Source organism: Streptomyces sp. NPDC003691, assembly GCF_053981115.1.
On sequence record NZ_JBSFNQ010000039.1, the window covers coordinates 1 to 57,671 of the forward strand.

44 protein-coding genes (1 of these 44 running past the window's edge) are annotated in these 57,671 nt (G+C 71.3%); 14 read left to right on the forward strand and 30 right to left on the reverse strand.

Going from position 1 to position 57,671, the window contains the following annotated elements:
* The first annotated feature begins 342 nt into the window (after positions 1 to 342).
* The 3 genes from ACWDR0_RS19365 to ACWDR0_RS19375 all read left to right on the forward strand — a co-directional run bounded on the left by ACWDR0_RS19365 (position 343) and on the right by ACWDR0_RS19375 (position 4,127).
* Complete coding sequence (locus ACWDR0_RS19365) at positions 343 to 1,560, forward strand: thiolase family protein (RefSeq protein WP_456352920.1); 1,218 nt, start codon at positions 343 to 345, stop codon at positions 1,558 to 1,560.
* Positions 1,557 to 3,683, forward strand: a complete 2,127-nt coding sequence (locus ACWDR0_RS19370) for a 3-hydroxyacyl-CoA dehydrogenase NAD-binding domain-containing protein (protein WP_456352921.1) — start codon at positions 1,557 to 1,559, stop codon at positions 3,681 to 3,683. Before ACWDR0_RS19365 ends, ACWDR0_RS19370 begins: the two co-directional genes overlap by 4 nt.
* A gap of 69 nt (positions 3,684 to 3,752) precedes the next feature.
* The gene (locus ACWDR0_RS19375; RefSeq protein WP_456352922.1) at positions 3,753 to 4,127 is read left to right on the forward strand and encodes an NTP pyrophosphohydrolase; all 375 of its coding nucleotides are present in this window, start codon (positions 3,753 to 3,755) and stop codon (positions 4,125 to 4,127) included.
* 40 nt (positions 4,128 to 4,167) lie between these two features.
* On the opposite strand, the gene ACWDR0_RS19380 is transcribed toward ACWDR0_RS19375, so the two are convergent.
* The 12 genes from ACWDR0_RS19380 to ACWDR0_RS19435 form a co-directional block, all read right to left on the reverse strand.
* Positions 4,168 to 5,688, reverse strand: coding sequence for an amino acid permease (locus ACWDR0_RS19380; protein WP_456352923.1), 1,521 nt, complete (start codon positions 5,686 to 5,688; stop codon positions 4,168 to 4,170).
* 134 nt (positions 5,689 to 5,822) lie between these two features.
* The gene (dxs, locus tag ACWDR0_RS19385; RefSeq protein WP_456352924.1) at positions 5,823 to 7,748 is read right to left on the reverse strand and encodes a 1-deoxy-D-xylulose-5-phosphate synthase; all 1,926 of its coding nucleotides are present in this window, start codon (positions 7,746 to 7,748) and stop codon (positions 5,823 to 5,825) included.
* Positions 7,749 to 8,053: 305 nt separating this feature from the next.
* Positions 8,054 to 9,436, reverse strand: coding sequence for a sugar ABC transporter permease (locus ACWDR0_RS19390; protein WP_456352925.1), 1,383 nt, complete (start codon positions 9,434 to 9,436; stop codon positions 8,054 to 8,056).
* Positions 9,433 to 10,230, reverse strand: a complete 798-nt coding sequence (locus ACWDR0_RS19395; RefSeq protein WP_456352926.1) for an ATP-binding cassette domain-containing protein — start codon at positions 10,228 to 10,230, stop codon at positions 9,433 to 9,435. The genes ACWDR0_RS19390 and ACWDR0_RS19395 overlap by 4 nt, the downstream gene beginning before the upstream one ends.
* A 126-nt stretch (positions 10,231 to 10,356) precedes the next feature.
* Positions 10,357 to 11,472, reverse strand: coding sequence for a substrate-binding domain-containing protein (locus tag ACWDR0_RS19400; RefSeq protein ID WP_456352927.1), 1,116 nt, complete (start codon positions 11,470 to 11,472; stop codon positions 10,357 to 10,359).
* Positions 11,473 to 11,624: 152 nt separating this feature from the next.
* Positions 11,625 to 12,809 (reverse strand): ROK family transcriptional regulator, encoded by a 1,185-nt coding sequence (locus ACWDR0_RS19405; protein WP_456352928.1) that lies wholly within the window; start codon positions 12,807 to 12,809, stop codon positions 11,625 to 11,627.
* 186 nt (positions 12,810 to 12,995) lie between these two features.
* Positions 12,996 to 13,931, reverse strand: a complete 936-nt coding sequence (locus ACWDR0_RS19410; protein WP_456352929.1) for a carbohydrate ABC transporter permease — start codon at positions 13,929 to 13,931, stop codon at positions 12,996 to 12,998.
* A gap of 1 nt (position 13,932) precedes the next feature.
* Positions 13,933 to 14,862: a carbohydrate ABC transporter permease gene (locus ACWDR0_RS19415; RefSeq protein WP_456352930.1), complete on the reverse strand. Its 930-nt coding sequence runs from the start codon at positions 14,860 to 14,862 to the stop codon at positions 13,933 to 13,935.
* Positions 14,863 to 14,960: 98 nt separating this feature from the next.
* On the reverse strand, positions 14,961 to 16,406 hold the full coding sequence (gene ngcE, locus ACWDR0_RS19420; protein WP_456352931.1) for an N-acetylglucosamine/diacetylchitobiose ABC transporter substrate-binding protein: 1,446 nt from the start codon (positions 16,404 to 16,406) through the stop codon (positions 14,961 to 14,963).
* A 1,510-nt stretch (positions 16,407 to 17,916) separates the two neighbouring features.
* Positions 17,917 to 20,631: an aconitate hydratase AcnA gene (gene acnA / locus ACWDR0_RS19425; RefSeq protein WP_456352974.1), complete on the reverse strand. Its 2,715-nt coding sequence runs from the start codon at positions 20,629 to 20,631 to the stop codon at positions 17,917 to 17,919.
* A gap of 329 nt (positions 20,632 to 20,960) precedes the next feature.
* A complete protein-coding gene (locus ACWDR0_RS19430; RefSeq protein ID WP_456352932.1) occupies positions 20,961 to 22,250 on the reverse strand; it encodes a hypothetical protein in 1,290 nt (429 codons plus the stop codon).
* Between the two features lie 308 nt (positions 22,251 to 22,558).
* Positions 22,559 to 23,680: an alkene reductase gene (locus ACWDR0_RS19435; RefSeq protein ID WP_456352933.1), complete on the reverse strand. Its 1,122-nt coding sequence runs from the start codon at positions 23,678 to 23,680 to the stop codon at positions 22,559 to 22,561.
* A 93-nt stretch (positions 23,681 to 23,773) separates the two neighbouring features.
* Between ACWDR0_RS19435 and ACWDR0_RS19440 the strand changes: the two genes are divergently transcribed.
* The 3 genes from ACWDR0_RS19440 (at position 23,774) to ACWDR0_RS19450 (ending at position 28,633) form a co-directional block, all read left to right on the forward strand.
* Complete coding sequence (locus ACWDR0_RS19440; protein ID WP_456352934.1) at positions 23,774 to 24,148, forward strand: MerR family transcriptional regulator; 375 nt, start codon at positions 23,774 to 23,776, stop codon at positions 24,146 to 24,148.
* Positions 24,149 to 24,957: 809 nt separating this feature from the next.
* Positions 24,958 to 26,487, forward strand: coding sequence for a helix-turn-helix domain-containing protein (locus ACWDR0_RS19445; RefSeq protein WP_456352935.1), 1,530 nt, complete (start codon positions 24,958 to 24,960; stop codon positions 26,485 to 26,487).
* A 241-nt stretch (positions 26,488 to 26,728) separates the two neighbouring features.
* Positions 26,729 to 28,633 carry a TerD family protein gene (locus tag ACWDR0_RS19450; protein WP_456352936.1) on the forward strand — a complete coding sequence of 635 codons (1,905 nt, stop codon included), beginning with the start codon at positions 26,729 to 26,731 and terminating at the stop codon, positions 28,631 to 28,633.
* 141 nt (positions 28,634 to 28,774) lie between these two features.
* Here the strand turns inward: ACWDR0_RS19450 and ACWDR0_RS19455 are convergent, their stop codons facing one another.
* From ACWDR0_RS19455 to ACWDR0_RS19465, 3 genes are all read right to left on the reverse strand, one after another.
* A complete protein-coding gene (locus tag ACWDR0_RS19455; protein ID WP_456352937.1) occupies positions 28,775 to 29,044 on the reverse strand; it encodes a hypothetical protein in 270 nt (89 codons plus the stop codon).
* A gap of 132 nt (positions 29,045 to 29,176) precedes the next feature.
* Positions 29,177 to 32,521, reverse strand: coding sequence for a S8 family peptidase (locus ACWDR0_RS19460; protein WP_456352938.1), 3,345 nt, complete (start codon positions 32,519 to 32,521; stop codon positions 29,177 to 29,179).
* Between the two features lie 583 nt (positions 32,522 to 33,104).
* Positions 33,105 to 34,091 carry a LacI family DNA-binding transcriptional regulator gene (locus ACWDR0_RS19465; RefSeq protein WP_456352939.1) on the reverse strand — a complete coding sequence of 329 codons (987 nt, stop codon included), beginning with the start codon at positions 34,089 to 34,091 and terminating at the stop codon, positions 33,105 to 33,107.
* 129 nt (positions 34,092 to 34,220) lie between these two features.
* Between ACWDR0_RS19465 and ACWDR0_RS19470 the strand changes: the two genes are divergently transcribed.
* From ACWDR0_RS19470 to ACWDR0_RS19490, 5 genes are all read left to right on the forward strand, one after another.
* Complete coding sequence (locus tag ACWDR0_RS19470; RefSeq protein ID WP_456352940.1) at positions 34,221 to 35,141, forward strand: ribokinase; 921 nt, start codon at positions 34,221 to 34,223, stop codon at positions 35,139 to 35,141.
* A 37-nt stretch (positions 35,142 to 35,178) separates the two neighbouring features.
* Positions 35,179 to 36,525 carry an NtaA/DmoA family FMN-dependent monooxygenase gene (locus ACWDR0_RS19475; protein ID WP_456352941.1) on the forward strand — a complete coding sequence of 449 codons (1,347 nt, stop codon included), beginning with the start codon at positions 35,179 to 35,181 and terminating at the stop codon, positions 36,523 to 36,525.
* 127 nt (positions 36,526 to 36,652) lie between these two features.
* Positions 36,653 to 37,177: a flavin reductase family protein gene (locus tag ACWDR0_RS19480; protein WP_456352942.1), complete on the forward strand. Its 525-nt coding sequence runs from the start codon at positions 36,653 to 36,655 to the stop codon at positions 37,175 to 37,177.
* Positions 37,170 to 37,628, forward strand: a complete 459-nt coding sequence (locus tag ACWDR0_RS19485) for a riboflavin kinase (protein ID WP_456352943.1) — start codon at positions 37,170 to 37,172, stop codon at positions 37,626 to 37,628. The genes ACWDR0_RS19480 and ACWDR0_RS19485 overlap by 8 nt, the downstream gene beginning before the upstream one ends.
* A 119-nt stretch (positions 37,629 to 37,747) precedes the next feature.
* Positions 37,748 to 38,530 carry a nicotinamide mononucleotide transporter family protein gene (locus tag ACWDR0_RS19490; protein WP_456352944.1) on the forward strand — a complete coding sequence of 261 codons (783 nt, stop codon included), beginning with the start codon at positions 37,748 to 37,750 and terminating at the stop codon, positions 38,528 to 38,530.
* Between the two features lie 52 nt (positions 38,531 to 38,582).
* On the opposite strand, the gene ACWDR0_RS19495 is transcribed toward ACWDR0_RS19490, so the two are convergent.
* The 3 genes from ACWDR0_RS19495 to ACWDR0_RS19505 all read right to left on the reverse strand — a co-directional run bounded on the left by ACWDR0_RS19495 (position 38,583) and on the right by ACWDR0_RS19505 (position 41,040).
* The gene (locus ACWDR0_RS19495; protein ID WP_456352945.1) at positions 38,583 to 39,206 is read right to left on the reverse strand and encodes a hypothetical protein; all 624 of its coding nucleotides are present in this window, start codon (positions 39,204 to 39,206) and stop codon (positions 38,583 to 38,585) included.
* 98 nt (positions 39,207 to 39,304) lie between these two features.
* Entirely contained in the window at positions 39,305 to 40,108 is an 804-nt protein-coding gene (locus ACWDR0_RS19500; protein WP_456352946.1) for an ABC transporter permease, read from the reverse strand.
* Positions 40,105 to 41,040 carry an ATP-binding cassette domain-containing protein gene (locus ACWDR0_RS19505; protein ID WP_456352947.1) on the reverse strand — a complete coding sequence of 312 codons (936 nt, stop codon included), beginning with the start codon at positions 41,038 to 41,040 and terminating at the stop codon, positions 40,105 to 40,107. Before ACWDR0_RS19505 ends, ACWDR0_RS19500 begins: the two co-directional genes overlap by 4 nt.
* A 110-nt stretch (positions 41,041 to 41,150) precedes the next feature.
* Here ACWDR0_RS19505 and ACWDR0_RS19510 point away from each other — a divergent pair, with 110 nt between their 5' ends.
* A complete protein-coding gene (locus ACWDR0_RS19510) occupies positions 41,151 to 41,969 on the forward strand; it encodes a TetR/AcrR family transcriptional regulator (RefSeq protein WP_456352948.1) in 819 nt (272 codons plus the stop codon).
* Between the two features lie 202 nt (positions 41,970 to 42,171).
* Here the strand turns inward: ACWDR0_RS19510 and ACWDR0_RS19515 are convergent, their stop codons facing one another.
* From ACWDR0_RS19515 to ACWDR0_RS19550, 8 genes are all read right to left on the reverse strand, one after another.
* Entirely contained in the window at positions 42,172 to 42,624 is a 453-nt protein-coding gene (locus tag ACWDR0_RS19515; RefSeq protein WP_456352949.1) for a phospholipase, read from the reverse strand.
* Between the two features lie 523 nt (positions 42,625 to 43,147).
* Complete coding sequence (locus ACWDR0_RS19520) at positions 43,148 to 44,752, reverse strand: polyamine aminopropyltransferase (protein WP_456352950.1); 1,605 nt, start codon at positions 44,750 to 44,752, stop codon at positions 43,148 to 43,150.
* Positions 44,753 to 44,771: 19 nt separating this feature from the next.
* Positions 44,772 to 45,209, reverse strand: coding sequence for a DUF350 domain-containing protein (locus ACWDR0_RS19525; RefSeq protein ID WP_456352951.1), 438 nt, complete (start codon positions 45,207 to 45,209; stop codon positions 44,772 to 44,774).
* Between the two features lie 118 nt (positions 45,210 to 45,327).
* Complete coding sequence (locus tag ACWDR0_RS19530) at positions 45,328 to 45,741, reverse strand: DUF4247 domain-containing protein (protein ID WP_456352952.1); 414 nt, start codon at positions 45,739 to 45,741, stop codon at positions 45,328 to 45,330.
* Positions 45,738 to 46,259 (reverse strand): DUF2617 family protein, encoded by a 522-nt coding sequence (locus ACWDR0_RS19535; RefSeq protein ID WP_456352953.1) that lies wholly within the window; start codon positions 46,257 to 46,259, stop codon positions 45,738 to 45,740. The genes ACWDR0_RS19530 and ACWDR0_RS19535 overlap by 4 nt, the downstream gene beginning before the upstream one ends.
* A gap of 234 nt (positions 46,260 to 46,493) precedes the next feature.
* A complete protein-coding gene (locus ACWDR0_RS19540; protein ID WP_456352954.1) occupies positions 46,494 to 48,155 on the reverse strand; it encodes an MFS transporter in 1,662 nt (553 codons plus the stop codon).
* A gap of 295 nt (positions 48,156 to 48,450) precedes the next feature.
* Positions 48,451 to 48,849 carry a RidA family protein gene (locus ACWDR0_RS19545; RefSeq protein WP_456352955.1) on the reverse strand — a complete coding sequence of 133 codons (399 nt, stop codon included), beginning with the start codon at positions 48,847 to 48,849 and terminating at the stop codon, positions 48,451 to 48,453.
* A complete protein-coding gene (locus ACWDR0_RS19550; protein ID WP_456352956.1) occupies positions 48,846 to 50,291 on the reverse strand; it encodes an acyl-CoA dehydrogenase family protein in 1,446 nt (481 codons plus the stop codon). The genes ACWDR0_RS19545 and ACWDR0_RS19550 overlap by 4 nt, the downstream gene beginning before the upstream one ends.
* Before the next feature lie 96 nt (positions 50,292 to 50,387).
* On the opposite strand from ACWDR0_RS19550, the gene ACWDR0_RS19555 reads away from it, so the two are divergent.
* Both ACWDR0_RS19555 and ACWDR0_RS19560 read left to right on the forward strand, forming a co-directional pair.
* Positions 50,388 to 52,016 carry an AMP-binding protein gene (locus ACWDR0_RS19555; RefSeq protein ID WP_456352957.1) on the forward strand — a complete coding sequence of 543 codons (1,629 nt, stop codon included), beginning with the start codon at positions 50,388 to 50,390 and terminating at the stop codon, positions 52,014 to 52,016.
* 15 nt (positions 52,017 to 52,031) lie between these two features.
* Positions 52,032 to 52,841 (forward strand): PaaX family transcriptional regulator, encoded by an 810-nt coding sequence (locus tag ACWDR0_RS19560; RefSeq protein ID WP_456352958.1) that lies wholly within the window; start codon positions 52,032 to 52,034, stop codon positions 52,839 to 52,841.
* 152 nt (positions 52,842 to 52,993) lie between these two features.
* On the opposite strand, the gene ACWDR0_RS19565 is transcribed toward ACWDR0_RS19560, so the two are convergent.
* The 4 genes from ACWDR0_RS19565 to ACWDR0_RS19580 form a co-directional block, all read right to left on the reverse strand.
* Positions 52,994 to 55,291: a bifunctional salicylyl-CoA 5-hydroxylase/oxidoreductase gene (locus ACWDR0_RS19565; RefSeq protein ID WP_456352959.1), complete on the reverse strand. Its 2,298-nt coding sequence runs from the start codon at positions 55,289 to 55,291 to the stop codon at positions 52,994 to 52,996.
* 13 nt (positions 55,292 to 55,304) lie between these two features.
* Positions 55,305 to 56,132, reverse strand: a complete 828-nt coding sequence (locus ACWDR0_RS19570; RefSeq protein WP_456352960.1) for an enoyl-CoA hydratase family protein — start codon at positions 56,130 to 56,132, stop codon at positions 55,305 to 55,307.
* 280 nt (positions 56,133 to 56,412) lie between these two features.
* On the reverse strand, positions 56,413 to 57,426 hold the full coding sequence (gene argF, locus ACWDR0_RS19575; protein WP_456352961.1) for an ornithine carbamoyltransferase: 1,014 nt from the start codon (positions 57,424 to 57,426) through the stop codon (positions 56,413 to 56,415).
* Positions 57,427 to 57,551: 125 nt separating this feature from the next.
* Positions 57,552 to 57,671: the 3' end of an arginine deiminase gene (locus tag ACWDR0_RS19580; protein ID WP_456352962.1), read on the reverse strand. 1,113 nt of this gene lie beyond the right edge of the window; only the last 120 of its 1,233 coding nucleotides appear in the window; its start codon lies beyond the right edge, outside the window — the gene reads right to left on this strand; the stop codon is at positions 57,552 to 57,554.

The following is a 57,671-nucleotide window of genomic DNA, read 5'->3' on the forward strand; positions in this document are numbered from 1 at the left end:
GTGCATCGCCGTCGGCGAGGAGGTGAGCCCGGAGGCCCACGACCCACCCGAACCCAGACAAGGCGGGTCACGACCCCACGTAGCAACGGTCACAAAGCTTTTCAGCCCCGCCGGCGTCTGAGGCGCAGAAGCAACCCGCACCCCGCGGGCAAGGCACACCCCCGGGCCCCGGGGGCAAGCAACCTCAGCGGGAGGCGCCCCGGCCCCGGGAAACCCGGATATGTGACGCCGCTCGCAGAGCAAGGGGTGGGCACCGGGGTTACTCGTTAGTAGGGTGGCAGAAGCGCGCGCTTAGAGCGCACCGCAGCAGTGCCATCACGCACACCCTGGAGGAGAGCCATCGTGCCTCGCACCCTCAGGGACGTCGTCTTCGTCGACGGCGTCCGCACCCCGTTCGGCAAGGCGGGCCCCAAGGGCATCTATCACGAGACCCGCGCCGACGATCTCGTCGTGAAGGCGATCCGGGAGCTGCTGCGCCGCAACCCGGCTCTCGACCCGGCGAAGATCGACGAGGTCGCCGTCGCGGCGACCACGCAGATCGGCGACCAGGGGCTGACCATCGGCCGGACCGCCGGGATCCTCGCCGGGCTGCCGGAGTCCGTGCCGGGCTACTCGGTGGACCGGATGTGCGCGGGCGCGCTGACCTCCGTGACGACGACCGCCGGGTCGATCGCCTTCGGCGCCTACGACGCCGTGATCGCGGCCGGTGTGGAGCACATGGGCCGCCACCCGATGGGCGAGGGCGTGGACCCGAACCCCCGGTTCGTCTCGGAGAAGCTGGTCGACGAGTCCGCCCTCTTCATGGGCATGACCGCGGAGAACCTGCACGACCGCTACCCCTCGATCACCAAGCAGCGCGCCGACGAGTACGCCGTACGCTCCCAGGAGAAGGCGGCCAAGGCGTATGCGAACGGGAAGATCCAGCAGGATCTGGTGCCGATCGCGATCCGCCGGACCACGCCCGAGGGCGGCGAGACCGGCTGGGGCCTGGCCACCCAGGACGAGCCGATGCGCCCGGGCACCACGCTGGAGAACCTGGCCGGGCTGAAGACCCCGTTCCGTACGCACGGCCGGGTGACGGCCGGTAACGCCGCCGGGCTCAACGACGGCGCCACCGCCGCGGTGATCGCCTCGGAGGAGTTCGCGCGTGCGAACGGCCTGCCGGTGAAGATGCGGCTGGTGTCGTACTCCTTCGCCGGGGTGGAGCCCGAGGTGATGGGGTACGGACCGATCCCGGCCACCGAGAAGGCGCTGGCCCAGGCGGGCCTGGAGATCGGCGACATCGGCCTGTTCGAGATCAACGAGGCGTTCGCCGTCCAAGTGCTGGCCTTCCTGGAGCACTACGGCATCGCCGACGACGACCCGCGGGTCAACCAGTACGGCGGCGCGATCGCCTTCGGCCACCCGCTGGCCTCCTCCGGTATCCGGCTGATGACCCAGCTGGCCCGGCAGTTCGAGGAGCAGCCCGAGGTCCGCTACGGCCTCACCACCATGTGCGTCGGCTTCGGCATGGGCGCGACCGTCGTCTGGGAGAACCCGCACTTCGAGGGGGACAAGTGAGCACCACTGCCGAACTGCTGAAGGGTGCGGCCGAGCTGTTTCCGGACGAGGTCGTCACCAGCGCGCACGTACGCCATCTGGAGCTGCCCGGTGCCGGGCGGTTCGCGCTGATCACGCTGGACAACGGCCTGGACCACACCAAGCCGACCACCTTCGGCCCCCAGTCGCTGGCGAATCTGGACGCCGCGATCGACCAGGTCGAGCGGGAGGCCGCGGACGGTGAGATCGTCGGCGCCGGCCTCACCGGCAAGCCGTTCATCTTCGCGGTGGGCGCCGACCTCAAGGGTGTCGAGCTGCTGGGCCGTCACGAGGACGCGCTGGCCATCGGCAAGGGCGGCCACGACGTCTTCAAGCGGCTGGCCGGGCTCGCGGTGCCGACCTTCGCGTACTACAACGGCGCGGCGATGGGCGGCGGCGTCGAGGTCGGGCTGCACTGCACGTACCGCACGGTCTCCCGGGCGATCCCGGCGTTCTCGCTGCCCGAGGTCTTCCTCGGCCTGGTGCCCGGCTGGGGCGGCTGCACGCTGCTGCCGAACCTGATCGGCGCCGACCGCGCGGTCACCGTGATCATCGAGAACTCCCTCAACCAGAACCGCCAGCTCAAGGGCGGCCAGGTGTTCGAGCTGGGGATCGCGGACGCGATCTTCGACGGCGCGGACTTCCTGGAGCAGTCGCTGCTCTGGACCGCCCGGGTCCTCAGCGGCGAGACCGTGGTGGAGCGCGCCGAGGTGGAACGCGGCGAAGCCTGGGACGCGGCAGTGGGCCGGGGCCGGGCGATCGCCGACGCCAAGGTGCACGGCGCGGCCCCGGCCGCCTACCGCGCCCTGGACATCCTCGCGGCCGCGAAGGACGGCGACCGCCAGGCCGGTTTCGACGCCGAGGACCGGGCGCTGGCCGATCTGATCATGGGCGGTGAGCTGCGCAGCGGCATCTACGCCTTCAACCTGGTGCAGAAGCGTGCCAAGCGTCCCGTGGGCGCCCCGGACCGCGGTCTGGCCCGTCCGGTCACCAAGGTCGGTGTGGTCGGTGCCGGTCTGATGGCCTCCCAGCTCGCGCTGCTCTTCCTGCGCCGCCTCGAAGTGCCGGTCGTGCTGACCGATATCGACCAGGAGCGGATCGACAAGGGCGTGGGCTATGTCCGGGCCGAGATCGACAAGCTGCTCGGCAAGGGCCGGATCAACCAGGACAAGGCGAACCGGCTCAAGGCCCTGGTGACGGGTGTCCTGGACAAGGCGGAGGGCTTCGCCGACGCCGACTTCGTGATCGAGGCCGTCTTCGAGGAGATGGGCGTCAAGCAGCAGGTGTTCGCGGAGGTCGAGGCCGTCGCCCCGGCGCACGCGATCCTGGCGACCAACACCTCCTCCCTCTCGGTCTCCGAGATGGCGTCGCAGCTCAAGCACCCGGAGCGGGTGGTGGGCTTCCACTTCTTCAACCCGGTGGCGATCCTGCCGCTGCTGGAGATCGTCCGCGGGGAGCGGACGGACGATGCCTCGCTGGCCACCGCGTTCGCCGTGGCGAAGCAGCTGAAGAAGACGGCCGTGCTGGTCAAGGACGCCCCGGCGTTCGTCGTGAACCGGATCCTGACCCGCTTCATGGGCGAGATCCAGAATGTGATCGACGAGGGCACCCCGGTGGCGACGGCGGAGAAGGCGGTGGAGCCGCTGGGCCTGCCGATGTCGCCGCTGGTGCTGCTGGAGCTGGTGGGCCCGGCGATCGGCCTCCATGTCTCCGAGACCCTCAACCGTGCCTTCCCGGACCGTTTCACGGTCTCCCCCAATCTGGCCGCGGTGGTCGCGGCGGGCAAGCGGGGCTTCTACGTCTACGACTCCGGGAAGCCGGAGCTGGACCCGGAGGTCGCGGCGCTGCTGGAGCAGGGCGATACGGTCCTCACCGAGGAGCAGGTCCGGGCCCGGGTGCTGGAGGCGGTGGCGCAGGAGATCGGGCTGATGCTCGACGAGGGCGTCGTGGCCGAGGCGCAGGACATCGACCTCTGTCTGATCACCGGTGCGGGCTGGCCGTTCCATCTGGGCGGCATCACCCCGTATCTGGACCGTGAGGGCGTCTCGGAGCGGGTCAACGGAAAGCCGTTCCTGGCGCCGGGCACGGCGAGCGTCCCCGCGTAGCGTGGTGTACGAAGGGGGCCGTACGGATCCGTTCCGTACGGCCCCTTTCCGCTGCCCGACGGGACTGTGATGGTGACTCTGCTGATCGTCGACGGCGCCAATGTCGTCGGCTCGGTGCCCGACGGCTGGTGGCGCGACCGCCGGGCCGCGGCCGGACGGCTGCGGGACCGGCTGACGGCGTACGCGGACGCCGGGGTAGCGGGGGTGCCGGGGCCGCTGGAGATCGTGCTGGTGGTGGAGGGGGCGGCCCGGGGCACGGAGCCGGTTCCGGGTGTCCGGGTGGACGAGGCGCCCGGCAGCGGTGACGACCGGATCGCCGAGCTGGTCACCGGAGCGGCCGGGGTGCGGCCGTGTGTGGTGGTCACGGCCGACCGGGGTCTGCGGGAGCGGGTGGCTGCGGCGGGCGGCCGGACCATCGGCCCCCGGGCGGTCTACGGCCCGTAGGGCAGCCCGTTGCCGTTCGGGCCGGCTCGCCCGGCGGGGGCTACGCCTTCGGGCGTTCGCCCGCCGCCGCCTTGCCGAGACGGCTGTGCTTGCGCCCGTAGGCGTAGTAGACGACCACGCCGAGCACCATCCAGAGCCCGAACCGCAGCCAGGTCTCGGCGGGCAGGTTGAGCATCAGCCAGACGGACGCGGCGACCGAGGCGATCGGCAGCCAGGGCACCAGCGGGGTACGGAAGGCACGCGGCAGTTCGGGGTGGGTCCGGCGGAGGATGAGGACGCCGAGGGCGACCACGACGAACGCGAACAGGGTGCCGATGTTCACCAGCACGGCCAGTTCCTCGATATTGGTGAAACCGGCCACGACGGCGATGACGACCCCGAGCAGGATCGTGGCGCGGTACGGGGTGCGGAAGGTGGGGTGGGTGACGGAGAAGAACCGCGGCAGCAGTCCGTCCCGGCTCATGGCGAAGAACACCCGGGTCTGGCCGAGCAGCAGGATCAGACAGACCGACATCAGTCCGATGACGGCGCCGAAGCTGATGACGCCCGCGTACCAGGGGTGGCCGGTGGATTTGAAGGCGTCGGCGAGCGGGGCGTCGACGGAGAGTTCGGTGTAGTGCTGCATACCGGTGACGACGATGGAGACGGCGACGTAGAGCACGGTGCAGATGAACAGGGAGCCGATGATGCCCCGGGGCATGTCGCGCTGCGGCAGCCGGGTCTCCTCGGCGGCGGTGGCGACCACGTCGAAGCCGATGAAGGCGAAGAAGACGACGGAGGCGGCGGTGAAGATGCCGAGGACGCCGAAGTTGGTGGGGGCGTAGCCGAAGAGCAGCTGCACCAGGGGTTCCTGGAGCCCGGAGGCGCCGGTCTGCGGTTCGGCCGGCGGAATGAAGGGGTCCCAGTTGGCGACCTCGATGAAGAACGAACCGGCGATGATCACGATCAGTACGACGGCGACTTTGATCGCCACGATCAGGCTGGTGACCCGGGCGGAGAGCTTCATACCGACGACGAGTACCGCGGTCAGCGCCAGGACCAGCAGAAAGGCCAGCAGGTCGAAGCCGAAGCCGGTGATGTGATTGGTGCCCGCCAGGGCGTCGGGGAGGTGCCAGCCGACGTTCTCCATCAGGGAGCGCAGATATCCGGACCAGCCGACCGCGACCACCGCCGTACCGAGGGCGAATTCGAGGACGAGGTCCCAGCCGATGATCCAGGCGGGCAGCTCGCCGAGGGAGGCGTAGGCGAAGGTGTAGGCGGAACCGGCCACGGGCACGGTGGAGGCGAACTCGGCGTAGCAGAGGGCGGCGAGCGCGCAGACGACCCCGGCGACGACGAAGGCGAGTGAGGTGGCGGGGCCCGCGTTCTCCTTGGCGACGGCCCCGGTCAGTACGAAGATGCCGGTGCCGATGATGACCCCGACGCCGAAGACCGTGAGGTCGAGCGCGGAGAGGGACTTCTTGAGCGCGTGCTCGGGCTCCTCGGTGTCCCGGATGGACTGCTCGACGGACTTCGTACGGAACGCGCCCGCCCTGGGCGCGGGACCGGTCTCTGTGCTCACCGCGGACCTCCACAAGTGTCGTCCCGACATGATCGGGACGAGTGGTGGTCCTCAAGGGTCCGTACGGGTGGGTTTCACGCGAATGGGCCCGGCAGGACCACCCGTCAGGGGTGGTCCTGCCGGTGCCGCGGGCGTCAGTCGCGGACGGGCTCCGCGGTTTCGGCCGTCTCGCTGTCGTCGAACCGGCCGTCGAGCCGGGAGACCAGCCCGGTGACCTGGCGCGCGATATCGGGCGCGGTCAGTCCGATCTCGGTGAGCAGTTCGGCGCGGGACGCGTGGTCCAGGAAGCGCGGCGGGATACCGAAGTCGCGCAGCGGTACGTCGACGTTGGCGTCGCGCAGCGCCTGGGCGACGGCGGCACCGACGCCTCCGGTGCGGATGCCGTCCTCGACGGTGACGACGACCCGGTGGCGGTCGGCGAGCGGGACGAGGGCCTCGTCGACCGGCTTGACCCAGCGCGGGTCGACGACGGTGGTGGAGATGCCCTGCTGGTCGAGGAGGCCGGCGATCTCCAGGCACATCGGGGCGAGGGCGCCGACGGAGACCAGGAGGACGTCCGGGGTGTCGGTACCGGGCTCGCGCAGCACGTCCATGCCGCCGATCCGGCCGACGGCCTTGACCGCCGGGCCGACCGCGCCCTTGGAGAAGCGGACGACGGTGGGCGCGTCGTCGACGCTGACGGCCTCCCGCAGCTGGGCGCGGACCTGGTCGGCGTCGCGGGGCGCGGCGATCCGCAGCCCGGGGACGACCTGGAGGATGGACATGTCCCACATGCCGTTGTGGGAGGCGCCGTCGGTGCCGGTGATACCCGCGCGGTCCAGGACGAAGGTGACGCCGCAGCGGTGCAGGGCGACGTCCATCAGGACCTGGTCGAAGGCGCGGTTGAGGAAGGTGGCATAGACCGCGAAGACGGGGTGGACCCCGCCGGTGGCCAGACCGGCGGCGGAGGCCGCGCCGTGCTGTTCGGCGATGCCGACGTCGTACACCCGGTCGGGGAACGCCTTGGCGAACTTGTCCAGGCCGACCGGCTGGAGCATGGCGGCGGTGATGGCGACCACATCGGGCCGCTCCTCGCCGAGCTTGACCATCTCCTCGCCGAAGACGGACGTCCAGTCCAGGCCGGAGGAGGCGATCGGGAGCCCGGTGTCGGGGTGGATCTTGCCGACGGCGTGGAAGCGGTCCGCCTCGTCCTGGAGGGCGGGCTGGTAGCCGCGGCCCTTCTCGGTGAGGCAGTGGATGATCACCGGGCCGTTGAAGCGCTTGGCGCGGGCCAGCGCGGACTCCAGGGCCTCCAGGTCGTGGCCGTCGATGGGGCCGACGTACTTCAGGCCGAGGTCCTCGAACATGCCCTGGGGGGCGATGAAGTCCTTGAGGCCCTTCTTGGCGCCGTGCAGCGTCTCGTAGAGCGGCTTGCCGACGACCGGGGTACGGCCGAGGAGGTCCTTGCCGCGGGCGAGGAAGCGCTCGTAGCCGTCGGTGGTGCGGAGGGTCGCCAGATGGTTGGCGAGGCCGCCGATGGTGGGCGCGTAGGAGCGCTCGTTGTCGTTGACCACGATCACCAAGGGGCGGTCCTTGGCGGCGGCGATGTTGTTCAGCGCCTCCCAGGCCATTCCGCCGGTGAGGGCGCCGTCGCCGATGACGGCGACCACATGGTCGTCCTTGCCGAGCACCTCGTTGGCCTTGGCGATGCCGTCGGCCCAGCCGAGGACGGTGGAGGCGTGCGAGTTCTCGATGACGTCGTGGTCGGACTCGGCCTGCGAGGGGTAGCCGGAGAGGCCGCCCTTCATCTTCAGCCGGGAGAAGTCCTGGCGGCCGGTGAGCAGCTTGTGCACATAGCTCTGGTGTCCGGTGTCCCACAGGATCCGGTCGTTCGGGGAGTCGAAGACCCGGTGCAGGGCGATGGTCAGCTCGACCACACCCAGATTGGGTCCCAGATGGCCGCCGGTCTTGGAGACCGCGTCCACGAGGAAGGTCCGGATCTCCGCGGCCAGCTTGACGAGCTGCTCCGGGCTGAGCGTGTCCAGATCGCGCGGTCCCCTGATACGGGTAAGCAGCGTCACCCGTGCCTCCTTGCGTGTTGAGCTGGGCGTTTAGCTGGTCGAGTCGTCGCCGTCGTACGTGGTGATCTGACCGAGTCTAGTGTTTGGACTCCGCGGCGCGACCGAAGGGGCGGGCTGTCACCTCGCGAACAACTGAACGCCCCCACGAGTGAACGGGTACCACCCGGCCGTTCACTCTATGATGTGACTCACGTCTCACGGTAACGGGCGGTGGAACCGGGTCGGCCGGAAGGCCCTCCGAGGGCCGCCGGGTGTGCCGGGGCGCGTACCGGGTACGGCCCCGTACGGCGGCGCACCCGGCGGTGTCAGGCCCGGCCGGCGGCCTTCTGCGTACGGCGCGAGACCGAGTCGATCACCACGGCGGCCAGCAGCACCCCGCCGGTGATCATGTACTTCACCGGCTCGGCGATGCTCTCCAGCTGGAGCCCCTTCTGGATGGAGACGATCACCAGCACGCCCAGCAGGGCCGACCAGGTCCGCCCGCGCCCGCCGAACAGGCTGGTACCGCCGATCACCGCGGCCGCGATGGAGCTCATCAGCAGATCACCGGAGCCGGCGCCCTGGTTGGCCGCGTTGATCTTCGAGGCGAGCATCAGTCCGCCCATGGCGGCCAGGGTCCCGGCGATGGCGAAGACCGCCGTCCGGACGGCCGCCACATCGATCCCGGCCCGCCGGGATGCCTCGATGCTGCCGCCGAGGGCGAAGACCCGGCGGCCGAAGGCGGTCCGCCGCAGGAGCAGGTCGGTACCGGCCACCACCGCCAGGAAGATCACCAGGGCGAGCGGCAGCCCCTTGTACTGGTTGAGCAGATACGCCACCGGGAAGCAGAGGGCCGCGAGCAGCGCCGTACGGAGGAGCAGCTCGCCGAGCGGGCGGGACGGCACCCCGGCGGCCGCCCGGCGGCGGGCCCCGAGGAACGCGGTGAGGAAGTATCCGGCGACGGCCGCGGCCGCCAGTCCGTAGGCGGCGGCGACATCCGTGAAGTAGTGGGTGGTGAGCTTGGCCACCAGGCCCGAGTCGTCGAGGTTGATGGTGCCGTTGGCGCCGAGGATCTGGAGCATCAGACCGTTCCACGCCAGCAGTCCGGCCATCGTCACCACGAACGCGGGGACCCCGATCCTGGCGAAGAAGAAGCCGTGGACCAGTCCGGCCGCGGTGCCCGTCAGGACGGCGAGGAGCAGCGCGAGCCATTCGGGGACGCCGTGGGTGACGCCGAGGACGCCGAAGACGGCGCCCGCCAGGCCGCTGACCGAGCCGACGGAGAGGTCGATCTCGCCCAGCAGCAGGACGAAGACCACACCGACGGCGATCAGGCCGGTGCCGGCGATGTCGACGGAGATGTTGGAGATGTTCTGCGCCGACAGGAACGCCGGATTCAGTGACTGGAAGGTGGTCCAGATGATGATCAGCCCGGCGACGACCGGTACGGAGCCGAGTTCGCCGGAGCGCATCCGGCGGACCAGCTCGGCGGCGTATCCGGCGAACCCCTGCTCGCGGACGAGCAGCCGGGGGTCGACGGCGGGTACGGCGCCGGGCGCCGGAGCCGGGGCGCCGGCCGTGGCCCGGTCCGCCGGGGAGGGGCCCGGCACGTCCTTTGCCAGGGAGGTCTTCGGGCGCGCGTCCTCGGGGGTGTTCCCTGGGCTGTTCCGGGGGGTTTCCGCCGCCGGCGTCGTCTGCTCGGCACTCATCGGACGGGCTCCTCACCGCGCGCCGCCCGCCGGGTGACCGCGTTGTCCGTCGCGCCGGTGATCGCCGCGACGATGTCCTCCTGGGAGACGCTCCCGACCTCGAACACCCCGTTGTTGCGGCCCAGCCGCAGTACCGCGACCCGGTCCGCGACGGCCCTCACATCGGCCATGTTGTGGCTGACGAGGATGATCGCGAGACCGCGTTCGCGCAGCTTCTCCACCAGGTCCAGCACCTGGGCCGTCTGTTCCACGCCCAGCGCCGCGGTCGGCTCGTCGAGGATCACCAGCCGGGGCTCGCCCAGCAGGGAGCGGGCGATCGCCACGGTCTGGCGCTGGCCCCCGGAGAGGGAGGCGACCGGGATCCGGACGCTGGGGATACGGATGGCGAGATCGGTGAGCAGTCCCTGGGAACGCCGCTCCATCTCGATCTCGTCGAGAACGCCTCCCCGGCGCAGCTCGCGGCCGAGGAACAGGTTGGCGACGACGTCGAGATTGTCGCAGAGCGCCAGGTCCTGGTAGACGGTGGCGATGCCCAGCTTCCGGGCGTCGTGCGGTCCGGTGATCCGTACGGGACGGCCGTCCCACTCCACGGTTCCGCCGTCCAGGCTCTGGCCGGGGTGGACCCCCGAGATCGTCTTGACGAGAGTGGACTTCCCGGCGCCGTTGTCGCCGACCAGGGCGACCACCTCACCGGCGCGGACCTCCAGGTCCACCCCGGTCAGCGCCTGGACGGCGCCGAAGCGCTTCGAGACCCCTCGCAACGCCAGCACGGGCGTGGCGGACACATCGACCAACTCCTTCGCCGCCCGGCCGGCGGAAACGGGGGTACGTCCGTGCTCGCCCGGGCAGGGCGGCGGTGGCGGGGCGCGGACGGGAACCAGCGGCGGGCCGGGGCCGGACGGCGGCCCCGGCGTCCGGGGCTACCGCAGCCCGAGTGCGTCGCAGGCGGCCCGGTACTTGGGCGTGCAGATCTCGTCGAGGGTGTAGACGCCGTCCTTGAGGACGGTGTCCCTGATGTTCGCCTTGGTGAGGGAGACGACGTCGACGAGCACGGCGGGGACGCCCTTGGTGGTGGGGCTGTCCACGGAGTCCTTGGCGACGGTGCCGAGCTTCTCGCCGCGGGCAAGGGCGACGGCCATCTCCGCGGCGGCGTTCGCCTCCCCGGCGTAGGGCTTGTAGACGCTCTGGTACTGCTCGCCGGCGACGATCCGCTGGACGGCGGCGAGTTCGGCGTCCTGTCCGGTGACCGGGGGGAGGGGGCTGACACCGGCGGCCTTCAGGGCGGTGATGATGCCGCCGGCCATGCCGTCGTTGGCGGAGTAGACCCCGATGATCTTCTCCTTGCCCAGGGCGGTGATCGCGCTCTCCATATTGGAGTTGGCGTTCTCCGGCTTCCACTCCTTGGTGTCGAACTCCCTGCCGATCTTCACCTTGCCGTCGAGTACGGCATGGGAGCCCTTCTTGTAGAGGGCGGCGTTGGGGTCGGTGACGGAGCCGTTCATCATCACGATCTGCCCGGATCCGGCCCGGTCGCCGAGGGCGGCGAGCAGCGCCTCGCCCTGGACCCGGCCTACCTCCTCGTTGTCGAACGAGGTGTAGGCGTCGATCGGGCCCTCGGCCAGCCGGTCGTAGGCCACCACCGGAATACCGGCGGCCTCGGCCTTCTTCACCGCGCCCGCGATCGCCCGGGAGTCCACCGCGTCGAGCACCAGGACATCGACCTTGTTGGTGATCATCGTGTCGACCTGCTGGGTCTGGAGGCTCGCGTCCTGTTTGGCGTTGGCGTAGACGACCTCGCCCCGGCCGTTCGTCAGCTCGCCGATCCGTTTCTCGATCAGCGGCTTGTCGAACTTCTCGTAGCGGGCGGTCTGGTTCTCCGGGAGCAGCAGGCCGACGGTGATCTCGTCGCCCCCGGCGGACTTCGCCGGCTTCTTGTCCTGGCCCCCCGCCTCCTTGGCACTGCCGCAGGCGGCGATTCCCACCGCCGTCGCGACGGCGGTGGCGGCGACCGCGGCCCGGCGCAGATATGCGTGCATGCCTACCTCCCTGACGTGGCCGCGTCGTTGCGGCCGAGGTGACAGGCAGTCAACTCCGCCCCGGATACAGCGTCAAGGAGTAAATTCTTAACGAGATGACAACGGTGCCATGCGTTCTCTTAGTGAAGGCGCATTCTTCCAGTGAAGCCGATTCACACCACCGGGGTGTTCCGGGCGGGGAGCGCCGGTTCGCCCATCTCGCTGAGCACCAGGGCGATCCCGCCCAGGACTTCCGCCCGGGCCCCGAGCGCGCCCTTGACCACGGTGAGCCGGTGGGCGGCGGAGGGAATCGTGTACCGGGTCAGCGCGGCGCGCAGGGGTGCCAGCAGCAGCTCACCGGCCTCGGCGATCTCTCCGCCGGCCACGATCACCCGCGGGTTGAGCAGATTGCAGAGCGCGCCCACTCCGACCGCCAGATGCCGGCCGGTGTCCGCGATCACCCGGCGGCAGCCGGGGTCGCCCTCCCGGGCCAGCGCGACCACCCGGTCCATGGTGAGGCCGGGCCCGTGCACGGGGGTCAGCAGCGGCAGTACGTACGGCACCGCGGCGAAGGTCTCCAGACAGCCGCGGTTGCCGCAGCGGCAGACCGCGCCCGACTCGTCCAGGGTGAGATGGCCGATCTCGCCCGCCGTGCCGCCGGGGCCGCGGTAGATCCGCCCGCCCATCACCAGACCGGCCCCGACACCGCCCGCGACCTTGAGGTAGGCGAGGTCCGCCACACCCCGTGCGGCGCCCCAGACCAGCTCCCCCAGCGCCCCCAGGTTGGCGTCGTTGTCCACCTGGACCGGGACGCCGAGCCGCTCCGACATCTCCTTGCCGGGGTTGGACCCGACCCAGCCCGGCAGCATGGCGGTGGCGCCGATCACCCCGGACTCCCCGTCGATCGGGCCGGGCACCCCCAGCCCGATGCCGAGCACCTTGCCGGGGTCCGTACCGGTGGCCGCGGTCAGCCGGGCGATCATCCGCTCGGCACGGTCGAAGCCGGCGGCGGCGGAGGACGCGACATCGAGCGGTTCCGCGTCCTCGGCGAGCACCTGGTGGGCGAGGTTGGCGATCGCCACCCGGAGATGGGTGCGGCCGAAGTCGACCCCGACCACGATGCCCGCGTCACCGCTCAGGGAGATGGACCGGGCCCGTCTGCCGCCGGCCGAGGTGGGCGTGACCTCGACGGTCCCGCCCTCCTTCAGCTCGCGGACGATATTGGAGACGGTCGCCGCGGAGAGTCCGGTACTCCGGGCGATCTCGGCCTGGGTCAGCGATCCGGCCATCCGGACCGCCCGGACGACCCGCTCCAGATTGGCCCGGTGGAGGGACGTCTGCGAACCCGGCGTCTCCATGGACTCACCACTCCTACCGCTCTTGCGTACAACTTGTGAAGTCCAAGCTGACCCTTCCGGGCGGATCGCGTCAAGAGCTCAAGGCACCGTGGCGACGCCCCCCGGCGGGCCATCAGCCGGGGGGCGTCCGTGTGCGGCGCGCCGGGGGCGCGAGCGGCGGGGCGGCGGCAGCGGTCCGCCGGGCGGCTACTTCAGCGCGCCCGCCGTCAGTCCGGCCACCACCTGGCGCTGGAAGATGATGTACGCGGCCAGTACCGGCAGCATCGCCATCACCAGACCGGCGAAGAGACCGGAGAAGTCGCCCTTGTACCCCTGGCTGACGGCCAGCTGCACCAGACCCTGGGAGAGCACCTTCCGGTCGGGGTCGGTGTTCAGCACGGTCGGCAGGAGGTACTGGTTCCACTGACCGAGGAAGTTGAAGATCCCCACACTGATCAGACCGGGCTTCGCCATCGGCAGCATCACCTGGAAGAACGTCCGGGTGTGCGAGGCGCCGTCGATGAACGCGGCTTCGGCGATCGAGGTCGGCAGCGTCCGGAAGAAGGACGTCAGGAAGAACACCGTGAAGGGCAGCGAGTACGCGATGTAGACCAGGATCAGTCCGTGCAGGGTGTTCAGCATGGACATGTTCTGGAGCACATAGAAGAGCGGCACCAGCGCCAGGATGACCGGGAAGCTCATTCCTCCGATGAAGAGGAAGTAGATGAAGCGGTTCCCCGGGAACTCGAAGCGGGCCAGCACATAGGCGGCCATCGACCCCAGCAGCAGGGTGCCCGCGAGCGACCCGCCCACCACCAGGATGGTGTTGAGGAAGTAGTCGCTCATATGCGCCTCGGTCCAGGCGCGCGACCAGTTCTCGAAGTGCAGCTTGTCGGGCAGCGACCACGGCTCGGTGAAGATCGCCCGGTCGGTCTTGAAGGAGCTCATCACCGCCCAGAGCAGCGGCAGCACCACCATGATCGCCCAGAGGACCAGCATGCCGTGCGAGAAGACGTTGAGGACCTGGCCGTCGCTCTTGGGCTGCTTGGCTCCGGAGCCGGTCCGCTCGGGAGCGGGCGCGGTCGCGGCCGCCTCGGGGCCGTCGCCGGACACGCCCTCGGAAATGGTGTCGGTCGTCTTCATCTCAGTACTCCAGCCGCTCGCGCCGGCCCAGCCGCATCACCACGGCCGCGAAGAGCAGCGTGACGAGGAGCAGGGCGACACCGATGGTCGTCGCGTAGGCGGCCTGGCCGGGGCCGAACGCCTTCTGGTACACGTACAGCGGCAGGACGATGGTCGAGTAGTCCGGGCCGCCGCCGCTCGGGCCCACGGTCATGATGTGGACCACCGCGAAGGACTCCGCGCCCAGCGCGAGGATGCCCATATAGATCCACCCCGACTGCACCGTGTCCCAGAGCAGCGGCAGGGTGATCTTGAAGAAGGTGGTGAAGCGGCTGGCGCCGTCCAGCATCGCCGCCTCGTAGAAGTCCTTGGGGATGGAGGCCATGCCCGCGGAGAAGAGGACCACGAAGAAGCCGACGGTCGACCAGACCAGGACGACCATCACGCACATCAGCGCGAGATCGGGGTCACCGAGCCACTCCGGCTGGATATGGCCGAGCCCGACGCCCTTGAGCGCGGAGTTGATCGCGCCGTCCGAGGGGTTGTACGCGAACTTGAAGAGCAGCGCCACGATCGCGATCGACAGCACCTGGGGGAAGAAGTAGACGATCTTGTAGAAGCCCGAGCCGCGGACGCCCGCGACGGCGGCTCCCTTCCTCCTCCGGCCCCCGACGTTGATCATGAAGGCGAAGAAGAGCGCCAGTCCGATCGTCACCAGCGGCAGCACCACCGCGAAGACCAGGCTGTGCTGGAGCGCCTTCCAGAAGATGTCGTCCTCGAGCAACTTGGTGTAGTTGTCGAAGCCGATCAGCTCGAATTCGGGGCTCAGACCCGTCCAGTTGGTGAACGAGTAGAAGATGGCCTGGATGAACGGCCAGATGACGAAGAGCGCGTAGAGCGCCAGGGGTGCCACCAGGAACCCCACGATGAACCGGTACTTGCCGTGCTGCATTTCCTACCGACCCCGATCTTCCCGCGGAGAGCACCGCTGGTGCCGTGTGGAGAGCCGGGGCCCCGTTCCCGGTCGGCCGGACGGGGCCCCGGACGGATTCACTGGCGCTTGAACTTCTTGATGGAGGAGTCCTTCGCCGTCTCGTCGGCGAAGCCCTGGATGCGCTTGATGGCCTCGGCCGGGGTGATGCGGCCCGCCATCATCTCGCCCAGGCCCGCCGTACCGATCTTCTCCTTCAGGAGGACCGTGTACCAGTCGCCGATCCGCGGGTTGACGACATTCGTGCCGGCCTTCTCCAGGGTGGCGACGACGGACTTCATACCCGGGGTCAGGTCGATACCGGTGGTGCCGCCGTTGAAGGCACTGAGCGACTTCACGGACTGGGTGAAGCTCTTGGAGGAGGCCTCACCGAGCATGATGCGGAGCTGCTCCATACCGCCGGCCTTGTTCTTCGCCTTGGAGGGGACGATGAACGGCTCTCCGCCGGAGGCCCAGAGGGTGCCGAACGGCATCTTGTCGCTGCTGTCGATGCCGGTGGGCGCGGCGACGGCGAGGTCGAAGTCCTTCGGCATGGTCTTCGACGCCTCGTTCTCCACCCAGGAGCCGTTGGGGATGAAGAGCGCCTCGCCCGCCGTCCACTTGGTCTGCGACTGGATGTGGTCGATGCCCGAGGTGCCCTTGAGAATGTACCCGCTCTTGAACAGCTCGTAGTAGGCCTCGAAACAGTCCTTGACCGCGGGGTGCTTCCAGGCGTTCGGCTCCAGGTTGTCGATGGCCTTGAGCACATCGGGGCCGCCGCGCTTGGCGATCATCGGGAAGAGCGTGAAGGGGATGTAGTACGGGTGGACACCCGCGTACGTCCAGGCCGCGATGCCCTTGGCCTTGGCCTTCTTACAGACCGCGATCATCTGGTCCCAGGTCTCGGGGTAGGTGACCTCGAGGGAGTCGAGGACCTTCTTCGAGTACCAGACGCCGTACACGGTGTAGGCGTAGTAGAGCATCCAGACCTGGTTGCCCTCGAACTGGCCCATCTCGACGATGCCCGGCCGCAGGGTGTCGCGGACCTTCTTGTTGGGGTCGTCGTAGGAGGGGGCGTCCAGCAGCGTGGTCAGGTCGGTGAGCTGGTTCTGGCCGACCAGGGCGCCCATGTCCATCTGCTCTTTGCCGGAGTTGTCGATCAGGTCCGGCGGGGTGCCGCCGTTGAACCGCGGCTGGAGCTCGGTCTGGATGGCCTGGGTGGCGTGGAACTTCACCGAGGCCTTGGGGTAGTTCTTCTCGTAGATCTTGACGGCGTCCTTGGCGTACTGCTGCCCGAAGCCGCCGTCGAACAGGACGAAGTCGAGCTGCGCCGTCTCGTTGACGCCGAGGGGGTTCTTGGCGGACTTGGTACCGCCCTTGACCTCCTCGTTCTTGTCTCCGTCACCGCTGGCGCAGGCCGACAGGAAGCTCATGGTGGGGACGGTCATCAGGCCGAGCGCCGCGGAGCGCTTCATCAGTTTGCGGCGGCCGAGGCCCCCGTTGTCGTTGGCGGAGGTGGATCCCATGCTCAAGTCCTCGCCTTCATCAGGACTCAGGCGGTGAACAAGTTGCCCGTCCGTCTCGCCTCCCGGCGCAGGGCCCCGCCACCGCGGTGAATTGCTGTGATTTCCCGCAGGGAAACTCAGTGAAGCTTGGGTAGTGCACCTTTCTCCGGGAGACCATGGCGACAGTGGTCGCGTTACGGCACACGACAGCCCACGGGCCCTGTTCCCCCTGGCCCGAGCGGTGTCGTCGACGGTCGCTCGGACGCCGACAGGTATAGTCCACTTCCCTCAGGGGGAGCAAGATCAAGAGCAAGGTTGACCGTCAGTCTTTCCCTAGTTGAGACCGTTCGGATATCTCACCCAACGCACCCATGACATGCGGATGCACGCGTGACCTGATCATTCTTCGCGGAATGGCCGATTCCAAGTGCGCCACCCCGCCATAGCCGTCCGAGGCCCCGCCGGCACCCTTGACACCGCAGGTCACCACCCTGTCCACCGGGATCCGAACCGCCCTCCGACAACGTTGCCAACCGGGCTCGTACCGCCCGGAATCGCGGTACGTACGGGAAAGAGGGCGCCCGCCCGGCCGGTACCGGGACCCCCGGCGGCGCCGTCGGGTCCCGCCGGCCGTACTCGCCGCCCCCGTTCGAGCCGGGCACCCGCCCGCCGGAAGCGCGACAGCCGGGCCGGAGCAATACCGTGGAAGTCGGGGCGGACGGAAAGAAGCGGTCATCGGCGCCAACGGTGGATTCGCCGCCGGAATTCCGGGCAATGCAACCCGCCCACGGCTGCGGTCTGGACCAATGACGAAACATGGACAGTGCGGGGTGAAGGGGATTCCGGTCGAACTCCGGCCGAAGAGGAAATGGCCGGAATTCATCGACCCTTCCCTGGTGAGTTCAACTCCGGGATCATGGAAAGCGTCGTCCGGTCCGCCCCGGTTTCAGCCGATGGCCGCATCGAAAACGGTCTTCGGAGCCGGCCCCGGAAAGGCTCCGCGGGCGACCCGGAACAACGGGTGCCGAACCGGCGCGACCCGGCTTTTCCGTTCCGGCCTTTCGGTCTCACGGCCGTCGGTTCGTCCACCTAAAGCATCCGCAGCTCTCATTCCGCTTCTGCTCCTTCGCACGGCCGGAGCGGGCCGGACGGTCGGCCTTGGGCTCTCCCTGCCCCTGATCGGCCCGGCGCGGGTGAACGGGGCCGTACGTTCGAGATTCTTGAGGGCACCCGCGTCGAGCAGGCAGAACGGCGGGGCGAGGAGGTACGGGAAGGGGCTGCTCCCGGCCGGGTGGAGGGCGGGGCACCATCGGGGAGCGGTTCGTGGCGCACCGCTCCAGGCCCCGGCGGCGGCAGCTACGGGCGCATTCCGCTTCAAGCCCGGCCGACGTGTCCCGGGCCGGGCCCGGAACGGCCCTGGACGGCCCGGAACGGGTGCCCTGGACGGCCCTGGAAGGCCCGGAACGGCGGAGGGCCGCACCCCCGGGGATTCGTCCCCGGAGAGTGCGGCCCTCGTGGTGCCGGTGGCGCGTCAGCCGCGGATCAGGTTCCGCAGGACGTACTGCATGATGCCGCCGTTGCGGTAGTAGTCGGCCTCGCCGGGGGTGTCGATGCGGACGACCGCGTCGAACTCCACACCGGTGTCGGTGGTGACCTTGACCGTGCGCGGGGTGGTGCCGTTGTTCAGCTCGGTGACGCCGGTGAAGGAGAACGTCTCCTCACCGGTGAGGCCGAGGGACTCGGCGGACCCGCCCTCCGGGTACTGGAGGGGCAGGACGCCCATGCCGATCAGGTTGGAGCGGTGGATGCGCTCGTAGGACTCGGCGATGACGGCCTTGACGCCGAGCAGCGCGGTGCCCTTGGCGGCCCAGTCGCGGGACGAGCCGGAGCCGTACTCCTTGCCCGAGAGGATGACCAGCGGGATGCCCTGGTCGATGTAGTTGCGCGAGGCGTCGTAGATGAACGAGACCGGCGCGCCCTCCTGGGTGAAGTCGCGGGTGAAGCCGCCCTCGGTGCCGGCCGCGATCTGGTTGCGCAGCCGGATGTTGGCGAAGGTGCCGCGGATCATGACCTCGTGGTTGCCGCGGCGGGAACCGTAGGAGTTGAAGTCGCGGCGCTCGACGCCGTGCTCCGTGAGGTACTTGCCCGCGGGCGTGTCGGCCTTGATGGCACCGGCCGGGGAGATGTGGTCGGTGGTGACCGAGTCGCCCAGCTTGGCGAGCACCCGGGCACCGGCGATGTCGGTGACCGGCGAGGGCTCCGTCTGCATGCCCTCGAAGTACGGGGGCTTGCGGACGTAGGTGGACTCGGTGTCCCACTCGAAGGTGTTGCCCGTGGGGATGGGCAGCGCCTGCCACTGGGCGTCACCGGCGAAGACGTCCTGGTAGGACTTGTTGAACATGTCCTCGCCGATGGCGTTGGCGACGACGTCGTTGACCTCGGCCTCGGTCGGCCAGATGTCCTGGAGGTAGACCGGCTTGCCGTCCTGGTCGGTGCCCAGGGCCTCGCGGGTGATGTCGACCTTCATGGAGCCGGCGATGGCGTAGGCGACGACCAGCGGCGGGGACGCCAGGTAGTTCATCTTGACGTCGGGGTTGATCCGGCCCTCGAAGTTGCGGTTGCCGGAGAGGACCGAGGTCACGGCCAGGTCGTGCTCGTTGACGGCCTTGGAGACCTCCTCCGGCAGCGGGCCGGAGTTGCCGATGCAGGTGGTGCAGCCGTAGCCGACGAGGTTGAAGCCGACCTTGTCGAGGTAGGGGGTGAGCCCCGCCTTGTCGAAGTAGTCGGTGACGACCTTGGAGCCCGGGGCCAGGGTGGTCTTCACCCACGGCTTGCGGGTGAGGCCCTTCTCGACCGCCTTCTTGGCCACCAGCGCGGCGGCGACCATGACGTACGGGTTCGAGGTGTTGGTGCAGGAGGTGATCGCGGCGACGGTGACGGCGCCGTGGTCGATCTCGTAGGTGGACCCGTCGGGGGCGGTCACCAGGGTCGGGCGCGACGGCACGCCGTTGGTGGAGGCCGGGGCGTCGGACGCGGGGAAGGACTCCTTGCCCGCCTCCTCGTCGTCCTCGACGTAGTTCCGGACGTCCTGGGCGAACTGCTGGGCGGCGTTCGCGAGGACGATGCGGTCCTGCGGGCGCTTGGGGCCGGCGATGGAGGGGACGACCGTGGCGAGGTCCAGCTCCAGCTTCTCGGAGAAGTCGGGCTCGGCGGCCGGGTCCAGCCAGAGGCCCTGCTCCTTGGCGTACGACTCGACCAGCGCGACCTGCTGGTCGGAGCGGCCGGTGAGGCGCAGGTACTTCAGGGTCTCGTCGTCGATGGGGAACATCGCGGCGGTGGAGCCGAACTCCGGCGACATGTTGCCGATGGTGGCGCGGTTGGCGAGCGAGGTGGCGGCCACGCCTTCGCCGTAGAACTCGACGAACTTGCCGACGACACCGTGCTTGCGGAGCATCTCGGTGATGGTGAGCACCAGGTCGGTGGCGGTGGTGCCGGGGGTCAGCTCACCGGTCAGCTTGAAGCCGACGACGCGCGGGATGAGCATGGAGACCGGCTGGCCGAGCATCGCGGCCTCGGCCTCGATGCCGCCGACGCCCCAGCCGAGCACACCGAGGCCGTTGACCATGGTGGTGTGCGAGTCGGTGCCGACGAGGGTGTCGGGGTAGGCCTGGCCGCCGCGGACCATGACCGTCCGGGCGAGGTGCTCGATGTTCACCTGGTGGACGATGCCGGTGCCCGGCGGGACGACCTTGAACTCGTCGAAGGCGGTCTGGCCCCAGCGCAGGAACTGGTAGCGCTCGCGGTTGCGGCCGTACTCCAGCTCGACGTTCTGCGCGAACGCGTCGTGCGTGCCGAACTTGTCGGCGATGACGGAGTGGTCGATGACCAGCTCGGCCGGCGCCAGCGGGTTGATCTTCGCCGGGTCGCCGCCCAGCTCCTTGACGGCCTCGCGCATGGTGGCGAGGTCGACGACGCAGGGCACACCGGTGAAGTCCTGCATGATGACGCGGGCCGGCGTGAACTGGATCTCCTGGCTCGGCTGGGCCTGGGAGTCCCAGCTGCCGAGCGCCCGGATGTGGTCGGCGGTGATGTTCGCGCCGTCCTCGGTGCGGAGGAGGTTCTCCAGCAGCACCTTCAGGCTGTAGGGCAGCCGCGCGGAGCCCTCGACCTTGTCCAGCCGGAAGATTTCGTACGACTCGTCGCCCACGCGCAGCGTGCTGCGGGCGTCGAAGCTGTTCGCCGACACGACAGTCTCCTTCATCAAAGTGCGCGTACTACGTCCATGCTGCCGCCACGGCCCCTTGCCGATCCGCTAAGGTAGGGCTTAGTTAGGTAACCCTTACCGAGGATGGCGGCTGCGGTACGCCCGGGCAGTTATCTCGATGTCGAGATAACTCTAGTACATCACCGCGGCACGGTCATGCGCGGGCACCCCGGGGCGGGGGTGTCCGCCGTCACTCATGTGCCGGTGGCGGGGCGTTTTGCGGGGGTACGGGGGCGGCTGCCGGGCTCGCTCCGCGGCGGCCCCGGGGCGGGTGCGCGGCTCGGCCTCCGGCGGCCCCGGGCGTGCGGGCCTCACTCCGCAGCGGCACCCGGGCGGGTGCGCAGCCAGTAGGAGCGGGCCGCGACCGCCAGCGCGACGCCGTAGCCGCCGAACGCGATCATGCCGGGCCAGGCGGCGGTCAGCGCGTCCGCGCCGGTGGGGAAGTCGCCGGCCCGCATCTCCACGGCACCGGCCTGCGCGAGGGCGCAGTAGGCCAGTCCGAGCACGCCGTACGGGAGCAGACTCGCCGCGCCGATCACGGCCGGAACCAGCGGAAGGGCGCGCGGGACCCGGCGGCCGCGCAGCCCCGGGACCCAGCGCGGAAAGACCAGGCCCCAGGGCCGCACCAGCCCCCAGAGAAGCAGCAGCCCCAGCCCGGCCAGCAGCACGGTGACATCGATGCCCCGGGACTCCAGGGCGAGCCACAGCTCCGAGGCCCCGTTGCGCCGGGAGGCGGCGCGCAGCTCCGCTCCGCTGATCCCGGCGAAAGTGCCGCCCGTGGCCCAGTGCAACTTCATCGCCGCGTACGGGAGGAAGGCCACGGTCCCGGCGACGGCGGCCGTCCGGAGGCGGGGGCCGGGGGCGGTCACTGCCTGGATGTCGCGGCCGCGGTCGTGGCGAGCGGCCCGGACCGGGGTTTCGCGGGGAACCCGGCAGCGGTTCGGATTCCGGCACCGGTCGCAGCGCCCGGACCGGACCGGAGCCGGGCCGTGGGCCCGGTGGCGCTCCCCCGTGGCGCCCGCCTGCGCTCCGTGTCCGGTCCCTCCGGCGACCGGGGACACCGTAAGCGCGCCGGCTGTCGGGGACACCGTCCGGGGGCGGCCGCGCGGCGGACCAGTGACACCGTCAGGGCCGGAACGTTCCGCCGCGCCGGCCAAGGCGCCCGTACGGGGCCGGTCGGGGCCGCGCAGGCGGGCAACGGCGGCCAGCAGCACCGCGCCGAGCGCCGCCAGGGCGTGCTGGACGGCGGCTGCCCAGCTCTCCGGCTGCTGCCCGGCCAGCAGCGCGATCAGCTCCATCAACAGGCCGAACGCGGCGGCGCCGAACAGCGCCGCGGCCGTCAGAAGCGCCCCCCGGAGCACGGGCAGCGGGCCGGACCGCAGCCACGCGCCGCAGAGCACGGCGGCCGAGGCGCCGAGCGCGGCCAGGGCCCAGTCGAGCGTGGCGGGTGCCGTCAGTACACCGATCCGCAGCAGCGGAGTGCCGCCGAGCACGCCTGCGAGACCGAAGGCCGTGTATCCCAAGGCCCAGAGCAGCGCCCAGTGGGCGGCCGCGTACCGCCGGCGCCGTCCGTTCTCCGTGGTCCGTCCGTGAGCGTCCATGCTCCGAACGTCCCACCGGGCCCGGGGGCGTGGCGTCGCTCCGGTGGACGAACGGCCTCCGCCGCGCGGCGGAAGGCGCGTACGCCGTACGTCCCTCCGGACCGGGGCACGGGCGCCCGTACCGCGCTCCGGGAGGCGGCACGAACGGCGCTCCGGGCCGGGTCGGCGGGACGTACGGCACTCGGTGCGCGGTCGGCGGGACGGACGGGCCGGGCTTCCGGGCACCGTTCCGGGCGGGGTCGCGGCGCGGGCGGGCCAAGCGCCGGGCGCGGGCGCCGCGCCGGCTCCGCAGGCACATCGCGCCCCGGTCAGGCCCCGGGCCCGGACGCGGGCTCCGCCCCGGCGGGAGTGGCGGTGTGGCGCGGGTAGTCCGTGTAGCCGCGGGTGCCGTGGGTGTAGAGGTGGGCCTGGTCGATGTCCTGGAGCGGGGCTCCGGCGGCGAACCGTTCCGGCAGGTCGGGGTTGGCGATGAACGAGCGGCCGTACGAGACCAGATCGGCCACCCGGCCGGCCAGCACCGCCTCGCCGCCCTCCCAGGTGGTGGGTTCGCGGTTCTCGCCGATGTTGGCGACGACCGGCCCGTCCCACAGCGGCAGAAGATCGGCGAGGGCCGGGTAGTGGTCGTCGTCGACGAGATGGAGATAGGCGAGACCGAGCTTGTTCACCTCGGTGACGAGGGGGCGGTAGACCGGCCCCGGGTCCTTCTCCACCATGCCCTCCTGCGGGTTGCCCGGAGAGAGCCGCAGGGCGGTGCGCCCGGGGCCGATCGCGTCGGCGACGGCGTTCACGACCTCCAGCGGGAACCGGATCCGGTCGGCGACACTGCCCCGCCCGTAGGTGTCGGAGCGGAGGTTGGTGTTGTCACCGAGGAACTGGTGGATGAGATAGCTGTTGGCGCCGTGCAGTTCCACCCCGTCGAACCCGGCCTCGACCGCGTTGCGGGCGGCGGTGGCGTGGTCGCGGACCGCCTGCCGGATCTCCCCGGCCGTCATCGCGCGGGGCACCGGCGGCTCCGCCTTGCCGCCGTCGCGGATATGGACCGGGTCCGGCAGCGGGACCGCGGAGGGTCCCGCCGGGATGTCGCCGGTCAGCCGGGAGAGCGGATGGCCGTGCCGCCCGCCGTGCATCAGCTGGGCGTAGATCCGGCCGCCCGCCGCGTGCACGGCCTCCGTCACCGCGCGCCAGCCGCGGATGTGTTCCGCGGTCTCCAGACCGGGCATCCGCCACCCCGCCTGTCCGGCCCGGCTCGGCCAGATGCCCTCGGTGATCAGCAGACCGGCGCTCGCGCGCTGGGCGTAGTAGTCGGCGACGACGGGCAGCGGGGTGCCGTCCTCGGCGGCCCGGTAGCGGGTCATCGGGGCCATGACGATGCGGTTGGGGAGGCGGAGGGGGCCGAGGTCGAAGGGCGTGAAGAGCGGTGAGTTCGTCATGCCCGTACCGTAAAATCTGACGCCGGTGTCAGATTCAAGTCCGGCGGGCCGTCGACGGGGGCGGCACCCGGCGGGGACGGAACGGGGTACGGGATGCGGATCGGGGAGCTGGCCCGGCGCACGGGAGTGAGCGAGCGGTCGCTGCGCTATTACGAGAAGCGGGGCCTGCTGGCCTCGGGCCGTACCCCGGGCGGCCACCGCGAGTACTCCGAGGCGGCGGTGGACCGGGTGGTCCATATCCAGGAGCTGCTGGCGGCGGGGCTGAACAGCGAGATGATCGCCCGGGTGCTGCCGTGCATGCGGGACAGCGACGGCGGACCGTCCGAGACGGCCACGCCCCAGCTGGTGGTCTGGCTCACCGCGGAGCGGCGGCGGATCGACGGGCTGATCGGGGAGCTGATGCGGTCGCGGGACGTCCTCGACGAGGTGATCGGCGCGGCGGGCGGCCGGGCCGGACCGGGAGCGTAGGTCCGGCCCTCGCCCGCGGCGACGGAGGCTCGCGGATCCGGCGGGCAACATCTCCTGCGATCCCCCGGCCCTCGCCCGCGGGACGGACTCCCGCACCCGGCGGCATCGGGCGGTACCGGACCGCTCCCCCGGCCCCTCGGAGTCTCCGGCCGCCGGAACCGGGCCGTCCGCCCGCACCGGGACCGAGCCGGCAGCAACGGCGTTCCGGCGCGGGTTCCCGCGGGCGTACGCGGAAGCAACGACGCGTGGGATGCGCCACTTTCACGGGGACGCGGAAAGCCGCGAGCCGGGCGGCGGGCATGCCGTCGCCGACTCCCGCGCGGGCGCCGGTATCCGGCCGCGGGTCCGGTTCCGGATGTCGGCGGGCACTGCGGCGGCGTACCCGATGCCGTCGGCGTACTCCGGAAAGGCGCCCGCCGTCCCGGCGAACTCGCGGACCTCGGCGGCTGGGGGCCGCCCCCTTCGGCAACGGCCCGCGCACCTGGGGGAACAACGGTGGAAGGGGCGGCGTTCCGCCGGCCGGGCCGACCGGTGCGCCGCCCGTCACCCCATCGGGCACTCCGGACGAAAAGCCCCATTTCCCCCGCACTTCCGCGGTATCCGCTGCGACGCACACCACAGAACCGGCGGACATGTCTCCCGGGGCGGCGGGCAGATGAACCGGCAGCACACCCGGACGGACCCCCTCCGGTTGCCCCCGGCGACACACCGACGGAATGTCAGGAGCGCGGCGGTTCCCAGACATACGGCTCACCCGGTTGACACCCCCGGCGCGCGCCTCATCTCATATCTGAGATAACCTCAACCGCATGGCAGACGACTACCTCGTACGCATCGGCAGGCTCATCCGTGACGCCCGGCAGCATCGCGGCTGGACACAGAGCCAGCTCGCCGAGGCGCTCGGCACCAGCCAGAGCGCGGTGAACCGCATCGAGCGGGGCAACCAGAACATCAGCCTTGAGATGATCGCACGCATCGGGGAAGCACTCGACAGCGAAATCGTCTCCCTCGGCTATGCCGGACCCATGCATCTGCGGGTCGTCGGAGGCCGCCGCCTCTCCGGCGCCATCGACGTCAAGACGAGCAAGAACGCCTGCGTCGCCCTGCTCTGCGGCTCCCTGCTCAACAAGGGCCGTACCGTCCTGCGCCGGGTCGCCCGGATCGAGGAGGTCTACCGGCTGCTCGAAGTCCTGAACTCCATCGGCGTCCGCAGCCGCTGGATCAACGAGGGCATGGACCTGGAGATCGTGCCCCCGGCCGAGCTGGACCTGGACGCCATCGACGCCGAGGCCGCCCGCCGCACCCGTTCGATCATCATGTTCCTCGGTCCGCTGCTGCACCGTGTCGACAGCTTCCGGCTGCCGTACGCCGGTGGCTGCGACCTCGGCACCCGGACGATCGAACCGCATATGATCGCGCTCCGCCGGTTCGGTCTCGACATCACCGCGACCGAGGGCCTGTACCACGCCCGGGTCGAGCGGCCGGCGTCCTCCGGGCGGCCCATCGTCCTGACCGAGCGCGGCGACACGGTGACCGAGAACGCGCTGCTGGCCGCCGCCCGCCACGACGGCGTCACCGTCATCCGGAACGCCTCCTCCAACTACATGGTCCAGGACCTCTGCTTCTTCCTGGAGGCGCTGGGCGTCAAGGTGGAGGGCATCGGCACCACCACCCTCACCGTCCACGGCGTCCCCACCATCGACGTGGATGTCGACTACTCCCCCTCCGAGGACCCGGTCGAGGCGATGAGCCTGCTGGCCGCCGCGGTGGTCACCGAGTCCGAGCTGACCATCCGCCGGGTGCCGATCGAGTTCCTCGAAATCGAGCTGGCCGTACTGGAGGAGATGGGTCTCGACCACGACCGCTCCTCCGAGTACACCGCCGACAACGGCCGGACCCGCCTGGTCGACCTCACGGTCCGCCCCTCCAAGCTGGAGGCGCCGATCGACAAGATCCACCCGATGCCGTTCCCGGGCCTGAACATCGACAACGTCCCGTTCTTCGCGGCGATCGCGGCCTCCGCGCAGGGCCAGACCCTGATCCACGACTGGGTCTACGACAACCGGGCCATCTACCTCACCGACCTCAACCGCCTCGGCGGCCGCCTGCAACTGCTCGACCCCCACCGCGTCCTGGTCGAGGGCCCCACCCGCTGGCGCGCGGCCGAGATGATGTGCCCGCCCGCACTGCGCCCCGCGGTGGTGGTCCTGCTGGCGATGATGGCGGCGGAGGGCACGTCCGTACTCCGCAACGTGTATGTCATCAACCGCGGCTACGAGGAGCTGGCGGAGCGCCTGAACTCGGTGGGCGCGCAGATCGAGATCTTCCGCGACATCTGACGGACTTCGGCCGCCGCACCCCTCTGACCTGCGACTTAGCGGGTCAGAGGGGTGCGGCGCCGGCTCTGGGACTTTGGGGCGTGCGGCAGGCTACGCGCCACAGGCATCGTCCCGGACCTTGCGCCCCTTCGGGAGCGTGGTCAAGGCGACATCGTAGGACCGCCTCGCCGCGGCCCTCGAAACGAAGGAAAATCGGCATACGGGTTGAAGGGGCGCTTGATACCCGATCATCCTTGTCGTCATGAGTTTCATCTCCGGCTCCTTCGACGTGCCCGACACGGGCGACTACGCCTACGACTGGGCCCTGGTGGACGTGGAGACGTCGGGCCTCATAGCCCGGCGAGATCGTGTGCTCTCCGTCGCGGTGATCACGATCGGTCCGGACGGCGAGCAGACCGGGGAGTTCTCGACGCTGCTCAATCCGGGGTGCGATCCGGGACCGGTGGAGGTGCACGGGTTGACCGTCGAGCGGCTGCTGGGTGCACCGACCTTCGATCAGGTCGCCGGACGGATCGGGGCAATGCTTCAGGAGCGAGTGCTGGTCGCTCACAATGCCCAGTTCGACTACGACTTCCTGGCCCACGAATTCGCCCGAGCGCGGATGTGGCTGCCGGTGTCGCAACGGCTGTGCACCCTGGCGCTGAATCGCCAGGTGGATCCGCCGACGGACGATATGAAGCTCGGCACCCTTGCCGCACATTACGGCGTCACCCAGCAACGTGCTCACGATGCGCTGGACGATACCCGTGTACTCGCCGGGATCCTGCGGGCGTCACTGCGCGAGGCAGCGCGACTCGACCTGCCGTTGCCGCTGGTGACCTGCCCGCCTCGGGCGGAATCGCAGTTCACGCCGCAGCCGCCGAAGACTCCTTGCGCCTACCGCAATCCGGGGCGGCTCGCTCCCGGCGGGCCGCTCCAACAGGGAATGAAGGTCGCGATCACCGGCGAGACCGCGCACGCCCGGGCCGAGTTGACAGGGCGGGCCGTTGCCGCCGGACTGAACATGATGACCTCCGTCAGTCGGCACACAAGTGTGCTGGTCACCAATGCACCGGCGTCCGATTCGGCTAAGGCCCGACGCGCAGCCGCCGAAGGCGTGCCGGTCATCGACGAGCACACCTTCCTGCGGCTGCTGGAGGACATCCGACCGGGGGCAGTGCATGGGGCGACGGCTGTCGCTGCCGCTCCGGTGGTCGAGCCGGCATCAGAACCGGTGGTCGGGCCCGTGGAGCCGGCGCCCCGCAGGACGTCTGCCGTACCCGTCTCGGAAGCCGCAGCTCTCCCCACGGTCAGCCCCGGGGCCGGAGTACCGGCTCCGCGCACACCGGTGCCCTCCGTCGGCACGTTGGACAAGCCTCTGACGGGGCGTCGCGTACTGGTGCTCGGTGGTGTCCATGCCGAGGCATCGGCGGCCCGTACTCGCATCGTCGAGCTGGGCGGGTCCGCTGCGGTCAATCTGTCCGCCAGTGTCACCGACGTCGTGCTTCTGGAGGGAGGGCAGGGCGACCGGCGCATGAGCCGCATCACCGCCCTCGAACTGCCTGTGCACGAACTCCACTGGCTGGCCTCTCCGACGCCCGCCGCCGCGGCGACGCTCCGGACTCGGGAGCCGCACGTCATGCCGAGAGGAGGCGTCATCGACCTGCCCCTATCCCACGGCAGCTCCTCACCGGAGTGGTACGTCACCGCGAGCTGGGTCCACCGGACCGACTACGAAATCGACGTCGTCGCCTTTCTCCTGGACGACGACGAACAGGTCACCTTCGACGAGGACTTCGTCTTCTACGGCGCCCCGGAGAACCCGGCCGGGACTGCGCGACTGCTGACCGGCGGCCCTGCCGAACAGACCGTCGCCCTCAACCTGACCGCGCTGCCACTCGCAACGCGCAAGGTCGTCATCGCCGCCGCCATCGACGGCATCGTCACCTTCGGGACGGTCGGGGCCATCCAGATCGGCGCGGCACCCGGCAGCAGCGGCGCACCGCTCGCCCGGGCGACCCTGGATGCCGCTACCACCGAACGCACCATGCTCCTCGCGGAGATCTACCGCAGGGGCCCGGTGTGGCGCCTACGCGCCGTGGGCCAGGGCTACGACCACGGTCTCGACACACTCGCACGCGGATACGGGGTCGACATCGCCGACTGAACGAAAACAGCGGAAGCAAGGATCTCTGCATCCCCGCCTCCGGGAGGTCCGCTTCCCGGGCCGCCGTGAGCCGCTCATGGACGTCCCGGTCCCGCTGCACGCCCTTCGCGAGCCCCTCGCCGTCCAGGACCGAGGCGCCGCTCAAACCGCCGCCCTGCCCTCAGCGGGCCCCGTAAGCCTCGCCAGCTTGACCGCCACTGCTTCCGGATTCGCTTGGCCGTGCACGCTGTCGAACCCGGCGATGAGCTCGTCCAGATTGTCGCGCTCGATCCCGCGTTGTGCTGCCCGTTCGGGATCGGCGGTCACACCACGCTCTCCGGCATTCTCGCGAATGGCCTGCAGTGTTCCGGCGGCCAGGGGCACGGAGATGCCGGGGCCGTCGCCGGGCTGGAAGTCGCTGCCGTCCGTCATGGCGCAAGTACAGCATTCGTAATGCCGTACGACGTCAGTGGGTGGCTGCTGCCCTGGAAGGGCCCCGCCGTCCGGTCTTCCGGGTGGCGGGGCCCCTCGTCATATGCGGCCGGTCAAGGGCGCGGGGGGTGGTTACCTGCCCAGGTAGGCGTCGTAGACCGTCACGCTCGCCTTGCCGCCCGCCGTGTCGGTGACCTCGCCGCGCAGGGCGACGGACTTGCCCTTTGCCGGGTTCCTGACCGTGATCAGGCCCTTGGTGACCGGGGTGGGCTGCCAGGTGGTGCCGGCGTCGTAGGAGACCGAGATCCGGAGGGACTTCAGGCCCGCGCCGGACGCGGGGCCCTGGACCGTCACCGGGTAGGTCGACGGGCGGTCCGCGGGGACCGTGCCGTCCTTGTCCACCGGGGCGCCGAAGCGGACCGTGGAGAGCGGGGTGCGGGTCTCTCCGGCCGTCGGGGACTGGGCGCTGCGGAAGGTCCAGGAGGCATCGATCCGGGTGCCGGCTGCGGTGACGTCCGGGCCGCGGACGGCCGAGGTGGTCAGGGTGTACTCGGCGTCCTCCGAGCCGACGCCGTAGCTGTCCCAGCCCGCCAGCAGGTCCTCCTTCTCACCGATCTTCGTGGTGCCCTGGTACAGCTCCGTCCGCACGGACGAGAAGGCGTAGTAGCCGTAGCGGGCATTGCCCCGGCCGTCGGAGAAGAGCGGTACCACGGCCTTGAGCCGGTTCCCCGTCCGGAAGACACCGCTCTGCTCGTTCATCAGCGGGGCGTGCACGGCGGAGCCGAAGACCGTGCGGTGGCTGGTGCCCGGGCGGTAGTCCCGCTCCGGCGCGATGTGGGTGATCTCGTCCCGGCCCTGGGCGGAGACCTGCGAGGCCGCGAGGGACCAGAGACTGCTCTTCCCCTCGGACGCCAGGTAGTGGGTCCGGGAGCCCGGCAGGGCGAAGGTGTGCGCCGCGGAGAAGTCGAAGCGCTCCGGGCCGGCCAGGACCCTGGTCCGGCCGGTCTTGCCGGGGACGGAGGCGCCGACGGCCGCGGTGGTGCGGGCGAAGTCGCCGGCGTCGAACTTCTTCGTATGGCCGGTGAAGAGCCGTTTGACGTCACCGCCCGCGGCGACGCTGTACTGGGTCGAGGCGTCGCGCTCCCACTGGGCGTAGAAGCTGTCCCGGAGCGGCACCCCGGTGGGCTGGTCCGGGCCGAGTTGCGCGACGCGGAAGCCCTCGAAGGTCGAGCCCTGGAAACTGCCGGTCAGGATCCGGTCGCCGCTGCCGATGGCGAAGGTGGCGCCGGCTCCGGTGATCGTGGCCCGGGGGTCGGCGACGGTCAGCGCGACGGGCTTGGTGCGGCGGGCGTCCACGGTGACGGTGGTGTTCCCGGTCAGCTCCACCTTGGGGTGGAGCAGCCGGTCGCTGTCCCCCGAGTCGTGGTAGAGCTCCGCGCGGAAGGCGTAGTTCCCCTTCGGCAGCCGGTGCGTCACGGTGCTCCGGCCGCCTTCGTCGTTGATCTCGGCGCGGGTCTCGCCGGAGAGCTGGAGCAGATGGGTGTAGAAGTTGGTGCTGGGCAGGCCGTCCCGGCCCAGGTAGTCGAGGGTCAGTTCGTACGACTCGACCTCACGCTCCACGGAGGCCGTGGAGCGCACGCTCGTACCGCCGCCGGTCGCGGTGACGACCGCGGTGTAGACGCCGTTGATGTCCCCGCCGATCCGGGTGTCCGCGGTGAAGGGCACCGTGGCGGTGCCGCCCGCCGGGACGGTGACCTTGTTCGCGGCGAGGGTGAAGAAGCCCGCGGGCGCGGGGTTGCCCCGCGGGTCGAGGGCCTTTACCGCCAGGTCCAGGACGATCTCCTGGGTGCCGAGGTTGCGGTAGGTGAACTGCTTGGTGACCGGCTGGTCGTCGGTGTGCGGCCACAGTTGCCGGCCGAAGGAGACGGTGGTCTCGTCGGCGACCACGGTCTGTTCGATCGCGCGGTCGACGGCGATCCGGCCGGTGCCCTGCTGGAACACGGTGTGGCCGCCGTCCACGGCGGACGCCGTCAGCGCGGCCTTGAGGCGCTCTCCGGACCAGGCGGGGTTCCGCTGCTTGAGCAGTGCGGCGGCGCCCGCCGCGTGCGGGGCGGCCATGGACGTACCGGATATGGAGACATAGCCGGCCGGATTCTCACCGAACTGGAGGGCGATGGCGCTGCCGGGGGCGGAGGCGGCGGTGATGCCGACGCCGGGCGCGGTGACGTCCGGTTTGACGGTGCCGTCGTGGAGCGGGCCCGTACTGGAGAAGTGGGCGAGCTTGTCGGCGTCGTCCACCGCGCCGACGGTGAGGGCGGCCGCGGCGCTGCCCGGGGAGCCGACGGAGCCGGAGCGCGGCCCTTCGTTGCCCGCGGAGACGGCGAACAGGACGCCCTTCTCCTTGGTCACCCGGTTGATATGGGCTTCCAGCGGGTCGATCTCGGGGGTGTCCCCGCTGCCGAAGCTCATATTGACGATATCGGCGCCCTGGGCGACCGCCCAGTCGACGGCGGCGATGGTCCCCGACTCCAGACTGCCGTAGTCGCCCAGGACCTTGCCGTTGAGGATCTTCGCGCCGGGGGCGACACCCTTGTACGTACCGCCGGACTTGGCACCGGTTCCGGCGATGGTCGAGGCGATGTGCGTGCCGTGGCCGATCCGGTCCTCGGCATCCGGGGAGGAGGTGAAGTTCGCCGACCCGATCACCTGGTTCACCAGATCCGGGTGGGTCTCGTCGACGCCGGTGTCCAGGACCGCGACGACGACGCCCTTGCCGTCGTATCCGGCCTGCCAGGCCTTCGGGGCGCCGATGCGGACCGTGCCGGTGTCCAGGGTGGAGGTGCGCACCGCGTCCAGCCAGACCCGCTCGATACCGGGGGCGGTACCGGCGGCCCGGGCGGTCCCGGCCGCGGATCCGGAGCCGGTGGTGAGGGCCGTCCACAGTCCGCCCGGGTCCTTCCGGGGCAGCGTCACGGCGTCCGCGTTGATGGACGGCAGCGTGCGCTGGACCTTCGCGTCGGCCCTGACTCCCTGACGGGCGGCGGCCGCTGACGCACCCTCGTACTCGACGATGACCTTGAGTCCGTCGCGGTAGGCGCGCAGGCTCTCGGGGGCGGCGAGCCCGGTGACGTCGAAGAGCCGCCGGTCCAGGACGCCCCGGGCGATCAGCTTCTGTGCGTCGGCGGGGACGGCGTAGGTACGCCCCCGCTCGGTCCGGCTCCGTACGGCGATCTTCTCGCGGCCGGGCCCGTGGTCGACGGAGACGACCCGGTCCCTGCTGTCGAGTCCGATGCGGTCACCGGTGATCAGTGTGACCCACCGGAGCCCGGCGGCCGTAGCGGCGGTGCCGGTGCCGCCCTCGGCGGCGCCGGTTTCGGCGACCGCCGTGGCGCCGGTCGCTCCGGCGACCAGCGCGGCCGCCACGAGGGCCGTGGTGACGGTCGTCGCACCACGCCCTCGTCGTTTGCTGGAGAACAAGATGACTCCCTGTTCGCGGGGTTCGGGGGGTGGAAGAACGGGAGCGCGGCCCCGCCTCCGGCTCCTGGGCGTGAAGAGAAGGGAGATCGAACTTCCGTTGCCCCGGGTCCTCTTGATGGCCGGAACTCGCCCCTCGGGTACGTCCGGCCCGCCGCGTACGCGGGGTGTCCGGCGGGGCTCGGGAGCCGGCCGGCCCGGAACCGCCCCGCCGGCCGGCCGCGTATGACAGGTGTCCGCGACGATGCCGCGGGGGTGGCGGCGAGGTATCGGAGGAGCGGCGGTCTCAGGGCGTGCCGTACCCGGTCGCGGCCACGGCAAGAACGCCGGTACGGCAGGAACGCCGGTACGGCAAGAACCTCGGTACGGCAAGAACGCCGGTACGGCAAGAACGCGGGCACGCCGAGACAGCGGGCACGGCAGCGGACTTCCCCTCGGCGGAAGCCCGTCTTCACGCGTTTTGGGATGCTCCGGACGGGTGCGGCATCAGCCTCGCTTCACCCGGCTCCGAGCCGCCGGACCGCGGGGGTGGCGGCGGCGGGCCGGGACCACGCCCGGCCGCCCCGGAGCATGATGTGACCCCGCGTCAGGACTCGTCGGTCGAGGCCCGGACGACCAGCTGCGGAGCGAAGCGCTCTATCCGCTCCACCCTTTCCCTGGCGGGCGCCTGAAGCAGCGTCAGACCACGCTCCGCCATCTCCGACAGCGGGTGGCGGATCGATGTGATGGGCGGGTCGAGGAGCTTGAGCATCTCGGTATCGTCGAAGCCGGTGACCGCGATCTGGCGGGGGACGGCGACCGACGAGCGGTGCAGCGTGCTCACCAGGCCCACGGCGAGGACGTCCGCGCCGCAGACGACCGCGTCGATCCGGTCGCGCTGTTCGATGATGCGGCGCGCCGCCGTCCGTCCCCCGTCGGTGGAGAAGCCGGGCAGCAGGATGGTGGTCGCGCCGGGGCCCTGGATCTCGGTGAAGGCCGCCACCCGCTCGGCACCCGAGGACGACGCCTGGTCGGCGACCAGGGCGATACCGCGGCGCCCGATGCCCTCCAGATGGTCGACGAGCAGCCGGACCGCGGAGGCGTTGTCGAGGGTGACGGCCACGGTGCCGGAGCCCTTCGCCCAGCGGTCGAAGAGGACCACGGGACGGCGGCCCGCCGCGTCGCGGACGGCCGGGCCGGAGGCGCCGGCCGATACCGGGACGACGAACAGTCCGTCCACCCGGCCGCTGAGCAGGGTGTCGATCTGCTCGGCCTCGATGGCGGTGTCGTTCGCCGCGTCGGTGACCACAAGCGTGCCGCCCATGGCACGCACCTGCTGCGCGATGGCGTCGGCGAGTTGGACGAAATACGGGTTCGCCAGCGTGGGCACGACCACGCCGATGGTTCCGGTCGCGCCGGTGCGCAGCGCCCGGGCCGAATGGTTCGGCTGGTAGCCGAGCCGGTCCGCGGCCTCTTCGACGCGGCGCGCAAGCTCCGGATCGACATTGCGCGGGGTCCCGGCGAGGACCCGCGAGGCAGTCGCGCGGGAGACGCCGGCGGCCTCGGCCACATCGACGAGTCGGGGAGCTGTCACGTAGGTGTCCTTCACGGTCGGTGGACGGGGTGTGCCGCGGAGGGCGGGGCGAACAAGCAGCACGAGGCTACTTGACGGCACGGGAACCCTGGTACAGCATGTCGGAAATCGATCTCCCAAGGAGTCCACATGTCGCCCATCACCGTCGTCGGTTCGGTGAACCGCGACTTCGTCCTGACCGTGCGGGACCTCCCGCACCCCGGCGAAACGGTGCTCGCGCGGCGCTTCGTGGAGGGGGTCGGCGGCAAGGGGGCCAACCAGGCCGTCGCCGCCGCCCGCCTCGGATCACGGGTGCGGCTGGTCGCCAGGGTCGGCCCGGACGGAGCCGCCATCCTCGACGCGCTCGCGGCCGAGGGCGTGGACGTCGACGACGTACGGTCGGACGAGCGGGCCACGACCGGGATCGCCGCGGTGGTCGTCGACGAGGGCGGTGAGAACACCATCGTCGTGAACCCGGGGGCCAATGCCGATCTGGCGATGCAGGACCTGCCGGCCCGGCTCGTCCGCTCACCGGGCGAGGTCGTCGTCGTCCAGAACGAGATCTCGCCCGAGGTCGTCGAGCTGGCGGTCCTGCGGGCCGCCGAACAGGGCGGGATCGTCGTCCTCAACCCGGCCCCCGCCCGTCCGGTCGACGACCGGGTCCTGGCCGCGGTCGACGTCCTGGTCCCCAACCGCGGCGAGCTGGCCACCCTCCTCGGCACCGAACCGCCCGCGACCGTCGACGAGGCCCGCGAAATGCTGCGGCGCGCCGGGCTGCCCTGCCGGGCCGTCGTGGTGACGCTCGGGGCGGACGGTGCCGTACTGAAGGAGGCGCACGGCCCGGACACCACGCATATCCCGGCACCGGTCGTCGACGCCGTCGACACCGTGGGGGCCGGAGACACCTTCTGCGGCGCCCTCGCGGACGCCCTCGCCCGGGGCACCGCCCTGCCGGCCGCGGTCGAGCGTGCCGTACGAGCCGCTTCGTACGCCGCCACCGGCCTCGGTGCCCAGACCTCCATGCCGTACGCGGAACAGCTCGACGCGCCCGCGGTCACCTCTGCTTCCTGACACCCGGGACACCCACCAGCACTACGGAGAACCACCCATGCGGAACCTCAAGATCGGCGTGTTCGAGAACGCGCAGACCAATGCGAGCGGCACGGCCACCTGGCGTCACCCCGACAGCCGGCGGCACCTCTTCGACACCCTTGAGTACTGGCGCGACCTCGCGGCCGTCTGCGAGGACGCCAAGCTGGACTTCCTGTTCCTCGCCGACGCGTGGGGCTGGTCCGAGATCGACGGGACCCGTCCGGCCATCGCCACGGAGGAGACCCTCGACCTGCCGCGGCTCGACCCGGTGGTCGTGGCGTCGGCGCTGCTCTCCACGACGACGCATCTGGGCCTGGTGATGACGGGCTCCGTGCTGGTGGAGCCCCCGTACGCGTTCGCCCGCCGGATGGCCACCCTCGACCAGCTGTCGGGCGGCCGGATCGGCTGGAACGTGGTGACCACGGGCACGGCCGACACCGCGGTCAAGGCGTTCGGCATGGAGATGGTGGCCCACGACGACCGCTACCGGATGGCCGAGGACTTCCTGGAGCTGGTCTACAAGTACTGGGAGGGCGCCTGGGAGCCGGACGCCCTGGAGAAGGACAAGGACGGCAGGTTCGCCGACCCGGCCAAGGTCCACCTGGTCAGCCACAAGGGCCCGTTCTTCCGCTCCGAGGGGTACGGCAACACCGCCCGGTCCCCGCAGGGCACGCCCGTACTGTTCCAGGCCGGGGCGTCGCCCGCCGGGCGCCGGGTCGGCGGCCGGCACGGCGAGTGCATGTTCGTGGGCAGCGGTACGGCGCAGCAGCTGGCCGGGCACACCTCGTCCATCCGCGAGGAGGCCGTCAAGGCGGGCCGCCGGGCCGACGACGTCAAGGTGATGTCGGCGTTCTCCTGTGTCGTCGGCGCGACGACCCAGGACGCCGAGCGGCGCTACCAGCGGATCCTCGACGCCCAGCGGCCCGAGGTGACCGTCGCCAGCTACGCCATGTTCACCGGGCTCGACCTGTCGTCGTACGCGCCGGAGACGCCGATGGCCGAACTCTCCACCGAGCTGTCGCAGACCCAGGTGGCCCGCTTCGCCGGCAAGACGGTCGGCGACGTACTCGCCGACTGGCACACTCACGGTGTCGGTGCCCGGCCCGTCGTCGGCACCGCCGAGGAGATAGCCGACGAGATCTGTGCCCTCGCGGAAGGCGCCGACCTCGACGGGTTCCTGCTCTCCCCGACGGTTCAGCCCACGTCGACGACGGACTTCGTGGAGTCGGTGCTGCCGATCCTGCGGGCCCGCGGGGTCTTCCGCGGGGAGTACACGGAGGGCGAGAGCCTGCGCGAGCGCCTGACCGGGGCGACCGGCCGCGCCCTGCCGGACAGCCACCCCGCGGCGCGCTTCCGCCACTGAGGGCCGCGGCCCTTCCCGCCCCGGGAATCCGGCCCGATCCGATCCGGCCCGATCCGGTCAGGTCCGATCCGGTCAGGCCCGATCCGGCCCCGAGAACAGAATCCGCGACGAGAGGATGTCGAAGACCATGGCCACGTCTGCCCACCATCTGCCGGAGGCGGCCGCGCCGGCGCAACTGGACGCGGCGACGCTGCGACAGGCGTTCGGGGCCTACCCGACCGGTGTCGTCGCGATGGGCGCGCTGCGCGGGGACGAGCCGGTCGGGTTCGCGGCCAGCTCGTTCGTCTCCATCTCGCTCGAACCGCCGATGGCGGCGGTCAGTGTGGCCCGCACCTCGACCACCTGGCCGCGCCTGGTGGGGGCGCCCGTGCTGGGGCTGAGTGTGCTCAGCCACGGCCAGGGCACGCTGTGCCGGCGGCTGGCGTCCCGGGACGGCAAGCGTTTCGACGGCGTCGGCTGGCGGGCGACGCCCGAGGGCGCCGTGCTGATCGACGACGCGGCGCTCTGGCTGACGGCCCGGGTGAACGCGGTGTACGACGGCGGCGATCACGAGATCGTGCTGATGGAGCTGCTGACGGCCGAACTGTTCTCCGGTGTGGAGCCGCTCGTCTTCCACACCAGCCAGTTCCGGGAGCTGATCCCTCATGGCTGACGGCTCCGCGGACCGCGCGCGGCTCTCGGGCGCGGTGGTGCGCGGTGCCGGACGGGGCCGGCTGCTCGGATTCCCCACGGCGAACGTCGCGGCCGGGCCCGGCTCACGGATCCCCGCTCCGGGGATCTACAGCGGCTGGCTGGTCCGCAGTTCGACCGGTGCCGTCCACCCCGGGACGATCAGCATCGGATCGAATCCGACCTTCTGCGACACCACGGAAGTACATATCGAGGTCCACTGCCACGACATGTCGGACGAGCTCTACGGAGAGCACGTCGGACTCTGGTTCGTGGCGAGGATCAGGGACACGGTGAAGTTCGCTTCACCCGGAGAACTGGTACGCGCCGCCCGGCAGGACGTCCGGCGGTCGGAGGCACTGCTCGCCTCCGGCCGCGGGCGCCGCGTCCTCTCCGGTGCGCTCGCCGCGCACCGGAACACCGCCTCGGTCTGAGGCACCACTCCCCGCACGGGCCCGGCAGGCGCTGCCGGCCTCCCTGCGGTCATGACCGGCCCGGTCCGGGCCGACGCCCCCCACACCAGCATTGCTCCGAACGAACAAAGGTGTGAGTTATGAGCGCATTCGAGTGGCTGAACGAGCAGTTCAGCTTTTTCGGCCTGCCCGTCTACTGGTCCGACTTCCTCGGCAACATCCTGGCGCTCGCCACGGTGATGCTGGCGCTGCGGCGGCTGCTGATCGCCTGGCCGGTGCAGATCCTCGGGTCGGTGCTGCTGCTGATCGCGAGCCTGAACGTCGACCTCGGCGGCAATGCCGCACGGCAGATTGTGATCATAGCATCGGCCACTTGGGGCTGGGCGACGTGGAAGCGCAGCCGGGAGAAGGAAGGCGCCATCAACGTCCGCTGGGCGTCGTGGCAGGAGCGGGTGGTGCTGCTGGTCGCCATGGTCGCCGGAACCCTGGCGTTCGGCGGGCTGCTGAAGGCGACCGACGCGTCGTTCTACCCGGGGGCCCCGCTGTGGATGGTGATGGCGGACGCGTGGATCTTCGTGGGCTCGATTCTGGCGATGTACTCCCAGGCCCGGCGGTATGTGGAGTTCTGGTTCGCCTGGCTGGCGGTCGACCTGGTCGGAGTGCCGCTCGCCATCCACTCGGAGCTGTACTTCTCCGGAATCGTCTACGCGATCTTCTTCGTCATGGTCGTCATCGGGATCCGCGACTGGGCGTCCCGCAGCAAGACTCAGGAGATCGCGTCGCCGCTGGAGTCGGCCGTGGCCGTCGAGGGCCGGGGCGACGGCGCGGCGGCCGGTGAGCCGGCCGTGCGGCGTCCGGGGTCCGGGGCCGCGCGGGGACCGGGCGCCGAGGCGGCGCGGGGGCCCGGGGCGGCGTCCGACTGAACCGGCGGCCGGACGTCCGTTCCGTCACCGTACTGCCGCCGCGCTCCGTCCCTCACCGGGCGGGGCGCGGCGGCGTCCGCGGGCCGGTCCGGGGCCGGGCGCCGGACCTCGTACGGCCGCGGCGCGGCGGCCCGGTTCCGGCCGGGCCGGTCATCGGCACCCGGTGGCCGCCGCCGGACGAGCACTCCCACTCCGGGGTGTCCGCCGTGAGCGCCGCGTGGTAACCGAGACCGTGGTCGGGGCAGACCGGCCAGACCGTCCAATAACGGTCCATCAGATAGCCCTGTACGGCATCCGCCGTCTCCACCACGAGGTCCGGTTCGCGGACGGCCCGGATCGTGGTGTTGCCGACCTGGGTGGAACCGGTCGGCTCCCACGCGTCGGGCGGGGTGGACGACAGCGACTCCACGATCGCGAGCCCGGTCTCGCGTTCCGCCCGGTCGAGGAAGAGGCGTGCCCAGCGGGACGCCAGAGCGATACGCCGCTCCTGCACCAGCGGCGCCAGCCGCTCCGGCGGGAGTTCGCCGTTGCCGGTGAAGGTCTCCCAGAGGAATGCGAGGAAGTCGTTCGACTCCTCGGCCTCGCCCGGTTCGAGCCACAGCGGCTCGCACACATCCCGGGTCCAGGCCAGGAAGGCCGGGTCGGTCAGGCGGTCGAAGGCGGGGGCGGGCGGCATCGGGACTGCTGAACTCCTTGTCCGGGCGCCGGGATCGGCGCTTCGTCACCTCTCGGACCAGTATCCGGGGCCGCGACGGGGGCGGGGCAGGCGCCCGGTCACTCGCCGGTGCGCCGGGTGAACCGGTGCGCGGTGAAGGCGGCGGCACCCAACAGGACCGGTACCCACCAGACGAAGGCGGCCAGGACATCGCCACCGGCCGGGGTGCCGGTCAGCAGCGCCCGTACCGCATCGACCACCGGAGTGAAGGGCTGGTGGTCGACAAAGGCCCGCAGCGGACCCGGCATGGTCTCGGAAGGAACCAGGGCACTGCTGGCGTACGGCAGGAAGACCAGCACCATGGCATAGCCGCCGGCCGCCTCGACGCCCGCCGAGACCACTCCGATCAGTGCTGCCAGCCAGGCGACGGCGCAGGCGAAGACCAGCAGGAGCGCGCCCGCCGTGAGCCACTCGGCCGCGGACGCCTCCGGCCGGAAGCCGACCAGCAGTCCGGTACCGGTCACCAGCACCACGGCGAGGGCATTGCGGAGTACGGCGGATACGACGTGTCCGACGAGTACCGCCGCGCCGAACACCGGCATCGTCCGGAACCGTTCGACCAGGCCGTTCCGCAGGTCGTCGGCGACGCCGACGGCGGTCGACGAGGCACTGAACGCCACGGAGAGCACGATGACTCCGGAGATCAGATAGTTCGCGTAGCCGGGTCCGCCGGTGTCGACGGCACCGCCGAGGAGATAGCGGAACAGCAGCAGAAGCATGACCGGCAGCACGACGGCCTGGACGAGTTCATCGGTGCTCCTGGTCAGATGCCGCAGGCTGCGGCGGGTCAGAATCCAGCAGTGGGCGACGGCTGAAGCGAAGCCGGCGCGGTCGTGGACGGCGGCGGTGGCAGTCCGGTTCATGACCGGCCGCCCGGGCGGCCCGCGCCGGTCAGTTCGGCGAAGACATCGTCGAGGCTGGGCCGGAGCAGCGCCATGGAGACGACCTCGGCCCCGTGCGCGGCTGCCCGGTTCAGCAGCCGCAGGACGTCCGCGGCACCGTCGACCGGGACACTGACGGTGCCCCCGGTCCACCGTACGCCGCCGGTGAACAGCCCATGGGCCAGCGGTAGATCGGCCGGCGCGAAGGACAGCTCCAGCCGTTCGGCGCCGATCCGGCCCTTCAGCCCGTCGGCCGTGCCCTCGGCGACCACCCGGCCGCCGTCGATGACCGCGATCCGGTGCGCCAGCCGGTCGGCCTCCTCCAGATACTGGGTGGTCAGCAGGGTGGTCGTACCCCGTGCCAGCAGTCCGCGGATGGTCTCCCACAGCGCGGCGCGGGCCGTGGGGTCGAGCCCGGTGGTGGGCTCGTCGAGAAAGAGCACCGACGGCCGGGCGACCAGCCCGGCGGCCAGGTCGAGCCGGCGGCGCATTCCGCCGGAGTACGTCCTGACGGGCCGCCGGGCGGCGCCTTCCAGCCCGAACTCCGCCAGCAGTTCGGCGGCGCGGCGCCGGGCGGGCCGGGCCCGGAGACCGGTCAGCCGCCCCATCATCTCCAGGTTCTCCTCGCCAGTGAGCAGTTCGTCCACGGCGGCGGACTGGCCGGTGACTCCGATCATCCGGCGTACGGCCCCTGGCTCCCGGGCGACGTCGTGGCCCTCGACCAGGGCCGTACCGCCGTCGGGCGCCAGCAGGGTGGTGAGGATCCGCACCGTGGTGGTCTTGCCCGCGCCGTTCGGCCCCAGCAGGGCGAGCATCGTTCCCCGTTCGACGCACAGATCGACCGATTCCAGCACCGGGACGGCGCCGAACGACTTGCGCAGGCCCTTCACCTGGATCGCATAACTGACGGCCATGCCGACACAACTCCCCCATGCAGCAGGAATCCGAAACCGTATATGACGTAAACTCAGATATAAGCGATACCGGGTTTCCACCGACACTGTCAACCCGATCACGGAGAGCGATGAGCACGAACCGCAAGACCAAGGAGAGCCGGGCCAAGGCCCTGGAAGCGATGTGGGGAAGCGAGCCCGGTCGCTCCGCACGGGGTCCCAAGAGAGGGCTCTCGGTGGAGAAAATCGCCTCCACGGCCATCGAAATCGCCGACGAGGAGGGGCTCGACGGCATCTCGATGCAACAGGTGGCCGGCCGGCTCGGCTATACCGCCATGTCGCTCTACCGCTATGTGCCGGGCAAGGAACAGCTCGTCGACATCGTGTACGACCGGGCGCTCGGCGAACCGCCCGGCCGGAACCCGGACGGCACCGCGGCGGCGCGGGGCGGGCCCGCGGACGGGACGGGCTGGCGGGCCGGGGTCTACCGCTGGGTGCGGGCGATGCTGGGGGTTTACCACCGCCACCCCTGGCTGCTGGACGTCACCATCAGCTCGCCGCCGCTCGGGCCCAACCAGCTGACCTGGCTGGACGCACTGCTCCAGGAGGTCTCGGACATCGGCCTGGAGGACGACGAGATGATGTACCTGGTGATGTTCGTCGCCGGTGCCGTACGCGATCTGGCCCGGACCTCCAGGGAGCTAGCGCAGGCTCCGGACCGGACCGGGGTGTCCGTCGAGGAGATGGGCGAGAACTATGCGCGCGCCATGCGGGAAGTCATGGACGGCGACCGCTTTCCCGCGCTGTCGCGCCTGGTCGCGGCGGGGATCTTCGAACCGGCCGACACCGCGTACAACGACATAGCGCCCAGTCTGGACTTCGGCCTGCGCAGGCTGCTGGACGGGGTGGAGGGCCATGTACGGTCGGCCCGCCGGGCGGCGGGGGCCTGACGGCGGCCGTACGGGCAGATCCGTGACCGTGGCCGTGGCCACGGGACGAAAAAGGGCCGGGCCCGCGATGCGACGAGCATCGCGGGCCCGGCCGGTGCGGCGCCGTCCGTGGCCCGTACCCCGGAGGCAACGGTGCCGGGGGGCGATACCGGCGTCCGCCGGGGCGGTCGTTTCACCACGGCCGCCCCGTGCCCCGCCCGGCTCAGCCGAGGGCGCGCACCGCCTGGTAGTACGTCCACGCCGTGCCGTTGCAGGTGGTCTTCTTGGCGCCGCTGTACGCCCCGCAGACCCGCTTCAGGTCCTCGTAGAAGGCGCTGTCCAGCCGTGCCTTGTTGGTGGGGAACTGACCGGCCGCCTTGTAGTTGCGGTAGCCGAAGTCATGGCGGGCACAGGAGTTCTGGAAGGGGAAGCCGAAGGGGTTGTCCGGCGAGCTGGAGCAGTAGTCGGTGGACCAGTCGAAGCCGTACGCGGCCCAGGCTGCCTGGTTGTTGCGGGCGGCGGCCCAGGAGTTGTAGCTGCTCGCGCTGGTCTGCGTCCACTGGGAGAGGATCTGCGGCTTGTCCGCCGGAGCGGCACTGGCGGGGCTCGCCAGCACGGTACCGGCCAGCACGGCCGATGCCGCTGTGGCGAGGGTGGCCGAGAGCATGCGACGCATGGGTGTCCTTTCACAGAGCCGCCGCGGCGGTCGCGCGGCGGGTCGGGACAGGGACCCCGGCCCACCGGAGGTGGGGGGCGAGGGCGGAGGTGCGCGGACCGGCCCGGTCCGGGGGTCCGCAACGGAAGTTCCTGCTCCGGAAATACCCCCCGGGGAAAGTCATTACGGCTCCCCCGGGGAACCCACCGCGCGAACACCCCGCCGCTCCGCCTCGGTTGCACTCCGCAGCGGCGCGTGGCCGGACGGACTACGCGTCAGGGACCGTTACGGCCCTGCCCGTTGCCCCGCCCGTGGTGACACCCTCGGTGACGTCTTCCCGGCGCCGTCACGCTACGGTCACCGGGAACGCGTGCCCACCCCTACGCCCGGTGCCGACCCCCCCTCATTCGGACCCCGGTCGGTCGCTCCTCGTTCCGGAGCCCGGTCCGTCACCACTCGTTCGGGGCCGGCCCGTCAACCGTCGTTCGGGGACCGGCCCGTCACCCGTCATTCGGGCCCGGCCCGTCCCTCCGCGGCGCGTGGCTCAGTAGTTCCGCCACTCGTGGCGGGTGTATTCGAGGACCACCGGGTCCATCAGGGTGCTGGCCCGTACGTCACGGGGCCGCCGGTCGACGGGGAAGACGGTCGACGCCTTGAGGACGGCGGTGTCGAGGAAGCGCAGCCGCGGCACGTCGGCGGCGAGCCGGAGTTCGGGGGCGGGGGCCTGCCGGCCGCGGCCGGCCAGGACGAAGCCCCAGTTGCCGAAGCTCGGCACGTCCACCTGGTAGGGCGTGGTCGCATAGCCGGCTTCGGCGATGGTCTCGACGATGGACCAGTACGTCTTGGGGGCGAAGAAGGGCGAACCGCCCTGCACCAGGATCTGCGCTCCGGGGTTCAGGACCCGGCCGAGCAGATGGTAGAACTCCACGCTGTAGAGCTTGGCGAGCGACGCCGTATCGGGGTCCGGGAAGTCGATCAGCACGGCGTCGTAGCGCTGCCGCGCGTCCCGCAGCCAGTTGAAGGCGTCGGCGTTGACCGCGGTCACCCGGGGGTCCTCCAGGGCACCGCCGTTGAGCGCGCGCAGGGGGGCGTACGTCCGGGCCAGTCTGGTCACCGCCGGGTCGAGATCGACGAGGGTGACCTTCCGTACGTCGTCGTAGCGCAGGACCTCGCGCAGCGCGAGCGCGTCCCCGCCACCGAGGATCAGTACCGACGAACGCCGTCCCGCCATCGCCGGGTGGACCAGGCTCTCGTGGTAGCGGTACTCGTCGACGGAGGAGAACTGGAGGTCCCCGTTGAGGAAGAGCCGCAGATCGGGCGAGCCGGTGAAGGCCGTGGACCGGGTCAGGACGATGTCCTGGTACGGGGTGGTCTCGGCGTGCACGATGGGGTCGCGGTACAACTGCTGCCGGGCGGTGACCTCGATGTCGTCGGCGAGGACGTAGACCGTACCCAGTACGGCGAGTACGGCGGCCATCCCGCCGATCAGCCCGGCCCGCACGATCCGCCGGGTCTCCTTGCGGAAGATCCACAGGACCACGATCACCCCGGCGACCGCATTGACCGCCCCCACCACCAGGGCGCCCTTCAGCTGGCCGAAGGCCGGCAGCAGGAAGAGGGGGAAGGCCAGCCCGCCGATCAGGGCGCCGATGTAGTCGACGGCGAACATATCGGCGACCGCGCTGCCCGCCTCCTGGCGGCGGATGCGCTGGAGCAGCGTCATCAGCAGCGGGATCTCGGCGCCGATCAGCAGCCCCACCAGGAAGGAGACCACGATCATGGCGGGCATGTAGATGCGCAGCCAGGCGAAGCAGACGTACAGGATCAGTACCGACAGTCCGCCGACGAGCGCCAGGGCCCCTTCGACGAGGGCGAAGCTGCCGACCGCCCGCTTCTGGAGCGGTTTGGCGGCCAGGGACCCGATGCCCATGGCGAAGACCATGACGGAGATGACCACGGAGGTCTGCATCACGGAGTTGCCGATGAGGTAGCTGCCGAGTGCGGTGAGCGCGAGTTCGTAGATCAGTCCGCAGGCCGCGCAGATGAACACGGCCAGCATCAGCAGGAACCGCGCACCCCGGGAGACCGGGATGCGCATCGGCTCTTCCGCGGCGGCCGGGGTGGCGCGCTCCTCCGTGGTGGTACTCATCGGGGGCCCGGTCGCGGGGTCAGGAGACCGCGGCGCCGACCATGAAGGCCGCGCCGAGGTAGGTGGCGGCCATCACCCAGGCGGCGGGGTGGGGTCGGTCGCCGTTGTCCTCCAGGGCCGCGGCGCCGAGCTTGCCGGGCGTCAGCAGTCCGACGATCAGTGAGATGACCGTCATCACGATCACGCCCGCGAATCCGTACAGCAGGGTGCTGGCCAGTCCGTAGCCGAGGCCCTGCTCGGATTCGCTGGCCCGGATGGACTCCTCGATGACCAGGCCGATGGCCAGGGTCTGGCCGGCCAGCAGCACGGCCGCACCGCGGTTGCGCTCCGACCACACGACATGGAAGAGCTTGCCGGGGGTGACCAGGTCGAGGGCGATGAAACCGGCCGCCATCACGACGAAGCCGACGAGTCCGTAGAGCAGGGCGGTGCCTGCCGACTCGAATATCTCTGCCACGGGGATGCCTTTCGGGGACGGTTGAGGACTCGGGGTTACGGGCTCGGGTACTGCGGCGGGACGACGGGTTCGGGAACGGTTCCGGGAACGGCTTCGTGAACGGTTTCGCGGCCGGGGGTCACTTGCCGGAGCCGGGGCCGCCGCCGCGGAAGCTCTGGGTCGCCGGGTCGGGCCACGACGAGGTCCGGAGGTGGTGGTTCCAGCGCGAGTAGCCGGAGCGGTAGTCCACGATCTCGATCAGGCTGCCGCGGGGCTGCTTGGTCACCGCGACGATGTCGTCGTCGTACCGGAGGTAGACCGTGTTCTCGGCGGAGGTGCGGTCGCGGGACGCGGTGTTGTTGTGGATCTCGTCGGCGACCGTGCCCGGCTCGTCGACCGGGTCCAGGTAGCCGGAGGGGGACGGGGTGTACTCGCTGCCGATCCACAGGCGCGGCACGTCGTTGTACCGGGTCCCCTCGTCGTCGTCGCTGGAGCAGGCGGTGAGCGCTGCCCCGGCGAGGAGTATCGCGCTGATACGTCGGGCGGTCTTCATCGGGCCTCCAGCCGGGTGTGCGTCGCCACGATCCGGCGGCTCTGCGGGTAGGTGTGCCAGGTACGCCAGTTGAGCCCGGGGCGGCCGGGTTCGCGGGTGTCGTGGCCCCCGGGGCCGGCGTCGACGGTCAGGGCCGTCACCGCTTCGAGATCGCCGGGGAAGACGCCGTACAGGGCATGGGGATGGGTATCGGCGCGGTGCACGACTTCGGCCACCCGCCGGGTGAACTCCTCGGGGGTGCAGTCGTACACCTGGGCGCGGAAACGATACTGCCAGCCGTCGAGCTCGCGGACGGTGTCGGGCAGACCGCCCGCGCCACCGGGCAGGCAGGCCACGGTCTCGGCCACCGGGCCGGCGAAGACCTGGTGCGAGGCGCCCAGCAGCCGGAGCTGGACGGCGAGCCCCCCGATGGTCAGATCACGGACGGCCAGGGCCGCCATCGGTGGATGTCCGAGGGCGAAGGAGAGCTGGTCGGCATCGGTGTCCTGGTACGGGGTCGCAAGGGAGCGGGCGCTCATCCGCGGCCGTCCGGACGGCGGCCCCGGGCTCCCGCGGACCGGCCCGGCGGGGCGCTCCCCGCCGCCGCGTCCACAAGAACGGCAGCCTTCTCCCCCACCATCACGCCCCCCGTGCTTCACTACCGCGCAATCTTGCCGCGGAGCATGCTACAACTCGCCGGGAAGACCCCCGCAGGTCGGGTACACGCACTCATTGCGCCGCTGGTCAGCGGGGTGAATCACGTGATCCCGGGGTCAGGTGTCGCCGGGTTCCCGACCGGAGCCGCCCGCTCCGCCGGTGCGGTCACCACCATCACCATCATCACCACTGCCGTCACTGCCGTCACTGCTGTCACCGCTGCTGCTTCCGCCGCTGCCGCCCTGGAGCCGTTCCAGGTCGACGGCCCGGATCCGGATGACGACCACGGCGATCACCGCGGCGACCACGGCGAAGACGGCCGCGGTCACGAACGCCGTGGCGATCCCGTGGGTGAGGACCTCCGCGGCCCAGGGCTCCGGCAGTTGGCCGGAGCGCCGGAACGCGAGCCGCTCGGCCGGGCTCGCCTGGGCCAGGAAGCCGGGGATCAGCCTGCGGGCCTCGTCGGCGCTGGCCGTGCCGAAGACCGTGACCAGGATGGAGAGCCCGAGGGAGCCGCCCACCTGCTGGGAGGCGTTCAGCAGGCCGGAGGCGGCGCCGGATTCGCGCCGGGGCACGCCCGAGACCGCCGTCAGCGTCAGACAGACGAACTGCATGCCCATACCGGCGCTGAACACCAGCATCGGCCCCAGCACGCTACCGGCGTAGGTCGAGTCGACGTCGATCCGAGTCAGCCAGCTCAGCCCGCCGGCGGCCAGCAGGGCACCGCAGACGATGAACGGTTTGGGGCCGTAGCGGGGCAGCAGCCGGGAGGTGAGGGTGGCGGCGATCGCGATCACGGCACTGACGGGCAGGAACGCCAGCCCCGCCATCAGGGGGCTGAAGCCGAGGACGTCCTGGACGTAGAGCGTGAGGAAGAAGAACATGCCGAAGATCGCGGCGGCCAGACAGAGCATGATGGCGTAGGTCCCGGCGCGATTGCGTTCGGCGAACATGTGCAGTGGGGTGATCGGCTGCGGGGAGCGCCGCTCCACCAGCAGGAAGAGCGTGAGCAGAACGACCGCGGCACCGAACGAGGCCAGGGTGAGCCCGTCGCTCCAGCCGTGCTGGGCGGCCCGGATGAAGCCGTACACCAGCGCGACCATGCCGAGGGTCGAGGTGAGCGCCCCGGCGATGTCGAAGTGCCCGGGATGCTTCTCGGACTCCCGGATATGGCGCGGGGTGGCCAGCAGGATCAGCGCCGCGATCGGCACATTGACGAAGAGCACCCAGCGCCAGTCCAGCCATTCGACCAGCATGCCGCCCGCGAGCAGCCCGATCGCCCCGCCGCCCGCGGAGACGGCGGCGAAGACACCGAAGGCCCGGTTCCGCTCGGGTCCCTCACGGAAGGTGGTGGTGATCAGGGCGAGTGCGGTCGGGGAGGCGATGGCTCCGCCGACGCCCTGGAGGGCGCGGGCCGCGAGCAACTGCCCGGCGTCCTGGGAGAGACCGCCGAGCAGGGACGCGACGGCGAAGAGGGCGACACCGGCCATGAACATCCGGCGTCTGCCGAGGATGTCACCGGTCCGCCCGCCGAGCAGCAGCAGCCCGCCGAAGGTGAGGGTGTAGGCGTTGACCACCCAGGACAGATCGGTGGTGGAGAAGTGGAGGTCGCTCTGGATATGCGGCAGGGCGATGTTCACGATGGTGATGTCGAGGACCACCATCAGCTGGCAGGAGGCGATGACGAGGAGGGCGATGCCCTTGCCGTCGCCGCCCGCCCGGGCCGGTGCGTCGGCCGTGGCCTTGGCCCGGGGCGCTCGGGATTCGGGACTGCTCATGATGTGCCGTGCCTCATGACGTACCGTGCCCCCTCGCGGGGAGGGTCGGCCGCGGGTACGGCCGGGCGGCCCGCGGCTCGCGCTCGGAGCGCCGCGTCCACCCATCGACCCTAAGCCCGGCCGCCGGGCCCCACCAGTCGATCACCTCCCGGTTCTCCCGGCCTTCGGGCCCGCGATCCCCTCCCGGTTCCCACGGCTTCGAGGGACGCGCGCCGACCGGTGCGGGACGGCTCCGGCCGGCCCCGGCCGGCTCGGGCGGCCCCGACCGCCCGGCCGCCGGAGCCGCCCGCCGCGGTCAGGGCAGTACCGCGGTCCCGTCCAGCTCGACCAGGGCCTCTTCGTCCCAGAGGCGTACGACACCGATCAGGGCCATCGCCGGATAGTCGCGGCCGGCCAGCCCGCGCCAGATCCGGCCCAGGGCGGGCGCATGGGTGCGATAGGCACCGACGTCCGTGGTGTAGACGGTCACCCGGCACAGATCGGCGGGCCGGCCGCCGGCCGCCGCCAGCGCGGTGAGCAGATTCCCCAGGGCGGTCTCGAACTGCTCGGGCAGGGTCGCGCCCACCACCGTCCCCCGGTCGTCTAGCGCGGTCTGCCCGGCGAGGAACACCAGCCGGGAGCCGGTGGCGGTGACCGCGTGGGAGTAACCGGAAGCGGGCGCGAGCCCGCCGGGGTTGGTCCGGCGCACCGTCATATCCCGCTCCCCGGGCGCTCGTCCGCGCGGTGCCGGGCATACAGCTCCCTGGCGACGACGGTGCGCTGGATCTCGCTGGCTCCCTCGTAGATCCGGGGGGCACGCACCTCGCGGTAGAGGTGTTCCAGGAGATGCCCGCGGCGCAGCGCCCGGGCGCCGTGCAGCTGGACGGCGGTGTCCACGACGAACTGGGCGGTTTCCGTCGCGAACAGCTTGGCCATGGCGGAGCGCCGGGTCACCTCCGGGTCCCCCGCGTCGTAGGCCGCGGCCGCGCTCAGCACCAGCAGCCGGGCGGCCTCGGTGCGGGTGGCCATCTCGGCGACCTGATGGGCGACTGACTGGAGGTCCTTCAGGGGGCCGCCGAAAGCGGTACGGGCGGCGGTGTGGGCGAGGGTCGCGTCCAGGGCGGCGGCCGCCATGCCCACGGCGAAGGCGCCGACGCTGGGGCGGAAGAGGTCGAGGGTCTCCATGGCGAGCCGGAACCCCCGGCCGGGCTCCCCGACGACATCGGCCGGGGTGACCGGGGTGCCGTCGAAGACGAGCCGGCCGACGGGATGCGGCGACAGCATCTCCAGGGCGCTCCCGGAGAGGCCGGGGCGGTCAGCGGGAACCAGGAAGGCGGTAATGCCCCGGGCGCCGGGGCCCTCGGCCGTCCGGGCGAAGACGGTGTAGAAGTCGGCCTCGGGCGCATTGGAGATCCACTGCTTCTCACCGCTCAGCAGCCAGCCCTCACGGCCGGTGCGGGGATCGGGGACCGCGCTCAGTGCCAGTGCCGCGGCATCGGACCCGGCGCCCGGCTCGCTGAGGGCGAAGGCCGCGACGGCCCGGCCCGCCGTCACCTCCGGAAGCCACCGCTCCTGCTGGGCGGGGGTGCCGGCCCGGGCGACCGGCCAGGCGCCGAGCCCCTGAAGGGCGAGCGCGGTCTCCGCCTCGGTGCACCCGTAGGCCAGGGACTCCCGCAGCAGGCACAGCTCCAGCGCCCGCCCGGCTCCCCCGCCTCCGGCCCCGGCCGGAGCCCCGCTCCCGTCCCGCGCTCCACCCACGGCCCGGGCTCCGATCCCGGCTCCGCACCGGGTCCCGTTCCCGGCTCGCGCTTCACTTTCGGCCCGGGCATCGTCCACGGCCCGGCCCGCGGTGCCGTTCCCGGATCCGGCCCGGGCGCCGTCCGCGGCGCGCGCTTCGCTCACGGCCCGGGGCTCACTCCCGCCACCGGCTCGTCCCGCACCGGCCGGCGCGGTGTCCGGCGGTGGGCCGGGTGGGGCGCCCGGCGGCCCGGTGAACATCCTGCTCAGCAGTCCCCGTTCGCCGAGAGCGGCGAGCAAGGGGCGGTTGACCCGGCCGGGTTCGGCGCGGGCGGCCAGCGGCCGCAGCACCCCGACGGCGAGCTCACGCAGCTCGGCACACCAGGCGTTCTGTGCCGGATCGAGCGAGAATACGGGCATCCGTCCCCCATACATCTCATCTATCGCGGACAGTTGACTGTCGTCACCACAACGATACGCTCCCTGCACGACCCCACCACGAGAAGGGGGCGCACCATGGAGCTGACACCCTCGGCTCATCTCGACACCTTTGCGCGTGACCGTCTCCCGCCCGCCGAGCACTGGCCCGACCTCCTGTTCGATCTGCCCGAGCTGGCCTACCCCGACCGGCTCAACTGCGGACGGGAACTCCTCGACCGCACCGTCGAACGCTTCGGCCCCGACCGCCCCGCCTTCCGTACCGCCGACGGCGAGGTCTGGTCCTACGGAGAGCTGAGCGACCGCGTCGACCGGATCACCCGCGTGCTCACGGGGGGCCTCGGGGTGATCCCGGGCCACCGGGTACTGCTGCGCGGCCCCACCACCCCCTGGCTCGCCGCCTGCTGGCTCGCCGTCATGAAGGCGGGTGCGGTCGCCGTGACCGTACTGGCCCAGCACCGGGCCGAGGAGCTGGCCGTCATCGGGGAGCTGGCCCGGGTCAACCACGCCCTGTGCGACGCCCGCTCCCTCGGCGAACTGCGGGCCGCCCGGCTGCCGGACCTGCGGATCACCCCTTTCGGCGGCAGCACCCCGGACGATCTGATCCGGCTGGCCGCCCGGGCGCCCGCCGGGCCCGCCCCCGCGGTCGCGACCGCGGCCGACGACGTCGCCCTGATCGCCTTCACCTCCGGCACCACCGGCCGCCCCAAGGGCTGTCTGCACTTCCACCGCGATGTCCTGGCCGTCGCGGACACCTTCTCGGCCCATGTCCTCCGCCCCGCCCCCGACGACCTCTTCGCCGGCAGCCCTCCCCTCGGCTTCACCTTCGGACTCGGCGGACTCGTCGTCTTCCCGCTCCGCGCGGGGGCCTGCGCCCTGCTGCTGGAGCGGTCGGGGCCCGAGCAGCTGCTGCCCGCGATCGGCGAGCACCGGGTCACCGTCCTCTTCACCGCGCCGACCGCGTACCGCGTGATGCTGGCCGACCCCCGGAGCCACGATCTCCGCTCGCTGCGCCGCTGTGTCTCCGCCGGGGAGAACTTGCCCGCCGCCACCTGGCACGCCTGGCACGAACGCACCGGCCTGCGCATCATCAACGGCATGGGGGCAACCGAGCTGCTCCATATCTTCCTGTCGGCCGCCGACGAGGCCGTCCGGCCGGGCGCCACCGGCCTTCCCGTCCCCGGCTGGCAGGCGCGGATCGTCGGTTCGGACGGACGAACGGTCCCGGACGGCAGTCCCGGGCTGCTCGCGGTCCGCGGCCCGGTCGGCTGCCGCTATCTCGCCGACCCCCGCCAGCGGGAGTACGTCCGCGACGGCTGGAACCTGACCGGCGACACCTGTGTCAGGGAGCCCGACGGCTGGTTCCGCTATGTCGCCCGCGCCGACGACATGATCATCTCGGCGGGCTACAGCATCGCCGGACCGGAGGTCGAGGAGGCGCTGCTGCACCACCCCGAGGTCATCGAGGCGGCCGTCGTCGGCCGGGACGACGAGCTGCGCGGCCAGGTCGTCGTCGCCTATGTCGTCCTGCGCGACGGGCCGCCGTCCGGCACCGCGGCGGCGGCCGCCGCCGCGGACACGCTCGGCGCCGCCGTCCGGACCCGCCTCGCCCCGTACAAATGCCCCCGCGCGTTCGTCTTCCTGGATGCGCTGCCCCGCACTCCCACCGGCAAGCTCCAGCGCTTCCGGCTGCGGGCCGGGAACTGAGCCTAGAGTGATCACGTGGCCGACCAGCACACTCCCCGCTCGCTCATCGTCACCCTCTACGGCGCCTACGGGCGCGAACGCCCGGGGCCGCTCCCGGTGGCCGAACTGATCCGGCTGATGGGAGCCCTCGGTGTCGACGCGCCCTCCGTGCGCTCCTCCGTCTCCCGGCTGAAGCGCCGCGGGCTGCTGCACTCCGCCCGCACACCGGACGGCTCGGCGGGCTACGCGCTCTCTCAGGACGCGCATCAGCTGCTGGACGACGGCGACCGCCGTATCTACGACCATCGCACCCCCCTTCTCTCCGACGGCTGGGTTCTGGCCGTCTTCTCGGTGCCCGAGGCCGAACGCCACAAGCGCCATCTGCTCCGCTCCCGCCTCCACCGGCTCGGCTTCGGCTCGGCCGCCCCGGGTGTGTGGGTCGCCCCGGCCCGGCTGTACGAGGAGACCCGGCACACCCTGCGCCGCCTCCAGCTCGACCCGTACGTCGAGCTGTTCCGGGGTACCCATCTGGGCTTCGCGGCGACCTCGGAGGCCGTGGCGAGCTGGTGGGACCTCGGTGCGGTCGCCAAGGCGCACGAGGAGTTCCTCGGCTCCCATGAGCCGGTGCTCCGCCGCTGGTCGGCGGGGCCGTCCGGATCGGCCGAGGACGCCTATCGGGACTATCTGTTCGCCCTGGACTCCTGGCGGCAGCTGCCCTACACGGATCCGGGCCTGCCGATCGAGCTGCTGCCGGAAGGCTGGCCCGGCGGCCGCTCGGCAGAGGTATTCCGGCAGGTGCACGATCTGCTGCGGGAGTCGGGCTCCGCCTTCGTGCACCGGGAGTGAGGGAAGCCCCCGCACTCACTACGGAGAGTGTCCCTCGCCCGGACGGCCGCCGAACCCCTCTGGCGAGTTGTCGCCATCATGTTCGAACCGGGCGGCCACCGGGAGGACCACGGGGACCACCGGGACCACCGGGACCACGGGGACCACCAGGATCAGTGCCCGTCCCGGGGCCCCGGCAGCCCGCCGCGCCCGGTCGGGGGCGGCCGGCTCCCGGCTCGGTACGGCGGCGGCCAGGGCGCTCCCGGCCCCGCGTACCCCTGCTCCGCCGCGGCGTGCAGCGTCCAGTGCGGGTCGTACAGATGGGGCCTGGCCAGGGCGCAGAGATCGGCACGGCCCGCGACCAGCAGGGAGTTGACGTCGTCCCAGGACGAGATCGCGCCCACGGCGATCACCGGCACCCCCAGGGTGTTGCGGATCCGGTCCGCGTACGGCGTCTGGTACGAACGCCCGAACTCGGGACGCTCCTCCGCGACGACCTGCCCCGTGGAGACGTCGATCGCGTCGGCTCCGCGGGCCGCGAACGCCCGGGCGATCTCCACGGCCTCGGCGCCCGACGTACCGCCCGGTACCCAGTCGGTCGCGGAGATCCGGACGGTCATGGGCCGGTCGTCCGGCCAGACGCCGCGCACCGCGTCGAAGACCTCCAGGGGGAAGCGGAGGCGGCCCGCGAGACCGCCCCCGTAGCCGTCGGTGCGCCGGTTGGTGAGCGGGGAGAGGAAGCCGGAGAGCAGATATCCGTGGGCGCAGTGCAGTTCGAGGAGGTCGAACCCGGCGTCGGAGGCCCGCCGGGCGGCTGCGGCGAAGGCCGTCCGCAGCGCCCTCATGCCGGCCCGGTCCAGCTCCGCGGGCACCTGGCCGTCCCGCAGGTAGGGCAGGGGTGACGCGGCCACCAGCGGCCAGTTGCCGTCGGGGAGCGGCTGGTCCGTGCCCTCCCACATCCGCCGGGTGGAACCTTTCCGTCCGCTGTGGCCGAGCTGGACCCCGATCGCGGTGCCGGGCGCGGCGTCCCGGACGAAGGAGGTGATCCGCCGCCAGGCCGCCGCCTGCTCGTCGGTGTACAGCCCGGCACAGCCGGGGGTGATCCTGCCCCCGGCGGTCGCACAGACCATCTCCGTCATCACCAGACCGGCGCCGCCGAGGGCCCGGGCCCCCAGATGGACCAGATGGAAGTCTCCCGGGACCCCGTCCCGTGCCTGGTACACGTCCATGGGCGAGACGACGATCCGGTTCCGCAGGGTCAGCCCCCGCAGGCGGAACGGGGTGAACATCGGCGGGGTGTCCGGCGGGCAGCCGAAGTCCCGGTCGACGGCGGCGGTGAACGTCCGGTCCCGCAACCGCAGACTGCCATGGGTGACCCGGCGGCTGCGGGTCAGCAGATTGAAGGCGAACTGCCGCGCGGTCTGATCGGTGTACGTCTCCAGTTGTTCGAACCATCGCAGACTGGCCAGCGCGGCCCGCTGTGTGGAGGCGACAACGGGTCGGCGCTCCGCCTCGTACGCGGCCAGGGCATCGTCGAGCGAGGGGTGTTCCCCGATCCGCGCGGCCAGGGCGAAGGCGTCCTCGACGGCGAGTTTGGTGCCGGAGCCGATGGAGAAGTGGGCGGTATGGGCCGCGTCGCCGATCAGCACGGTCCGGCCGTGGACCCAGCGCTCGTTGACGACGGTACGGAACGCGGTCCAGCGGGAGTCCCCGGGCCGCAGCCCCCGGCCGCCGAGGGCCCCCGCGAAGATCTCGGCACAGCGGTCGACGCTCCAGGACGGCCCCTGCTCGGGCCGTTCGGTGTGGAAACCGGCCGCCCGCCAGACCTCCTCCCGCATCTCGACGACGACGGTGGAGGCGCCGGGGGCGTAGGGGTAGCCGTGGAGCTGCATCACCCCGTACTCGGTCTCGGCGACCTCGAAACGGAACGCGTCGAAGGCGATGTCCGCGGCCAGCCAGCGGTAGCGGCAGCGATGGGTGGTGACGGTCGGCCGGTACACCTCGGGATGCGCCTCCCTGGTACCGCTGCCCGCTCCGTCGGCGGCGACCACGAGATCGTGCCGGGCGGCGAGTTCCGCGGCGGGCGGGGCGGGGGTACGGAAGCGGAGCCGTACGCCCAGGTCGGTGCAGCGCCGGTGGAGCAGGGCCAGCAGCCGCCGTCGGCTCAGGGCGGCGAAGCCGTGTCCGCCGGAGGTGAGCGTCCGGCCCCGGTGGACGATGTCGATGGTGTCCCAGCGGACGTATTCGTGCCGGAGGGCCCGGTGGACAACGGGGTCGGCGTGTTCGACGGCGCCGAGGGTCTCGTCCGAGAGGACGACGCCGAAGCCGAAGGTGTCCCGGGGGGCCCGGCGCTCCCAGACCGTGATGTCCCGGCGCGGGTCGTGCCGTTTCAGCAGGGCCGCGGCGTAGAGTCCGCCGGGGCCGCCGCCGATCACGGCTATCCGGAGGGGCCGGGACCGGTGCCCGGTCATGGCCGCCGGCCCTTCACCGCCCGTGCCGTTCCAGTGCGCGTTTCGCGGTGAAGGCGGCATGGAATTCCGCATAGTCGGCGCCGGTCATCAGCAGGGCCTGGGTGGCCGCGTCGAGTTCGACCGCGGCGGCCAGCGGCATGTCCAGCTCCGCGGTGAGCAGCGCCTTGGTCTGGGCCTGGGCCAGCGCGGGACCGGCGGCGAGCCGGGCCGCGAGGGCCGCGGCCCGGTCCCCGGCGGTTCCCTCGGGGACGAGTTCGCTGATCAGGCCGATCCGTTCCGCTTCGAGGGCGGTGACGGGTTCGCCGAGCATCAGCAGCCGGGTGGCATGGCCGAGCCCGACGGTCCTGGGCAGCAGATAGGCGGCGCCCATGTCTCCGCCGGACAGGCCGACCCTGGTGAAGAGGAAGGAGAACCGGGCGGTGGGGTCGGCGATCCGGAAGTCCGCGGCCAGGGCAAGGACGGCGCCCGCCCCGGCGGCCACCCCGTGGACGGCGGCGATGACGGGGAAGGGGCACTCGCGTATCGCCCGTACGGTCGCGCCGGTCATCCGGTTGAAGTCGAGCAGTTCCGCGGTGTCCAGGGCGAGGGTGGCGCCGATGATGGCGTCGACATCACCGCCGGAGCAGAAGCCCCGCCCTTCACCGCCGAGTACCAGGGCCCGGACGGAGCGCTCGCGTGACAACTGGGCGAGCAGATCCCGCAGATCGGCGTAGGCACCGAAGGTGAGGGCGTTGAGCTTCTGCGGGCGGGCGAGCGTCACGGTGGCGATGCCGTCGTCGACCGCGACCTTCAGATGGCGCCATTCCTGGGTCGGTTGAACGGATCCGGTAAAGGGGCTCATGGAAGGGGCCTCCTCCGGCAGCGGGTACCCCGCCGCCCGCGCTTGGGCCGTCTCTTTCGGACCGTGCCGACTCACTGATCCGGCCTGACCCGGCCTGATCCGAAAGAGACGCCCTGACTCCTTCCGAAGCTATCACTGCTCCGTGACTTCCGTCACGAGCACGCGATAGCACATCTCTTATCTGCCGTCAGACGCGGGGGCGGTGGCCCCCCGCGCCGCCGGACGCAGCGGAAACCCGGACTACGCCCCGGCACACCCCGCCGGGCCGGCCGGCGCGGGATCAGTCTTCGTCCACGGAGGCGAGCGTCGCCACCATCACCGCCTTGATGGTGTGCAGCCGGTTCTCCGCCTCGTCGAAGACGACGGAGTGGGCGGATTCGAAGACCTCGTCCGTCACCTCCAGCTCCGTCAGACCGTGGGTTTCATGGATGTCCCGCGCCACCGCGGTGCCGAGGTCGTGGAACGCGGGCAGGCAGTGCAGGAACTTCACTTCCGGATTTCCGGTGGCGCGGAGCACGTCCATGGTGACCGTGTACGGGCCGAGGGCCTTGATGCGCTCGTCCCAGACCTCCTTGGGCTCCCCCATCGACACCCAGACGTCGGTGGCGACGAAGTCCGCGCCGCGGACGCCTTCGGCGACCTCCTCGGTGAAGGTGATCCTGGCTCCGCTGCTCTCGGCGATCCGGCGGGCGCGGACCCGGATCTCCTCCGCGGGCCAGTACGACTCGGGGCCGACGATGCGCACATCCATACCCAGCAGGGCGCCGGTGATCAGATAGGAGTTGCCCATATTGAACCGGGCGTCGCCCAGATAGGCGAAGGCGATCTCCTCCAGCGGCTTGTCACTGTGCTCGGTCATGGTGAGCACATCGGCGAGCATCTGGGTGGGGTGCCAGTCGTCGGTGAGTCCGTTGTAGACGGGGACACCGGCGTGCTCCGCCAGCTCCTCGACGATCGCCTGCTCGTCGCCGCGGAACTGGATGGCGTCGAACATCCGGCCGAGCACCCGCGCGGTGTCCCTGGCGGACTCCTTGCGCCCGATATGCGATCCGGACGGGTCGATATAGGTGGTGGCGGCACCCTGGTCGGCGGCGGCGACCTCGAAGGCGCAGCGGGTCCGCGTGGACGGCTTCTCGAAGATCAGGGCGATGTTCTTCCCGCGCAGGTACCGCGGCTCGTCACCGGACTTCTTGGCCGCCTTCAGGCGCGCGGCCAGGGCGAGGAGTGCGCGGAACTCCTCGGCGGAGAAGTCGGTCTCCTTGAGGAAGTGGCGGCCTTCGAGGTGTATCGCCATGGCGTGCTCCTGGGTCGGTCGCTGGGTCGGCCGCCGGATCGGCCGCGGGAAATTGCAAGTATATACGAGGGCACGCATCACTATACGAGTGATGCCCGGGTCCTGGCGGGCGAAACCCCGCGCGGTCAGACCGCATCGCGTTCCACGGGGCAGCTCATGCACCGGGGCCCGCCCCTCCCCCTCCCCAGTTCGCTCCCCGGGATCTCGATCACCTCGATGCCCTGTTTGCGGAGGTATGTATTGGT

Coding starts and splice junctions, on each gene's coding strand:
- ACWDR0_RS19375 (WP_456352922.1), top strand. CDS start 3,753: ATGGTGACTCTGCTGATCGTCGACGGCGCCAATGTCGTCGGCTCGGTG.
- ACWDR0_RS19390 (WP_456352925.1), bottom strand. CDS start 9,436: ATGAGTGCCGAGCAGACGACGCCGGCGGCGGAAACCCCCCGGAACAGC.
- ACWDR0_RS19400 (WP_456352927.1), bottom strand. CDS start 11,472: ATGCACGCATATCTGCGCCGGGCCGCGGTCGCCGCCACCGCCGTCGCG.
- ACWDR0_RS19405 (WP_456352928.1), bottom strand. CDS start 12,809: ATGGAGACGCCGGGTTCGCAGACGTCCCTCCACCGGGCCAATCTGGAG.
- ACWDR0_RS19410 (WP_456352929.1), bottom strand. CDS start 13,931: ATGAAGACGACCGACACCATTTCCGAGGGCGTGTCCGGCGACGGCCCC.
- ACWDR0_RS19415 (WP_456352930.1), bottom strand. CDS start 14,862: ATGCAGCACGGCAAGTACCGGTTCATCGTGGGGTTCCTGGTGGCACCC.
- ngcE (WP_456352931.1), bottom strand. CDS start 16,406: ATGGGATCCACCTCCGCCAACGACAACGGGGGCCTCGGCCGCCGCAAA.
- ACWDR0_RS19430 (WP_456352932.1), bottom strand. CDS start 22,250: ATGGACGCTCACGGACGGACCACGGAGAACGGACGGCGCCGGCGGTAC.
- ACWDR0_RS19435 (WP_456352933.1), bottom strand. CDS start 23,680: ATGACGAACTCACCGCTCTTCACGCCCTTCGACCTCGGCCCCCTCCGC.
- ACWDR0_RS19440 (WP_456352934.1), top strand. CDS start 23,774: ATGCGGATCGGGGAGCTGGCCCGGCGCACGGGAGTGAGCGAGCGGTCG.
- ACWDR0_RS19445 (WP_456352935.1), top strand. CDS start 24,958: ATGGCAGACGACTACCTCGTACGCATCGGCAGGCTCATCCGTGACGCC.
- ACWDR0_RS19450 (WP_456352936.1), top strand. CDS start 26,729: ATGAGTTTCATCTCCGGCTCCTTCGACGTGCCCGACACGGGCGACTAC.
- ACWDR0_RS19455 (WP_456352937.1), bottom strand. CDS start 29,044: ATGACGGACGGCAGCGACTTCCAGCCCGGCGACGGCCCCGGCATCTCC.
- ACWDR0_RS19470 (WP_456352940.1), top strand. CDS start 34,221: ATGTCGCCCATCACCGTCGTCGGTTCGGTGAACCGCGACTTCGTCCTG.
- ACWDR0_RS19475 (WP_456352941.1), top strand. CDS start 35,179: ATGCGGAACCTCAAGATCGGCGTGTTCGAGAACGCGCAGACCAATGCG.
- ACWDR0_RS19480 (WP_456352942.1), top strand. CDS start 36,653: ATGGCCACGTCTGCCCACCATCTGCCGGAGGCGGCCGCGCCGGCGCAA.
- ACWDR0_RS19485 (WP_456352943.1), top strand. CDS start 37,170: ATGGCTGACGGCTCCGCGGACCGCGCGCGGCTCTCGGGCGCGGTGGTG.
- ACWDR0_RS19490 (WP_456352944.1), top strand. CDS start 37,748: ATGAGCGCATTCGAGTGGCTGAACGAGCAGTTCAGCTTTTTCGGCCTG.
- ACWDR0_RS19495 (WP_456352945.1), bottom strand. CDS start 39,206: ATGCCGCCCGCCCCCGCCTTCGACCGCCTGACCGACCCGGCCTTCCTG.
- ACWDR0_RS19500 (WP_456352946.1), bottom strand. CDS start 40,108: ATGAACCGGACTGCCACCGCCGCCGTCCACGACCGCGCCGGCTTCGCT.
- ACWDR0_RS19505 (WP_456352947.1), bottom strand. CDS start 41,040: ATGGCCGTCAGTTATGCGATCCAGGTGAAGGGCCTGCGCAAGTCGTTC.
- ACWDR0_RS19510 (WP_456352948.1), top strand. CDS start 41,151: ATGAGCACGAACCGCAAGACCAAGGAGAGCCGGGCCAAGGCCCTGGAA.
- ACWDR0_RS19515 (WP_456352949.1), bottom strand. CDS start 42,624: ATGCGTCGCATGCTCTCGGCCACCCTCGCCACAGCGGCATCGGCCGTG.
- ACWDR0_RS19520 (WP_456352950.1), bottom strand. CDS start 44,752: ATGAGTACCACCACGGAGGAGCGCGCCACCCCGGCCGCCGCGGAAGAG.
- ACWDR0_RS19530 (WP_456352952.1), bottom strand. CDS start 45,741: ATGAAGACCGCCCGACGTATCAGCGCGATACTCCTCGCCGGGGCAGCG.
- ACWDR0_RS19535 (WP_456352953.1), bottom strand. CDS start 46,259: ATGAGCGCCCGCTCCCTTGCGACCCCGTACCAGGACACCGATGCCGAC.
- ACWDR0_RS19540 (WP_456352954.1), bottom strand. CDS start 48,155: ATGAGCAGTCCCGAATCCCGAGCGCCCCGGGCCAAGGCCACGGCCGAC.
- ACWDR0_RS19545 (WP_456352955.1), bottom strand. CDS start 48,849: ATGACGGTGCGCCGGACCAACCCCGGCGGGCTCGCGCCCGCTTCCGGT.
- ACWDR0_RS19550 (WP_456352956.1), bottom strand. CDS start 50,291: ATGCCCGTATTCTCGCTCGATCCGGCACAGAACGCCTGGTGTGCCGAG.
- ACWDR0_RS19555 (WP_456352957.1), top strand. CDS start 50,388: ATGGAGCTGACACCCTCGGCTCATCTCGACACCTTTGCGCGTGACCGT.
- ACWDR0_RS19565 (WP_456352959.1), bottom strand. CDS start 55,291: ATGACCGGGCACCGGTCCCGGCCCCTCCGGATAGCCGTGATCGGCGGC.
- ACWDR0_RS19570 (WP_456352960.1), bottom strand. CDS start 56,132: ATGAGCCCCTTTACCGGATCCGTTCAACCGACCCAGGAATGGCGCCAT.
- argF (WP_456352961.1), bottom strand. CDS start 57,426: ATGGCGATACACCTCGAAGGCCGCCACTTCCTCAAGGAGACCGACTTC.